This window comes from Hymenobacter norwichensis DSM 15439 (genome assembly GCF_000420705.1).
Lineage (GTDB): Bacteria > Bacteroidota > Bacteroidia > Cytophagales > Hymenobacteraceae > Hymenobacter > Hymenobacter norwichensis.
This window is the reverse complement of sequence record NZ_ATVL01000008.1, coordinates 918698-976368: the sequence shown is the minus strand read 5'-3', so window position 1 is coordinate 976368 and position 57671 is coordinate 918698. Positions and strand designations below refer to the sequence as shown.

The following is a 57671-nucleotide window of genomic DNA, read 5'->3' as shown; positions in this document are numbered from 1 at the left end:
CTCGCCTGAAGTTCCATTAACCTGCCGATAAAGGTCAAGGTAGTTTTTGTTGACGTTATAAACGGGATGTTTGCTAGCAATCTGGCGAGCTAATTCTTCTCCAGCATTCACATGTAAATCATTGTCGCCATCATCGGTAACTAACGTGAAACGGTTGCGCCAATTGCCCATAGTTGCTTTGGTGTCATAAGCAATCAGCTTGTTAACTACCAATGCGGCTTGCGTAGAAGCAGCTTGTCCGCTTGGAATACGTACCGGTAAGCGCCCCACACTAATTTCCATCGTTTCACCGAGGCCATCTTCCCTCCATTCACCATCGGTATCATCTAACAGGCCATAATAGTCATCGGAGCAGAACGTTTGCTCGCCGAACCCATTAGTGCGGCGGTATATGGGAGAGAAAGATTCGCGGGACTCGTATGTAGGCACAAAGTTCTGAGACGTGATACCGTTTTTATAATTGTAGGAAGCATCACCAAAAAGCAACAGGTATTGATGACGGCTCGATTGATTACGACGATCATACACCATTTTCATCATGTCACGAATAGCGCTGACGTCCTGCCCGCCCGAGCCAAACTCATTGTATACTTGTGTGGTGGTAACCACTGCCACTTTCAGATTGTCGTGAGTGCGCCGATGGGCTGCAAGTATCTCTGCCTGCTGCAAAAACAGGGGATGGGTGACGATAACCAGATCAAGGGTGGAATTTAGGCTGGCGTGCAAGTCTTGATTGGCAACGCGCCCAAGGTTGGTTGGTTTATCGAAAGTGCCAGAAGGAGTAAAAGCCACAAACTCCCGCAATGAATCTGTGGGAGCAACAAAAGAACCGGCAGCATTTACTGAGTATGATCTGGCGTGTCGCGGATTAGTTACGTCCCATACCAGTGCACCGGCCCCATTGGCAACATTAAACTGGCTGATGCTGCCAGAGCGTAGGTTACTAAACGAGCGAAACTCGGTAGCTGAACCACTGAGTTGCAGTGGCTTCAAGGCATTCACCTCTATGTAATCTAGGTAACCTATATCAGACGCATCAGAGCCGTTATAAGTGAAGCCCACGCGCAACGCAGCAGAGGAAGAAGATGGAGCCACTGCATACGTTTGAACACTAGTGTTAGCGTATTCAGGATATTTACTGTTTGAAAGTCCAGGTAGGGCTTGAATACCTACAGAGGCTCCGTTCACAGTCACTTGAAAAGACTGTCTAGCAGATGAGGTTCCAGCCAACGAAGTTGTAACCTGCATAGTGCTACCAGGTAGCACATTGGTGATACTTGCGAGTGAAAAAACCTGTGCTGTACCACTACGAAAAGGTTCGCCTAGCCATTGGCGGCCCGACTTAGCTAGATTCACCAATTCCTTCTCGTAGAACTCTCGTTCGGTGAACTGGGAAATAGCTGGCGCATTAGCAGGACCAACAGCCGGGGCAGCCTGTACCCGGCGGCCCATACGAGGCGAGGGAGCCACCGTTACAAAATAGTAAGCGGTATCTGAATAGATGTTTTGGATGTGCTGAAAACGTTGCGCCCCAGGTACCCGCTCCCATACGTGGGGGCCACGGGCATAGAAGAGGAAATATTCGCCATTCTCGAAGGTCGGGTTATTATCGCCGGAGAAGTACACGGCATTTTCCACTAAATCGTCGGGGCGGGGAGTGCTAATGGGCTGGGGTAGTAGGCCAGTAGCATTGCCGAAAATCTGGATGCGACGAGGGTCAACGCTTTGCACATCAAGGCCTAGCAGACGTAAGGCGTCATAGTCAAGCTTAAAGATGCCGCTTTTTGGAACGCCAATCTTGTACCAGTTGCCAGTGCGTAGCACAGAGTTGTCAGCGTAGGCAATCTGTTGGCCTCGGCGCACAGTTGGAATGCCAGGAATGTAGCTGTAGTCGGCCGAAATCAGCTTTTCGAACTGGCCACTTTGAGCGTTGCGGCGTATGGCTGGCACTGTCACAAAGCTGATGGCCTGCCCACGTTCTACACCTTCGTTTACAGTAATACTAGCGGCTGGCGGCAAGGATGGGCTTTTCAATAAAGCCGCATCAGCTGCAGAAAAAGGAGCATAGGTGGTATTGCGTAGTTCACCTTCAGCAACTGTACCAGCTATCCGGAGCACGTAGCTGCCAAATAATGAGCGGCTTTGGTACTGAGCCAGCAAGAAGGTAGGCACCTTTCGTAAGGTATAGTCAGAGCCGGGTACTTGGTGGTAGCCTTCCCATTGTAAGCGAAGTGCTGCCGTCTGTCGTCCGTCTTGCGCTTGCGCTGAAAACCCTAACAACAGGCCGCAAACTACCAGCAAAGTAAAGTAGCGCATAAGGGTGTGTTCGATAAGCAGTTGGATGAAGTAGCTAACAACGGGCACTAAACAAGCTCAACCAAAATGGGGTTCATCGTCGGTTCGATGTTTTTAACTCATTAAGCCTTTGATATATTGTGAAGTGCCCTGCAAAAATCATCCCACAGCAGGCCGTATCACCGACATCACTACGTAGAGCAGTACAACCAACGGAATAGCCGTGGCTTGTAAGCCAATCAGCAGTGCTACCGCCATCAATAGAAAGATGAACTGAGTGGAATTGTCTTGCCAGCGTAAGTTCTTGAACTTCAAGGCGAATAGTGGAATTTCGGCTACCAGCAGGCCCGATAATAACACCGTCAAACCCAGCAACACCCACGGGTTGAGAATAAAGCTGGTAATGTTAAAAGAATCGTGGGCCAAGATGAGTGGAAGGGACGCTACTACCAGCGTGCAGGCCGGCGTAGGGAGCCCAATGAACGAGGTGGTTTGGCGAGTGTCGTTATTGAATTTTGCCAGCCGTAGCGCCGAAAACACCGTCACAATGAAGCCGGCGTACGGCAGCCAGGCTGGCGCATCGGCGCTGGCCTGCGTGAGCAAATCGAATAGGATGGCGCCTGGTACTACTCCAAACGACACCATATCCGCCAACGAATCCAGGTCTTTGCCGATGGGGGAGGAGGCGTGCAGGGCCCGCGCCAGCAGACCATCAGCAAAATCGAAGGCGGCAGCTAGTCCTACCAGATACGCAGCAATTTCGAGGCGGCCAGCAAAGATCTGAGTGATTGCCAAACAGCCCGAAAACAGATTCAGGCAGGTAACGGCGTTAGGAATATGGTTCTTCATACTCTGGTAAGGAAATTAAAAATCATGAATTCAGAAGTGAATACAAAGCAACGCACGCTTAAGCCAGCTGCCGTTCAAGTCATGATTTCTAATTGAGGAAAGGATTTGTGCGGCGTTCCGCTCCAATAGTGGTAGCTGGGCCATGACCGGGGTACACCGTTACTTCATCGGGGAGGGTAAGCAGTTGGGTTTGGATGCTGCTGATGAGCGTATCAAAGTCGCCGCCGGGCAAATCGGTGCGGCCGATGCTGCCCTGGAAGAGCACGTCGCCACCGATAACGGTAGCGGTAGGTGCGTGGTAGAATACAACGTGGCCGGGCGCGTGGCCGGGCGCAAAGCGTACTTCCAACTCAGTATCCCCAAAGCGCATAGGTTCTGCGGGCGTGAGAAAGCCGGTCGGCTCAGCGGGAGAATAGGCTGGGAATCCGTAGCTAGGCGCGTAAGCGGGCACCGACCGCAGAGTAGCTGCATCTGCTTCATGAATCAGGAACGGCACCTTGTAGGAGTCTAATACGAACTGATTGCCCAACACATGGTCGATGTGGCAATGCGTGTTCAGCAATAAAACCACTTCTAAGCTCTGGGCTTCAATAAAGCTGCGAAGCGCCTCCTGCTCGGCCCGGCTGTAGCAACCGGGGTCAACGATGACGCACTGGCCGGTGGCATCGTGCAGGAGGTAGGTATTTTCGGAAAAGGCGTTGAACGTGAAACCGGAAACGGTCATGCAGCAAGGAAAAAACAGAACGTAATGGAACCGGCGGGTAAGTTACGAGTCTTCTCAGTACTGCGGATTGTCTGTGGTGAGTTGCGGAGTGTTGGCTTACCAAGCTAGTGTCTCACAACCGACAACTTTTTACCTTGCCCGCCATATGGAAGAATACGATTATCTGCTGCTCGGCCATGGCATTGCCGGTGCCACGCTGGCGTGGGAGCTGCGCCGCCGAGGCCGCACGGTGCTAGTGCTCGATGCTGCCCAGCCCGATTCGGCCTCGAAAGTAGCTGCGGGTCTGATGAACCCTGTAGCTGGTAAGCGCTTTGCCCTGGCTTGGCGCGCCGATGAATTGCTGACAGCCGCCGGCACGCTATACCGCGAAATGGAACAACACTTTGGGCAGCAGTTTTTCTTTGAGTTGCCTATTTGGAAGTTGTTTTCGTCGGTAGCTGAGCAGAACACCATGTTGGCTCGTAGCGCCGACCATCCGTGGCAGGATTTTGTGGAAAACGCAGGGGCACCGCTGCCGCCCCTGCCCGGCGTACACAGCGAATTTGGAGGGCTGCACATCCGGCGCGGGGGCTACGTGCAACTGCGCGAATTACTAGCAGCACTGACCGCCGAACAACTTGCAAATGGAGGGCTGCGACATGAAACTTTCAACTGGCAGCAACTCGTTACCGACCCAAGCGGTATTACGTACGCGGGTAGCATACGAGCTCGGCATTTTGTTTGCTGTGAAGGTGCCGCGGCCATCGAAAATCCGTACTTTAAGTGGCTGCCTCTCACCCCTAACCAGGGCGAGGTGCTGGACGTGGAGTGCCAAGGGCTTGCAGAAGCGCAGGTGCTCAACAAAGGAGCCTACGTGGTACCGCTCGGCAACGGGCAGTTCCGGGTAGGTGCTACGTACCGCTGGCCGCCGTTTGCTGCGGGCACTACGCCCGAAGCCCGCCTCGAGCTAAGCGGGCGGCTGGCGGCTACCACGTCGTTGCCGTTTGAGGTGCGGGTGCAGCGGGCGGGTGTACGACCCGCGGTGCGCGACCGGAAACCGCTGCTAGGGCGGCATCCGGAAGTACCTGTGTTGAGTATATTTAACGGCTTCGGCTCGAAGGGCGTAATGCTGGCTCCCCGGCTGGCCGCCCTGCTCGCCGACCATCTTGAAAATACGGACCTTGAGTTATGGCCCGAAGTCAATATTAAGCGCTACCAAGCGTTGTACCAGGCGACTCCCACTCAGGTGGGTGCCGCAGGATTTTCCTCCTAAGAGTATGACGGCCTGCGCTTGACGTGGGGCCGCCTTTTGTTTACCGCATTCTTGGCTATGAAGCATCTATTCTTTTCGCGGTGGTTCCGGAGGTCGGACCGCCAACCCATGGCAGGAGCCATCTTGATAGGACTGCTGACGCTGCTGGCCGGTAGCCAGGTGCGGGCACAGTCGGCGCAGGAAGAGTTTGGGCGGGTCCGGATTCAATACAAGAATTTCGACTGGCAGCTACTCAATACGCAAAATTTCAACGTGTATTACTACGGCGGTGGCGACGTGAGTGCCCGCCGGGCCGCCGACTACGCCGAGAAAGAGTTGCAGCGCATCACGGCGCTAGTGGGGTACTATCCCTACTCGAAAACCACCATTATGCTTTATAATTCGGTGGGCGACCTGCGGCAGAGCAACATTGGGCTGGATGCCGACAAGTACCAGACCGGAGGCGAAACGGACCTACTGCGCATGAGCAAGGTTCAGATTGCCTTCACTGGCCAGCAAACCCAGTTCAAGCGCGACCTGAGCTTCCAGATTACGCGGGTGCTGCTCAACGACATGATGTACGGCGGCTCGCTGAAAGAGGTGATTCAAAGCACCTACCTGCTGCAACTACCCGACTGGTTTGTGAATGGGGCCTCGGCCTACGCCGCCGAAGGCTGGAGCGTGGACATGGACGACTACATGCGCGACATGACCCAGGAATACCAGGGCAACCGCGCCGCGCCATTTTTCGGTCGTAATCCTCAACTAGCGGGACAGAGCCTCTGGAACTACATTGCGGAGCGCTACGGCTACACCACCATCCAGAATATTTTGAACCTGACGCGCATCACGCGCGACGTGGAGGTGGGCATCAGCTCGTCGTTGAACGTGCCGTACAAGGTGTTTCAGAAAGACTGGCTGGCGTACTATCGTCAGCTGAATGCCCAACCACAAACGCCCTTCACCGAGCCTGACGACAAAGTAGCCATTACCAACAGCAACCGTAAGAATATTCAGTATTCGCAGTCAGTGATGAGCCCCAATGGGCAGCAGCTGGCTTACGTGAGTAACGACCGGGGCCGTTACCGGGTGCTGGTAGTGAACCGCGACGGTTCGGGCCGGCGCACGGTGCATCGGGGCGGCTACAAAACTCCTGGCCAGCAAGTGGAAACCCGCCTGCCGGTACTGGCGTGGCGTGGCAACAACCAAGTGGCCGTAGCCGAAATGACCAAAGGCAAGATGAGCTTGCGGCTGCGGCCTGCTGATGGTGGCGCGGCTGGTTTGCTGTCTAGAATAGGGGAGGCGCTACCGTTTATCGGCGAAAAAGGCTCTACTATCTTCGAGCCCTTCCAGCAGATTCTGGATTTAAGCTACTCGCCCGATGGCAAATCATTGGTATTTAGCGGGGTGCAGAACGGCCAAGGCGACCTATACGTGCTGCGGGCCGGTAGCCGCCGCCCCGAAAAGCTCACCAACGACGTGTTCGATGATGTGCAGCCGGTGTTCTTGCCTAATGGTAACGGTATTGTGTTCAGCTCCAACCGCTGGTTGGATTCGGCAGGTACCGCTCGGGGTAGCTTTGGGGCCGTAGTCAACAACTACGACCTGTTCATGTACCACTTAGATGGTCGTACCCAACCTGTAGAGTCGCTGGTGAGCACCATTTCCAACGAGGGCCGGCCGCGCGCTATTTCCGACGATGAAATTGTGTATTTGGGCGAAGAAAGCGGCATCCGGAGTGCGTATCGTTACTCATTGCGCACTCGTCAGCGTACTGCGCTAACTAGCTTCGGAGCCAACCTCAAGGATTTCGACTATAATGCCACCACCGGAACGCTAGGCTTCATTGCCGCCAACCGGGCCCGCGACTTCGTATATCTGTATCCTACGTATTCGGCGCCCGAAAACCTGGTGCTGAACAAAACGGCGCGCCAGGAAACGCTCGAAGACCGGTCGAAGCCGGCTGTAGCGGCAGTTCCCAAACCCGTACCAACGCCCGAGCCGACAACAGTTCCGCAAGCCACCACCCCCGACGGTACGAGCAACACCGAGCCAGCGCAGCAGCCAGCCAAACCAGCTAGCACTGCCAGCCAACCCATCAACACCAGTGACTATCAGTTTGATGAAGACTTGCCGGCCAGCCGCGCTACCACCAAACGCTCTTCGCGTACGGCAACGGCGGGTACCACGGTAGCAGCTCCGCAAGCAGCCCCCGCCGTGTTGGCTAGCACGCCCGCGCCAGCTGGTCCGTACCGCTACGACAACCGTTTCAGCATCGATAATGTAGTGTCGTCGTTGGCCGCCGACCCGCTACTGGGCTTTGGTTTGGTAGGGCAGGTGAACATGTCGGACTTGTTTGAGGATCAGCGCATTAGAGCCGGTATATTTCTGCTCACCGATTTGCGCACCAGCAAGATTTTTGCAGAGTATACCAATCTGAAGCACCGCTACGACTGGAGCATCCGCTACGACAAGCAGGCCTATTTCTTCGATAATATTCAGGGGGTAAACGGCCGGGTACGCTACGGCCGGCACGAAATTTCGCCTACCATTGCTTATCCGCTCACGCATAGCCTAAGCGTGCGGGTAGGGCCGCGGTTCGTTAACGTGTCAAGCAACAAGTTCACGGAGCTGTCAGGTAACACCGACATTAACCGTAACTACTTGGGTATGAATGGTGAGTTGGTGTTCGATAACTCCATCACTACGGGGGTGAACATGCGCGAAGGCACCCGAATGAAAATCGGTTTGCTGCAACTCAACGGCTTAAATAGTACCGGGCAGGATTTCGGAAAAATATACGTTGACCTGCGCCACTACCAGAAAGTGCACCGTCAGATTATCTGGGCTAATCGGGCCAGTTATGGGCAATACTTTGGCAGTTCACCGCAGTTTTTCCGGTTGGGCGGCATGGACAACTGGCTGTTCAACGTAGACTACGAGGGCAGCCAGATTGTTAATCCAAACCCAGATCCGGCCGAAATATTCTATCAGCAGTTTGCTACCAACCTGCGGGGATTCAACTACAGCAAGCGCATAGGCCCGCGTTATGTGCTGTTCAACTCCGAGTTGAGAATTCCGATTGTGCAGTACCTCTCGCGGAATCCTATCTACTCAGGCTTCTTCCGCAACTTACAGCTAACAGCCTTCGGTGATGCCGGTACAGCCTATTCTGGCAATAACCCATTCAACGAGAACAACTCGTACAATACGCAGATAAACCGGCTGCCTGGTAATGCCTTCTCGGCTACCGTTATCAACTTCCGTAACCCCTTCCTGATTGGTTATGGCTTCGGGATACGCTCCACTTTGTTGGGTTTCTATGGCAAGGCTGACATAGCCTGGGGGCAGGAAGACTACTCCCAGATCGGACCGAAGCTCTACTTCACGCTGGGGTACGATTTCTAGGATAAGTGAAGCCGCATCACTGCAAAACAAAAGCCACCCAGACAACCTGGGTGGCTTTTTTACGTGGTAGCTAGTTTGCAGTGCCATGCCGAGCTAACGGTTGTGTTACCGCGCAACAGCTTTCATTCCTAAATCACTAGTTGTCACCCTTACCTCACTACCTTATGAAAAAGCGTGTACTCTTGCTTTCGTTGATGATTTGCTTGTTGATTTTCAGTTCAGTACAGGCGCAGTTTAGCACGCCGGGTACCAGCCAGCGCTACACGCTAGCGCAGTTGGCCACGCTATCCGGGGGGTACGTCACGCAGGTTGGCGGCGTGTGGCTTATTAATGACACCATTCGGCTGGCTGCCACCGATACGCTACGCATTACCACCAACGAAACCATCCGGGTAGCCGACCGGGCGCTGCTTAGCATTGATGGTGTGTTGCGCATCACCCCGCCCGATTCGGTGGTGTTTACGGCCCAGAATGTTGCGCAGCCTTGGCTGGGAATGCAGCTGAGTGCCACCAGCGGCGGCTCGGTGTTGCGGCGCACGGTAGTTGAGCGAAGCGGCGGCGTGCGGGTGGTAGATGCCACCGTGGAACTGACTGACTGCGCGTTCCGGAACAACTTAGCTACGGTAGGCGGACGCCTGACCAACAGCGGGGCGCTAGCCTTGTCGGGCAACCGGGCGCTGGTGCAGCGGTGCCGCTTTGTGCGCAATGCCCGCGCCGGCATCAACTCGCCCTCCAACCGACCAACTTCCCCGGTAATTGAAGACTGCGTTTTCTGGCACAACGACACCGAAAACGGCAACTATCCGCAAATCAACTTGGGCACCGGCAACCCACTCTTCCCCATCCGGATTGAGCGGTGTGCGGTGGTGGGCAACCCCGCCTACAATATGGGCGGCGGTATCGGCGTCTCGAACCTGCTAGGCGGTGGGGGCGTAACGACGGCGGTGATTCGGCGGAACACGGTGCGCAACAACCGCTACGGCATTGCCGTCATTGGGAGCAGCATCAGCGCCTATGTGACGGGTAACCTGGTGGAAAACAATAATACAAACCCCAATGCCCAAACCGGCGGCAGCGGCCTCAACTTCCAGGGCAACCAAACCCAAACCGGCGTGGTGTCGCGCAATGTGGTAACTGGCAACCTATGGGGCGTTACGCTGGTACGCTCGGGTACGGCGGGTGGTCCGGCCATCAGCTTCGGCAACCTCAGCAGCACCGATACCATCGACGTAGGTTTGAACCGCTTCACCGGCAACGGTAACGGGGGGCAGGTATACGACTTCTACAACAACGGCCCCGACGCTGTGAAAGCTGAAAACAACGATTGGGGCTCGGCCACGGCCAACATTATCGAAACGCACATCTACCACCAGCCCGACCAAGCCACACTGGGCGTAGTTGACTTTCAGCCGTTCCGCCTACCGCTGAGTGTGCGTGCCCGCACCCCGCTTTTGAGCACGGAGGCCTACCCCAACCCAACTCGTGCCGCCGTAGCATTCCGGCTGGCGAGCACCGCGCCCGTGCAGGTACGCCTGTACGACGCCACCGGCCGCCTCGTACTTAGCCAGATGCTGCGCCCCCAGAACGGAGAAGTGCAGCTAAGCACTCAGGCATTGCAAATGGGCTTGTATAGCTACCAACTCATGCAGGAAGCCGCCGTGGGTACCGGCCGGCTGGTAGTGAAATAGACCCACCGCGGCAACTAACTACCCCAAGCCTGCTAATCCGGGAGTTGGGTTGTATCTTTGCGGTCCTGTTCACCAGCCGTACTGCCGTGTTGCTCGTTCGAGAGATTTGGTATTTGATGCTCAAGGACTTCCGTCTGGAATGGCGGCAGCGTGCAGCACTCAACGGCATGCTGCTCTATGTAGGTAGCACGGTATTCGTGTGCTTTTTGAGCTTCTCACTGAAAGGTGGTACGCCCCCCGCACCAGCATGGAATGCCCTGTTCTGGATTATCCTGCTGTTCTCGGCTGTGAATGCCGTGGCCAAGGGTTTTCTGCAGGAAAGCCGGGGCCGCATGCTCTACTATTACACGCTGGTACCGCCCCAAGCCGTGATTCTGGCTAAAATTGCCTACAACGCTTTGCTGCTGCTGGGGCTGGCTATGGTGGGCCTCGGGCTATATATGGTGGTGCTCGGCAACCCCGTGCAGGACCCTATACTCTTCGTGGGCAATGTAGCCTTGGGGGCGCTGGGCTTTGCTTCCACGCTCACGCTGGTATCAGGCATTGCGGCCAAGGCCACTAATAGCAACACGCTGATGGTAGTGCTGGGCTTTCCGCTCATGATTCCGATGCTGCTGCTCCTTATCAAGGTATCGAAAAATGCTTTGGACGGCCTCGAATTTGAAGCCAGCCAGAGTTCCTTGCTCACCTTACTGGCCCTGAACCTGATTGTTGGGGCCGTGTCGTATCTGCTGTTTCCTTTTTTATGGCGCAGCTGATGATAGAAGTTAGCAGGTGGAAGCTAGGAGCCAGAAGAAAAAACTTTTCTGGTTTCGTAGCACAACCTGCCTTGTACACTTGTTATCAACCAGCCAGAATCGGGCGTGAATTTTTCTGGATTCTAGCTCCTAACTCCTAGCTCCCGGCTCCTTATGAAAAATAATTGGTGGAAAGGCTTAGCGGTAGTGTTGTTGCTTTACACGGCAGTAGCTGGGTTTCTGCTGCCAGTACCGCGGCTGCATATACTCAATGAAACCATCCGCAACTTGTATTTCCACGTGCCTATGTGGTTCGGAATGACTTTCATTCTGATTGCTTCAGTGTATTACTCCATACGCTACTTACGCACCCCTACGCCTCAACTGGATATTCTGTCGCATGAAGCCGCTAAAACCGGAATTCTAATGGGTTGCGTGGGACTGGCAACTGGCAGTATATGGGCGCGCTATGCGTGGGGTGCTTGGTGGACCAACGACCCCAAGCTGAACGGTGCGGCCATTGCTATGCTTATCTATGGTGCTTATCTGGTGTTGCGCTCCTCGTTTACCGACGAGCAGCAGCGGGCTCGGGTATCGGCCATCTACAACATCTTCGCTTTTGCTACGGCTATGCCGCTGTTCTACATTCTGCCCCGCCTCACTGATTCGTTGCACCCTGGCGCGGGCGGTAATCCGGCTTTCGCCAAATACGACCTCGACGACAATATGCGGCTGGTATTCTACCCAGCCGTTATCGGCTGGACTTTGCTAGCATTTTGGCTGGCCCAAGTTGCCAGTCGCATTGCTACTCTTAAACTGAAAGTGTATGAAAAACAGCTTGTCTGATAAAAGGCTGAAAGCTCAGTTAGGCCGCTTTGCGCTGTTGTTGCTGGCGTTGTTGCTACCCGCTTTGCAAGCTGCGGCTCAAACTGCCGACACACCCGAAATGGCCGATGCTCTGCGTAGCAGCGGCAAGATTTACGTGGTAGTAGCCGTGGTAACGGTAGTATTGGCTGGCTTGCTGGCGTTCCTTGTGTCGTTGGACCGGAAAGTGAGCCGGTTAGAGCGGGAACTGAAAGACTAGCTAGATACTAGATAGCTGAGTGATAAAGTTGCAGCGTGACTGATTCTTCAGAACACACTCATTTGCTCAGCTATTCAGTTGCCCATCAAGGACCCTTCTGTAGATTTCCTTTGTTACAATGTACCCTTAGCTCGGGCTTGAGCTGTTCTGTTTTACGCAAGACATGAAAAAAGCACACATTCTGGCTATTGCCGTCATTGCCATAGCCATCGGTATCATCATGAGTGCCGCCGGAGATGCCAGCGTCTACGTGTCGTTCAATGAGGCCAAGGAGCGGGCCACTGAAGGTAACCTAACGAAGGTGCACGTAGTAGGCCGGCTCCCACGTGACGGCCAGAAGAACATTCTGGGTCTGGAATACAACCCAGTGCTCGACCCTAACTACTTCGCTTTTACGCTGGTAGATACCAACAGGGTTGCGCAGCGCTGCGTGTATTTCAATCCTAAGCCGCAAGATTTCGACAAGTCGGAGCAGGTGGTAATTACGGGTGCTATGCGTAACAACATATTCGTAGCCGACAAAATCCTGCTCAAGTGCCCATCGAAATACGTGGAGAAAGACCTAGAGGGAGCCACTGCTGGAATTAATTAGTAAGCAAGAAGTAGGAATGAGGAATGATAGGCTGAAATCGTGGCTAACTGATGCGCCGTTGCGCTTCTGGCTTCGCGTTTTTGCTATCCAACTGCTCATTTCCAACTATTCATTACTAACGGCTCAGGCTCAGGTTCCAAACGACGACATCGAACACCGCAAGGTGTTGCAGCTCAACCAAGCCGTTCAATCTTCTACCACCGACTGCACCGTGCAGTGGACGGCTGTAGATGAAAAGCTCACCGGCAAGTGCATCGAGTACCACAATGACCAGTGGTTTGAGTTCACGCCCCGCGCTGCTGGCCGCTACTACGTGAACATCGGCGGGCAGCAGTGCCATGATACGCGTGGGGTACAGTTAGTAGTGCTTACTGGCACGCCCGGCCAGCCAGCCACTTACCAGGTGCTTTCCTGCATTTCACTTGGTAGCCAGGAGGATGTATTCGTGACGCTGGAAAACCTGAAGGCGGGGCAGCCTTGTCTGTTGGATGTTGATGGCTACCTCAAAGATTTTTGTGGGTTCAATATAGCCGTAAGTTCTGTGCCGCGGGGTATGCCAGCTATGGCGTTGCCTCCCTTAGCTACCGTAATACCAAGCGAAAAAAAGCTCTTTACGCTGCGCTGGACTCTGCCCGACTCCCTGGGAACCGTAACACAGTTTCGGGTGCTGCGGCGTGAGGCAGCGGCGTTCCGGGCTACTTCCCGTGCAACGGTGGCCGTAGCCCGCACGACATTTGGTAGTTCCAATACCGAGTACTCCTGGACTGATACCCTGGCCATTCCCGGCCGCTATTTGTACCAAGTAGTAGCCGAAGCCTCCGACCATACTACGCCCACAATGGTGCAGCAGCAATGGTATGCTTTCAGCCAGATCATGCCGAACGAGAATTACTTTTCCGGTGCGGCAGCTGCGGCCGCCAAGCAAGCAACCAAAGCGCAACAGAGTTGGGAGCGGCGCAGCCACCGGGCCCGCATGAAACGCCTAGCAAATTTGCGGCGACAATAACCTTTAAACACGTTCGGGTCGGCTAGTTACTAACGCAGCAAGTCAGCCTTTCTCTTATAGTACCTTTGCTATGCTCAACACTTTCATTGGCGACACTGGGCACCTGAGTGTCATCGTGGCTTTCGTGGCAGCCACGGTGGCTGCGTACTCCTACTACATGGCGGCTCGCAACCAGCCGCTGGGGCAGTCGGATGCCAGCTGGTTACGCATTGGCCGGAGCGCATTTATAGTGCACGGCGTGGCCGTAGTGGCCGTAATTGTCTGCTTGTTCGGTATCATCCACGGGCACCGCTACGAGTATTACTACGCCTGGAGCCACTCCAGCAACCACTTGCCGGTGTACTACATGATTTCCTGTTTCTGGGAAGGGCAGGAGGGTAGCTTCCTGCTTTGGATATTCTGGCATGTAGTCCTGGGCTTCATCATCATGCGCTGGAATAAGCTCTGGGAAGCCCCCGTTATGGCCGTGTTTGCGGGCGTGCAACTGTTCCTCACCTCCATGATTTTGGGTGTGGTGCTGGGTGGCGTGAAAGTCGGTTCGTCGCCGTTCATTTTGCTGCGCGACTTTCTGGATATCCCGGTGTTCAAGATGAACCCCGATTTCGTGCCTAAAGATGGAACCGGCCTCAATGCCCTGCTTCAGAACTACTGGATGGTGATTCACCCACCCACGCTGTTCCTGGGCTTTGCCCTCACATTGGTTCCGTTTGCTTTTGCCGTGGCGGCCCTCTGGAAAGGTGAATTCACCAAGTGGGTGAAGCCGGCCTTGCGCTGGTCGTTGGTGGGTGGCTTGGTGCTGGGTGTAGGCGTGATGATGGGCGCTTACTGGGCCTACGAAACGCTGAACTTCGGCGGCTACTGGAACTGGGACCCGGTGGAAAATGCCGTGTACATTCCGTGGCTGGTGCTAGTGGCCGGCATTCATACGCTGGTACTCTGGAAACAGCGCCGCACGGCCTTGCGCACCTCGTTCGTGCTGGTGGTAGCCACCTTCCTGCTAATTCTGTACGCCACCTTCCTGACCCGGAGCGGTGTGCTCGGCAACGCCTCCGTCCACTCCTTCACCGACTTAGGGTTGTCGGGGCAGCTCATGATTTATCTGGGGGCCTTCGTGGTGTTGGCCATTGCCTTGCTGGTAAAGCGCTGGAAGCATATTCCGGTTTCCGAGAAAGAGCTGACCACCTACAACCCCGAACTGTGGGTATTCGTGGGCGCGACGGTGCTGTGCCTGGGCGCGTTCCAGGTGCTGGTAACCACCAGTATTCCGGTATATAACGCATTCCTGGGCTTCATCGGCATCAAATCCAACCTGGCCCTACCTGCCGACCAGATTGCGCACTACACCAAAATTCAGCTGTGGATGGGCGTAGGCGTGGCCTTGTTATCTGGCTTGGCCCAGCTGATGTGGTGGCAGCGCAACGACAAGAAAACCCTGGTTGAGTCTCTTACCAATCCGGGGGCATTGGCTTTGTTGGGTGCAGCGTTGGTCATCCTGCTGCTACGCCGCAGCAACCTCGAAATTTCGGCCACTTACATTGTACTCCTAACGGCCGGCCTGTTTGGCTTGCTGGCTAACCTGGGCGTGGTGCTGAAGATGCTGCTGCGCCGGGTACAGCTGTCGGGCGGGGGCGTAGCGCACTTAGGCATTGCGCTGATGCTGCTCGGTATTCTGGGTTCGGCCGGCTATTCCAACATTGTGTCCAAGAATATGTCGGGCATGGTGTACTCCAAGGAGTTCGGCGAGGAAATGAACCGCGACAACGTGTTGCTGTGGCGCAACGACACCGCCCCCATGGGCGAGTACGACGTGACGTACACCGGCCAGTATTTCGACGTGCCCGGCTTGCCTGACTACGTGAATAAAGACCTGCTTTTCCGCCTCGAAGACGAGTACAAAGCCCTGGCCCGCGGTACCATCAAGCAAGGCGAGAAAGTGTACTACAAGCCCGGCGATACGGTAAACATTCTGCCCGAAAACACTTACTACCGCGTCGAATACAAAAACCGGAAAAGTGGTGAGGCCTTCACCTTGTACCCACGGGCCCAAGAAAACGAGGAAATGGGCGGTCTGCTGGCTTCTCCCGACATCAAGCGTTTTGCCACGCACGACATCTACTCCCACGTAAATGCCGTGCCGCCGATGAAGGAGAAGGATTGGAGCGAGTTGAAAGAGTATCAGCTGGCTGTCGGTGACACCATCTTCCTGAACGACTATTTTGCTGTGTTCCGCGCCATTGAGCCCGCTCAGCAAACAGCTGGCCTCGGCCTCAACAAAGGCGATTTGGCTATTCAGGCCGACGTAGTGGTGTTTGGTGAGAAGCAGCGGCAATACCATGTGCACCCCGTTTTCGTGGTGCGTAACCGCCTCATCGGCCGCGTGCCTGATGAAATCGAAGACCTTGGCTTGCGTCTGAGCTTGAATGCTGTTGACCCCACCAAAGGCAAATTCACCTTCGGCGTCAGCACCACTCAGAAAGACTACATCATCCTCAAGGCAATCGAGAAGCCCTTCATCAACCTGCTCTGGAGCGGAACGTTACTAATGGCTGTTGGCTTCGGCTTGGCCCTGCGTGAGCGGAAAACCAAGAAGCAGCCTGCCGCGGTGGCTACCCCGCAGCCCGTTCCAACCCGGTCTGTCACCAAGCCCCGTCCCGCCCAGCGCGTAGCATAGCAACCCAAAAAGCAAAGCACAAAAAAGGGCAGCCAAATGGCTGCCCTTTTTGCGTAACAGAAGTTCCAGTAAGCTTACTTGGTAAGCACCAGCTGGCGGGAGGTGAACTCGCTACCAGTCTGTACTTTCAGCGTGTAAATACCGTTAGCTAAGCTCGACAAGTTTACTTCGTTAAGAAAGTTGTCTTTCAGGCTGTTGGTGTATACCGTCTGGCCGAGTGTGTTTACTACGCTTACGTTCAGTGCACCTTTCGCACTAGCACCACGCACGTCCACTTTCACCACACCATTGCTAGGGTTAGGGTACATAGTAACCGCCTTAGACAGAGCAGGGCTGTTCGTGTTCAGCACACGGCTGCTGAAGCCGGCTTCAATTGCCAGACGAGCTGGAAATTGGGTTCCTATATCAACCCAACTACCGCTAACCTGTGCGTAGAACGTACCGGCGCGCAACGGCTGCTCTTGCTGATAGCCTACGGCAGAACCCCCGGTAACCTCTTTCACCCCAACAAAGAAAGTCCCGTTTACCGAAATAGTACCCGTAACCGGAACCGTTACTACACCGGCAGTGGTCGGCCGGGTTTGGGTGGTAGAGGTGAAGAGAGTGGTACCCGGTAGGCCAGCACTGTTAGCACCCAGTACCACTACCTGATAAGTGGATGGGTTGGGGTTGTCCGGAAAATTAATCCGCACTTCTCCCACAGTTGCCTGTGAGGCCGCCGTGTATTTAACTGCCAGGATACCATCTGGCGTGGTGCTGCTCACCGACAAAGCGTTGGTAACCGGCTGATTTTGTTCAATATACGAGATGTTGTTAGCCGTTACAGCCTGCGTGAAAGTCTGAGCGTTGTTAGTGGCCTGGCCGTCACTGGCGGCGGCGGCTGTTACCGTCAGGGTATTGTTGCCTACGGTAGTAGGAGTGTAGGCTGAGAAAGTCACAGTAGCCGAGGCCCCTACTGCCAGGCTGGGGATAAGCTTCACATCGGTGAACGTGGTAGCTCCCGTCACGCCCAGGGTTACTGGCACGCCGGTAAGAGCCGTAGTACCAAGGTTAGTTACCACCGCCTGCACAACCTGGGGTGCGCTAACCGGTGCTTTGCCCACAGAATAAATAACCTGCGTGGCAGCGTCAACAGCTGGTGCCAACCGGAAACGGTAGGTGCGGCCGGCATCGGGCAATACGCTGTTATCGGCGTCGAAAGTGGATATATAAACCGAAGAACCGTCTGTGAAGGTGTTGGCAAACGTAGTGGCACTCCACGGATCAGTATCCTCCTTACGCAGCAGGCTAACTTCGCTCAGGCTGGCCAGCGTAATTTGCGCCGGTAGCGCATTGGCTTTCAAGCCAGCACGGAATGGCTGATAGTCAGCAGCGGAAGTGGTAGCAGTCCAGACTCCGTACACGAACTCTATGTTGCTGCTGCTTTCATACAGCTTCACCTGAAACTGCATGGTGGCAAACTGTGGAGGCACCGACCCACCCGTGAAAGGCGTAGCCTTATCCCGCAAGTTTTTAAACTGGATAGTGCATACGCGGTTAGGCGCAGTACCAGTGGTTGCCATCCGAAACTCAGTGGGGTTGGCAGTTTGGTCGGCAGCACCCTGCAAATCCACTCCGGAAGCCGGCGCAATGATGTTGGCATCAGTGGCGTTGATCAACGGCCGCAAATCGTTGGCCAGCGTGGGAGCTACGGCGCCCAGTTTGATAAAGCCGTTGGTGTTGAGCACAAACTGGGTAAAGGCAACCCCATTGTAGTTGAAGGTAAAGCCAATGTTTTGGGCGGCCGAGCTGGCATCATCGAGGTTGGCAGTTGTAATAGCCGTGCCTGTGGTACCCAGGTCGGTGTAGGTTCCTGCTACATTCTGGCCCTGGCCGGAGGTATAGCCGATGGCGGTGGTGCGGCTGGCCGTTGGCTGCCCAGCCTGGATGTAGTCTACGCTGGGCGTAATTGGTTGCTGGTTACGCAGCCGGGTTTGCCCCTGGGCAGTAGCCGCGCTGGCTGCCAGAACAGCCGCAAATGCTAGTTTCTGCCAAGATGCAGTGTACAAATTTTGCATAAAGAAAAAGGTGGAAGGGTGAAGTGAAAACAAGTAAATATGCGTGTGAAGGAATATTTGGGTGATACTCCTGCGCCCCAAGTTGCTTATTTTTCTTGTGAACTTGCCAAGATGAAATCATCATTCTTGTTGGGTTAATGCATTTTTGCGCGCTGCTGTTCTTTAATTTGTACCATGATGATACCTCAGCCGCGCCCATCGCGCATTATTCTGCTGGGCGCGGGGCGAGTAGCCAGCCAACTGGCAACGGTTTTGGTGCAGGCTGGGCATCAAGTGCCGTATATCTGGAGCCGTACCTCCGCTTCAGCTACTGCTTTAGCAGCTCAACTTCCCAGCACCCACGTACTAACTAGCCTAAACCTGACTGCTATACCGCCCGCCGACGTGTATCTGCTGGCCGTGCCCGATACGGCTGTGCCCGAGGTGCTGGCGCAAGCACAGTTTCCAACGGGAGCATTGGTAGCACATACGTCGGGTACGGTTCCATTAAAAGTTTTTGCTGGGCTGGCTAGCATCCGGGGGGGTATATTCTACCCACTCCAAACTTTTAGCATGGGCCGAAATGTAGACTGGCGCACCGTCCCGTTGTGTATTGAGGCCGCAGACGCAGAAAGCGAAGCTACGTTGCTGGCATTAGCTGGTACGCTCAGTGAGCAAGCCCAACTCGTGGCTACCCCGCAGCGGCAGGCCATACATATTGCCGCTGTATTTGCCTGCAACTTCACCAATCACCTGTTCGGCATCAGCCACGCGCTGCTACAAGAGCAGCAACTGCCGCTACATCTACTAGCGCCGTTGCTACACGAAACAGTAGAAAAAGCCTTGGCATTTCCACCATTTACAGTGCAAACCGGTCCCGCTGCCCGACACGATACGCCTACGCTAGCCCGTCACCAGACTGCACTAGTAAACCATCCGGGCTGGTTGGAATTGTATAACGCCTTGACAGACAGCATTCAGTTGCAACAAGCCAAGCTAAGTGGAAACATTGAGGAAGCCTCAGAGCTTTGAATCGGGAGCAGGGGTGCGTACCTTTGTGCCCTCATTTTGCCTCGCCTGAAGATTCCCTTGTGAAAGCTGTCAATATTACCTTCCAATTCCAGGACGGCCAGCCCGCCCAGACGCACGTTGCCGCAGAAGGCGAATCGGTTCTGGACGTAGCCCTCAACAATGGCATTCAGCTTCAGCACAACTGCGGTGGTGTTTGCGGCTGTAGCACCTGCCACGTGTATGTGTTGCAAGGAGAAAACGAGCTGCCCGAAATCAGTGACAAAGAAGAAGATTTCATCGACCGGGCCGTAAATCCACGCATCAACTCGCGCTTGGGTTGCCAGTGTGTAGTGCAAGCTTCCACGCAGGATCTGGTTATCCTTATTCCAGCACAGGAGTTTCTGGGACACTAATTTCAATGAGTGAATTGTTGGATAGTTGATCGTACCGCGAGCTACTCGTACGACCAATAATTTAGCCATTCATCAATTTAACAATTCAATACCATGGCCCACTTCGAGCCCCCTATGCACTGGAATGACCACGAAGATGTGGCCATGGCCTTGTATGAAAAGTTTGGTGACGACTTTTCGGAAGCTAAAATCTACCGCATCCGTTTCACGGAGCTGCTGGATTGGGTGCTGAGCTTGCCCAATTTTGAAGGCACCAAAGAAGAAGCCAACGAAGGCCACTTAGAGCAGATTCAGGCTAAGTGGGTGTACGAGTGGCGCGACAATCAGAAGTAAGATAGTGGTGTGTTGACGGCTGACGTGGAAAGCTGACAATCAACACGTCAACAACGCGCAAATCAGCACATCAACAAGCAACACGTCACCCGATGTTTCCTGATTTATCGGCTGTTAAAGCATTTATTTTCGATGTGGATGGGGTGCTTACCGACGGCACTCTGCTGGCCTTGAATTCTGGTGAGCAAGCCCGCACCTTCCATATTCACGATGGCTATGCTATTCGGCATGCCCTCAAGCAGGGCTATCGGATAGCCATTATATCGGGGCGCGAAGAGGAAGGGGTACGCAAGCGGCTGGAGTCGTTGGATGTGCGCGACATTTTTCTGGGGGTAGATGATAAGATGAAAATCTTCAACAACTACATCAACACCTACCGCCTCGACCCGCAACACATTGCCTACATGGGCGACGATATGCCCGACATCGAAGTGATGCGCCGCTGTGGCTTGGCAACCTGCCCCGCCGATGCTGCTCCCGATGTGCTGGCCATCAGCCAGTACGTGACCAGTAAGCCGGGTGGGCGCGGGGCCGTGCGCGAGCTGCTGGAGGCCACCATGAAGGCCCAAAAAACCTGGTAGCTGCGTGTCCTATATAGGGGCGTCAGCGGCCTGATTTAGAAGCAATAAGGCGGTAGGCTGCGCGGAGTTGCGCTTTTCCTAATTACCTCTATCTTTACCCGCATCATCTATTCACCATTTTCTTTTTTTACATGAAAACAGGAACCGTAAAATTCTATAATGAGTCGAAGGGCTATGGCTTCATTACAGATGACGAGACGAAGGAAGACTTCTTCGTGCACGTAACGGGCCTTAACGGGGGCCAGATCCAGCAGAATGACCGGGTGGAATTTGATACGCAGGAAGGCCGTAAGGGCGTAAATGCAGTGAACGTAAAGCGTGTATAAGGCTTAAGCCTACTTCGCTTTTTGTATTCTGGAAAGCCTCTCCAACACTGGGGAGGCTTTCTTTCTATTCGTGCAGGCGCCGCTTGAGCGCAGAAAAAACCGGGTTTCAACGTTACCTTTTTGTTGCCAGTTACTTTTTCGCGCTGGTAGCTTTCCTCTTCTCTGATTGCCCGTGGCTATGTCGTCTGCTTTCTTTTCTTCGACTGCCTCCCCAGTTGGTTCAGCCGGGTCCGATGACGACAGCACTGGGCACAGTCTGGTATTGCGGCCTATCGCGCAGCTTATCCGGCTACCCAACTTGCTGATTATGCTGCTGTGCTTGGTGCTAGTTCGGGCGGGGCTGCTACGCCCTGCTATGCCTCTGGCTACCTTACTTGATCTGCGTTTTGGATTGCTAGTGTTGGCAACCTTGTGCATTGGGGCCGCTGGCTATATCATCAACGACTACTACGATGTCAAGATTGACGCCATAAACCGGCCGGGGCGGTTGGTAGTAGGTCGGGTGGTGCGGCGGCGGCGGGCTATGCTGGCACACATGCTGCTTTCAGGGCTAGGTGTGGGTATTGGCGCACTACTTTCTCCACTGTTAGGACTCGTAACGCTGGGCTCGGCGGTGTTGCTGTGGGGATACTCGGTGCGGTTCAAGCGGGTGGCATTAGTGGGTAACCTCAGCATTGCTACTCTCACGGCGGCTTTGGTGCTGCTACCCGAGCTACAGCTACGCACCGGTACGGGTAGTGTGTGGGCCTACGCGCTGGCGGCTTTCCTGCTGACTGTGGTGCGCGAAATAGTGAAAGACGTGGAAGACATGCGCGGCGACGCCCAACACGACTGCCACACCTTGCCCATTGTGTGGGGGGTGGCACGCACTAAATGGGTAACTGGCTTTTTTCTGGGATGCTTGCTTTTGCTCGTATTGGGTGCTGTGGGCGAAGCTCTCCTACACGGCCCAGTGCTGCTGGGCGGGTGGCTACTGGTGCTGGTGCTGGTGCCGTTGCTGGCACTGCTTCGGCTGCTGTGGCGAGCCGACCGGCGCCGACATTTTGCTAAACTAAGTACTTGGTGCAAAGGCATTATGCTGGCCGGTGTGCTCTCTATGCTATTGGTAGAGGTGATAGGGTAAAACCGTAGGAGCACCTGTTGCGTTAGGTTAGCAACGACATGCGCTATGGGGTACGGTTGCCGGCAGACAAAATCTGTCTGAGTGGCTTTCCAAGGCACAGTTATCCATTTCCCTTTTCTTACCTGAAGCCTATATGCGCTTTCTCTACCTGCCGCTGATTCTGCTGTGCAGCCTGGCCCGAATGGGTGCGGCCCAAGTGGCCCCTACCATTACTGATGGCACCGCCACCCCCACGCCCCCTCAACTCGGTGTCGTCGACGACACCCCCAAGAAAAAATCGATTTTCGCGCCCAGCGACAAGCCCAGCTTCATCCCTGTTCCGATAGCCTTCTATCAGCAGGAAACGGGCTTTGCAGCTGGAGTAGCTATTTTACCGGTGTGGCGCTTCGGCACCGATACCACAGTGCGCAAGTCCAATGCCCGCTTGCTGGCCTGGTACTCGCAGGAAAAGCAAACCACGGTGCAACTCACGCACACCATTTTCACGCCCGGCGAGAAGTTCTATTTCTCTGGCGAGTTGAGCTACTTCGACCTAGCCTTCAACTACTACGGCCGTGGTAATAACACCAATAAGAGCGCAGAATCGCATATTCAGTACCCGCTGTTCATCTTTGATGAGAAGGCGTTGATCAAAACGGTTCCTAACCTATTTGTGGGGGTGCGCTACCGCCTCACCAACTTGGGCAAAGTAGAGTTGCGTGATACTGAGGGCTCTACTGCGCCTTACTATGCTATTCCGGCCGACCAGCGGGAAGGTGGGGTTAGTTCCGGCGTGGGCCCTGCTTTGCTCTATGATGGGCGCGACAATGTGCTGGCTACCTACCGCGGTAACTTTGTAGATGCACATATGCTCTTCAACGGCTCGGCCTTAGGTAGTGACTACAAGTTCAACCGCTACCAGGTTGATGCCCGGCACTTCAACCCGCTGTTCGGCTCCAACAACACTATTTTCGCGGCGCAATTTGTAGGGCAGTATCACTCCGGCAACGTGCCGTTTCGGGAGTTGGGCGGTATGGGTGCTACGTTGGGTGGCTCTCTCTACAACGGAGCGTATTTGATGCGTGGCATCTACGAAAACCGCTTCCGCGAGCGGCAGTTTACTACCGTACAGGCTGAGATTCGGCAGAAGCTGTTCTGGCGCTTCGATGTAGTGGGCTTCCTGGGCGTCGGTCAGGTGGGCTACAAGATTTCCGACTACACCTTTGACGGTACCAAAGTGGCGGGTGGCTTAGGTGCCCGATTCCGTTTCAACCGCGCCGACCGGCTCAACATCCGTCTCGACTACGGCGTGGGCTCGGGTGGTAACTCAGGTATCATCTTCGCTGTGGGCGAAGCTTTCTAGCGCTAGTGAGTGCCATTACAATCTGCTGGCGCTTTCCAGAACAAGCCTACATATTCAATTTCCGGCCCTTCCACACCATGTGGGAGGGCCGCTCTTTTGCAGGTCTCAGCAAGCTCGACATTAGACAAGTGGCCCGCCTTTCTGTTACTGTTTTTTACTGATTCGTGTATCAGATTACCCGATGCTACCTTCCGCCACTAGCTCTGCCACGCCTTCTTCTCCCACCTCATCTGTGCTAACTGGTATATGGCGAGAGGCGGCCGCACCCCATGCCAGCCTGCTTGCAAGCGTTATCATTCCGGCCAAAGACGAAGCCAGCAACCTGCCAGCCACCCTTCAAGCGCTGGCAACCCAAACTGACCTACACGGCCAGCCACTTGATTTTGCCAGCTACGAGGTTCTGGTGTTGGCTAATAACTGCAAAGACCGGACGGCAGCCGTGGTTCATAAGTTTGCTCAGCAGCATCCAAGCTTGGCTTTGTATGTAGCCGAAGTGAAACTGCCGCCGGCCGAAGCGCACGTAGGGCAAGCCCGCCGCCTGCTGATGGATGAGGCCTGCCGCCGGCTAGAATCTGTGGCCGGCGCTACCGGCATTATCGCTAGTACCGACGCCGATACTCGGGTGGCGCCAACTTGGCTGGCCGCCACCCTTTCAGAAATGAAAGCCGGAGCCGATGCGGTTGGGGGGCGTATTTTTCCGGAGCAGCCTGCATTGCAGAAGTGCCCAGTGCGCCGCACCCACCTGCACGACGCGGCCTACCGCCTATTACGCGCCCACCTTGAAGCGTTGCTTGACCCAGAGCCCGCCGACCCCTGGCCTCGGCATCATCAGCATTACGGGGCCAGTTTGGCGCTAACAGTAGCTGCTTACCGCAAGGTAGGAGGCTTGCCAGTGGTACCGTTTCTGGAAGACGAAGCCCTCTGGCAGGCGTTGCGCCGCCATGATTTGCAGCTACGGCACAGCCCGGCGGTGCAGGTCAGCACGTCGGCGCGGTATGCGGGGCGGGTGGCGGTGGGGCTGTCGTGGCAGTTGCGCGAGTGGGCCCGCATGACCCGGCAGCAGCGGGAACCACTCGTGGAAAGCGGTGCTGCGCTGGCTGCTGAGTGGACCGCCCGCCGAAAATTGCGGCAGTTATGGGAGCAGGCCCAGCAGCAGCATCGCTCGCAGTGGCCGTCGTGCGTGCGGTTAGCGGCGGTGCTAAGCGTGCCGTCGAGCCAATTGGCAAGGCAGATTACCAGTGCCCCAACCTTTGGGCTGCTCTGGGAATGGGTACTGAAACACCGGGCCGTATGGCGGCGCGGGCGCGTAACTACTTTGTCGATGGCCGTAAAGGAACTACGCCTGCTACTAGCTCAGTGTCAGCAAGAAGAGACCGGGCTAGTAGGCAGGGCAACGGGTTTGCCGGTGCCGCAGCCGTTAGCACCGGGCCAACAAATCGAGCCGGTACTGCGCCGCCCGATGGCCGTGTAGGTGCTGTAGTGGACCTTCGGGACCGGATTTAGCTAAGAAAAACTCGTGGACTTCGTCGCCGGTCAGCGGATAATCGTGGACGGGCGGAGTCCAATGTACCAGCAGCAGGTGGCCGCCGGGTTGCAAAGCCGCTAGCAACTCTTTGGCTACTTGCTCTAAGTCGGGCATTGCCCAGTAATAGCCCACTTCCGACAGCACTACCAAGTCAAAGGTTGCTCCTTCCGGAAATTCAGCGGGTAAAGTCATCTGTCGGAATTCCACCTGCGGCAGGTGTGCACACCGCTGGCGGGCACGTTCCAACGGCGCAGCTGCTACATCTACCGCCAATAAATGGCGGCACCGAAGCGCTAATTGCTCGGTTAGAACTCCTAGAGAGCAGCCCACTTCAAACGCACTTTCGTACTGCCTTTCAGCAGGCAGCGCGGCTATTGTATCGGCGTATTTGCCTTGTTCGTACGGGCTGGTTTCGAAATTCCAGGGGTCATTGTTGGCCTGATATACCTTATCGAAGTAGTCGGGTTTTAGGGTATTGGGCTGGTTAGGATTCATAGGATAACAGATGAATGGGTTGGTGGTTGGTTGAGGAGGATGTTGATTTATCGCCTTGTAATAATCAATACCCAAACAATCAGCTACTCACTTCCAGGTACGCCTCAAACGGCTGCGCAAAGTGAGCCAGCATTTCCGCCGACAGCAGAAAACCTGCCGGGTCATCGTCGATGATACCAGGGGCCAGTTGGGAGCGGTGTGCGGCAATGGCTCGTTGTTTTTGGGGCAATACCGCGCTGATATCCAGCCGCCAGCCAGTAGCTTCGCCGGGTTGGGGCAAATCGGCGGGGGCCGCTCGTTGCCAAGCCCAGACCACGTATTCGAGCAAGCGTGGCGGCAGGGGCAACGTGGCCAAAGTGGCGCGCACCAGTTCACTAGTAGCACGGTGGTCGGGGTGCGGGTCGCGGCGCCACGGGCACAGAACGGTTTTGGGGCTGATTTGGTGTAGAAATGTGTGCAACCGCTGAACGGCGGCGGCGCCAGTTGGTGTGTCAGGGGTAGGCACGCTGCCGTCGGGGAGGTTGAGGGTATACAGCTGGCTGGAATCCAAGCCTAATTCGGTCAGGGCTAGGCGTAGTTCGGTCTCACGTAGGGCCTGCCGGGCTGCCGCCGGAAACTTCACCGAGTTTGGGTGCGACATGCTTCCGTCACTCACTAGCACGCACCACACAGGTACATCAGCCTCTCGCAGTAAAGCCAGCAGGCCACCGCAACCCAGGCTTTCATCGTCGGGGTGGGGGGCAATAAGCACTGTGGGGCCCAGGGTAGCCGCGTAGTCGGGGGGGCGTAGGGGTAGGGTCTGGAAATCGAAAGAGAATACGCTAGTCATGCCAGAGAGAATGGGCGGGAGCGGTACGGTCGAGCACGAAGCGGCCGGCATCGGCTTGGGCAGCATCCGGGGCGGGCTGGCGTAGGTAATGCGTCAGGTCGCGGTGCAGCCGCTCGAACGGCTCCGGTTTCAGCAGGCCGCGGGCTCCTACGCACCGCTCGGCTAATTGCAGCACGCGCAGACAGATTTCCTCGATGGCCGTACGCATCATGTTGGCATAGGCTACGGTTGCTTCTGCGTCGGATTCGGCGGCGGCACGGCTAGCATGGTCGGCGGCGCCGCGCAGCCAGTGGTTGCCGCTTTCAACTAGCAAAGCCATTTCGCCGAGGCGCTGGCGCTGGTACGGGTCGTCGGTGCGGCCCAAGCCTTGCAGAAAGTGCCGGGTTTCGTCGAATACAGCTTCGGCCCCGCCTAACTGCACTGCCGCAAACCGGATGGCCCCGCCACTAAACCACGGTTGGCGATAATAGTCGCCGGGCTGGCCTATCAAATCATCAGGCCCCACTTCCAGGCCCGTAAAATCAACCCGGAAGCTGGCCGTAGCGCGCATACCTAGGGGCCGCCAAAAGCTGGCATCGTAGGTGGGTTGCTGCTCATCGGCGGGCAGAATCAGCATCTGCCAGCCGCCATTAGGCAAGGCCGCCGTCAGCAGCGGCCGACTCAGAAAATCGGAACCCGAGCCGAAGGTTTTGCTGCCGTGCAGCCGGTAACGCCCGTTGGGCAAGGGCTCCAGTTTCACACCGTCGGCGGCTTCAGTATTCCACACGCCAAACCAATGCCCGCTGTGTGCATCAGTGGCATAGCGCGCCACCTGGGCCGCCGTGCCAAAGCGTTGAAGCAGTTGCAGCGCATTGACGTGCCCTTCGTACACGCGCCCCACCGCTAGGTTGCCGTGCCCAATGTGCCGGAGCGTGCGCAGCAATGGCAAGGTATGGCGGACTTCGGCAAAGTCGGTGCCCCCAAGCGCCAGGGGGAGGGGAGCCGTCAGCAGGCCTGCCTCTTGAAGCCAGGTGAATTCCTGGGTCGGGAAACCGCCTTCGAAGTCGGAGGCTGGGGCCTGGGCCAATAAGCGCGGTACTAAGGTGGCGGCAGCAGTTTCGGGCGAAGAACTAGTAAAGGAAGCCGTATCGGCGAAAGAATCGGAGCTCTTCAACTCAGAAATAAAGGATGTGGGCATATAATACGCAGGGTAGGGTGGCGGTACTATACAATACTTCAATCCAGGGGTTCGTGTTGTCTGTGGTTGTTATTGGGTAGAGCTATTTACTCAGCTAGTAGAGCATGCACTTGCATTTGGAAAGGAACAAACCGCAACAATTCCAGATGGGCAGTTGGCACAGCGGGTTGGATGGGGCTACCTTCGCGGCGTCGTTCGTTTCTTCATCAAACTTCTGCTTGCTATGTCGCAGCCCATTCGTTCCGCCCTTGTTTCCGTCTATTACAAAGACCGTTTGGAGCCACTGGTGGCATTACTCAAAGAGCACGGCGTCACGCTGTATTCTACGGGGGGCACGCAGCAGTTTATGGAAGAGCAGGGTGCCGAAGTAACGGCCGTAGAAAGCCTGACGGGTTTTCCCTCCATTTTTGGGGGCCGGGTGAAAACCTTACACCCAAAAGTATTCGGTGGCATCCTGCACCGCCGCCACGAAACCGGCGACCTGGCCGAAGCTGAGCGGCACCAGATTCCGCCCATCGATTTGGTGATTGTGGACCTCTACCCGTTCGAGGAAACCGTAGCCTCGGGTGCGCCCGAAGTGGACATCATCGAGAAGATTGACATCGGTGGTATCTCATTGCTGCGTGCCGCCGCCAAAAACTTCCGCGATGTGCTAGTGGTCAGCAGCCGCGACCAGTATGAAGCCGTAACTGAGCTGCTGCGCACCAAAGGTTGCGCCACCGACCTCGAAGACCGTCGGCAGTACGCTACCGCCGCTTTTGCTACCACCTCACACTACGACACGGCCATTCATGGCTACATGGCGGGCGCAGGAAGCCGTGATGCTGCCGTAACCAACAATCCGCAATCCGCAACCAGCGGCCAGCAATCCACGCCGCTGCGCTACGGCGAAAATCCGCACCAAGCCGGTACTTTCTATGGCGATTTGGAGGCACTGTTCGACCAGCTCCACGGCAAGCAGCTCAGCTACAATAACCTGGTTGACGTAGATGCCGCCGTGCTGTTGATGCAGGAGTTTCAGGCCGATGGTCCCGCCGCCTGCGCCATCCTCAAGCACACCAATGCCTGCGGCGTTGCCCAAGCCGACACGGTTCACACAGCCTACCTCAATGCCCTAGCCTGCGACCCAGTTTCGGCATTTGGGGGCGTTATCATCGTGAACAAGCCTGTGGATGCCGCCACGGCCGAGGAGCTGAACAAGCTGTTTTTCGAGGTGCTGATTGCGCCCGAATTCGAGGCAGAGGCCTTGCCTATTCTGCAAAGCAAGAAAAACCGCATTCTGTTGCGCCAAAAGCCAGTTGACTTCCCTGCCAAGCAAGTGAAAACCCTGCTCAACGGCGTTATCGAGCAAGATTTCGACCGGGCTGTTGAAGGCGCTGCCGATTTCCGCACTGTTACCGAGTCGGTGCCGACCGCCGACGAAGTGGCCGCGCTGGAATTCGCCCTCAAAGTGTGCAAGCACACCAAGAGCAACACTATTGTGCTGGCGCGGGCCGGCCAACTGCTGGCATCGGGTGTGGGCCAAACCTCGCGGGTAGATGCCCTGCGCCAAGCCATTGAAAAGGCGCATTCGTTCGGCTTCGACTTGAAAGGGTCGGTTATGGCATCTGATGCCTTCTTCCCCTTCCCCGACTGCGTGGAAATTGCCGGAGCAGCCGGCATTCGGGCGGTAGTGCAGCCTGGTGGTTCCATCAAAGACCAGGACTCGGTGGACGCCTGCAACCGCCTCGGTATGGCTATGGTTTTGACTGGCGTGCGCCACTTCAAGCATTAATAAGCCCGTTGCTACCCGGCGGCCCAAGGCCGCCAGACAGACCAGCAATCCAATAAGCCCTTAACGTTTTCGTTACCGTTGAGGGCTTATTCGTGGAGGAAACAGCACTTGCAGACAAGAAGGATAATTCGATCTTCGATCTTGACAATGGCAGGTCGTGCTTCCCTGAAACTTCCGTACTTTTGTGCCCACTTTTTGTGTGGATGAGTTTCATTCGCACTCATTTTCTTGCCGTTAACTAATGGGTTTCTTCAACTTCCTTACCAGCGACATTGCCATCGACCTGGGTACGGCCAATACGCTCATCATTCACAACGATAAAATCGTGGTGGACGAGCCGAGCATTATCGCAAAAGACCGCACAACCAATAAGGTAATTGCCGTGGGCCGGCAAGCGCAGCAAATGCACGAGAAGACCCACGACAACATCAGAACCATCCGCCCCCTCAAAGACGGCGTCATTGCCGATTTCCACGCCGCCGAGGAAATGATAAAGGGCATGATTAAGATGATTGACACGCGGAACCGGCTGTTTCAGCCCTCGCACCGTATGGTTATCTGCATCCCCTCGGGCATCACGGAAGTGGAAAAGCGCGCTGTGCGCGACTCCGCCGAGCACGCCGGTGCCAAGGAAGTTTGGATGATTCAAGAGCCGATGGCGGCGGCTATTGGCATCGGTATTGATGTGGAGCAGCCTATTGGTTCGATGATTATCGACATCGGGGGCGGCACCACCGAAATTGCGGTTATTGCCCTGTCGGGTATCGTCTGCGACCAGTCCATCAAAACGGCTGGGGACGTGTTCAACCAGGATATTCTGGATTACATGCGCCGCCAGCACAACCTGCTGATTGGAGAGCGTTCCGCGGAGCGCATCAAGATTGAAGTAGGCGCGGCCCTGACCGAACTGGACGTAACCCCGCCCGACTATGAGGTGCGCGGCCGTGACCTGATGACCGGCATTCCGAAAGTTATCAAAGTAACGTCATCAGAAATTGCCATTGCCCTCGACAAGTCGGTAGCCAAAATCGAAGAAGCCGTGCTGAAGGCGCTGGAAATCAGCCCACCCGAATTGTCGGCCGATATTTACGAGAACGGTATCCACCTAACCGGCGGCGGCGCCCTACTGCGCGGCCTTGATAAGCGCTTGGCCGTGAAAACCAAGCTGCCGATTCACATTGCCGAAGACCCACTACGCGCCGTGGTACGCGGCACTGGCAAGGCCATCAAAGACATCCAAGCCTTTCGGGGCGTACTGTTGACGTAATGTTGAGAAGCTAGGAGCTAGAAGTCAGGAGCTAGAATATGCCATGTGTCTTCTAGCTCCTGACTTCTAGCTCCTAGCTTTTCGCTTTTTCATGAGAAACCTGTTCGCCTTCCTGTTCCGCTACCGAGGCTTGCTCGTGTTTGCGCTGCTGGAAATAGCGAGCTTATACTTGCTGGTGCGCAATAGCACTTACCAGCGGGCCGCCTTCTTCAACTCGGCCAACACGTACGTAGGCCAAATTCTGGAGACGCGCGACCGTATTTACAGCTACTTCCGGTTGGAAAGCATCAACCAAGGGCTAGTGCAGGAAAACGCCGCGCTGCGGCAGAAGCTCTATGCCAGCGACCTAAGCCACCGGGTAGCCGACAGCTTACCTGTGCCCCAGGACAGCGCCTCACGGGTGCGGCTGGCCCGCCTCAGCTCCCCCGATTCGTTGCTGCTGGGCCTGCGTACCCTGCCCACCCGCGACCCCGACTACCCCTTGATTCCGGCTCGCGTGGTGAACAACACCATGCGCCGCGTGGATAACTATATGACCTTGAACATAGGAGCCCGCGACGGAGTGAAGACGGGTATGGGTGTGCTGTCGGCGGCCGGGGTGGTGGGCCGGGTAAAGGTGGTGAGCGAGCAGTTTGCCACCGTGACGAGCGTACTGCACTCCAAAACGTTTATTTCCGCTAAAATCAAGCGCGACAACACCTTCGGCAGCATCAAGTGGCTCGGCGACGACCCTACTCACGCCCTGCTCGACAACATTCCGCGCCAGAACAAGCTGGTGCGCGGCGACACCATCGTGACGTCGGGCTACAACGCCGTATTTCCGGAGGGTATCCTGATTGGCATCGTGGATGATTTCGTGAAAGAGCCCGACAAGAACTTCTGGACCGTACGGGTAAAGCTGGCCGTGGATTTCTCGAACCTGACCTACGTGTACGTAGTCAATCCGCGCTTGAAGGCCGAGCGGGACACGCTGGAATTACGCGCCGGACTCCGGCCCGAAGTAGAAGAGCGGCCATGAAGGGAGTAGGCGGAATTTTGTTGCAGTTGCTGCGCTTCGTGCTATTCGTCGGCATCCATATGCTGCTGGTAAGCAAGCTGGCATTGTTTGAGCTGGCGTGGTGCTTTTTCTATTTGGGGTTCCTGCTGTTTTTGCCCATTGCCACGCCCATTGTGTTGCAGCTGGTGCTGGGTTTTGCTACGGGCCTGCTGATGGACATCTTCTACGACACCGGCGGAGTGCACGCCGCCGCCGCCGTGCTGCTGTGTTACCTGCGGCCCTGGGTGCTACGCCTGCTCACGCCCCGCGACGGGTACGAAGCCGCCGACTCGGTGAACGTGCATCAGATGGGCGGGCAGTGGTTTGTGGTGTATAGCGCACTACTCATTGGCCTGCACCATCTGGCGTTCTTTCTGCTGGAGTTGGGCAGTTTCCGCGCCTTCGGCCTGACGCTGGTAAAGGTGGTCGGCAGCACGCTGTTCACCGGCCTCACGCTGCTCATTGTGCAGCTTATCTTCTTCCCTACCCGCCGCCGGAATCGGTAAGGTGGTGAAGTGGAGTTCTGTGATATTTTACAAACCACCGTGGCTGTTGCAGAACTCTTCGACGAACGATTCAGTCATTGGTGTATCGGGAGGCGCCGCCCTGAAAAGTATTGAAAACAGCGTTTCGCTTGGTGAACGCTCACGGTTACGGCGTTCAAGACGCGACATATATACTTCTGCAACAGCCACCACCCTTTGTTAGATGCCAAATGAGCAACAAGAGAAGACTGAATCTATCGCTGAAGCAGGAAGTGCAACGCCAGATGACCCAGCAGCGCATCCCTCATCTTGGGCAGTTGCATAGCTGTGGTGGTGGGATAGACAGGTAAAGATTATACCTTGCTCAATCCTGTTTAACTATATGGAGGAGAGACAGATGATCGTACGGCTGCTTGGAGCCCAAATGACCACATATGAGACGCTACATGCTCATCTGAAGGAACGCTTAGGATTTCCTGACTACTACGGAGAGAATCTAAACGCGCTTTGGGATTGCATACGAGCTGATGTAGAAACGCCTCTAACAATTCAATGGCTCGACTTTGCCATTAGTCAGCGTGCGTTGGGGGAGGAGGCAGATAGAACCTTAGCGCTTTTACGGGAAGCCCAAGAAGAGATACCAGGGCTTACCATTGAAGTGAAATAGAGGCGTTGGGGCCAGCAGGTAAAATGCGTATCAGCGTCACCTGCTGCCCTCATTGCCACTCTGGCTTTTCCAAGGCCGAACTCTGCCCTTTCGTCGCGCTTGCCTTGATCAGTTCGGAGGGGAGGCGTGCCTAGTCGCCGTAAAAACACACGTAGGTATGCACTTGCTGTTGGCTTTGGGTGATTAAAGCGATGAGTTCGTGCAGCAATGGGTGGGGTTCCAGTTCCAACAACAAGCGTAGATCTGTAAGCAACTCCTGCTGTTGCAAGCAGTTGAATGTAGTATCCCCGTAGGGATCTAGGTAGCGTAGCATCCGAAAGGCATCGTTGTGCAAGCTCACCCCCGTCGTAAACTCTTTGCTTAGCGAAGCGATTGGATATTTATTCTCATCCTCTAATATGACAGTCCAGCTCATGTGAGCCAAGATAGGCAGAGGGTAGAGAAGGCACCACCGGGATGAGACTTTGAGCTATCAACTGAAAGTTGAGAAAGTACATTTTCGGCAGCACCCCGCGCTAGGAGGCTAAATCACCACTATTCCGAGGTCGGGAGTATAACTATTGTTATGTTAATCAACTATTCCGGGAAACAAACAGAAACTATCCCCAATATAGAATACTTCCAATGCACAGTCTCAAGCCCTGAAGTGTCAATCTACTTTTGCCTTTGAGACGGTGTACTACTCTTGTTGTTGCTAGCTAAACCTTGAAAAGGGCGCAACCGATGTTACCTTTGCGAATCCGGCCGGCTGGTCGTAAGTAGCTACTTTTCAGAATATACCGCTTTGCAATACCTCGAAGGACGCCGGTTTGTGGTGATGGCCATCTTCTTGGCAGTTGCTCTCACCTTTGGCGCCCGGCTCTTCTACATTCAGGTGCTGGATGGCAGCTACAAGTTGGCTGCCGACCGCAACACCTTGCAGCGCATTGTGCAGGTGCCGTACCGGGGCCTCATCTATGACCGCAAAGGCCAGCTGCTGGTGCAGAACACGCCCGTGTACGACCTCATGGTGGTGCCGCGCGAAGTGAAACAGCTGGATACGCTGCGGTTTTGTGAGTTGCTGCAACTGCCGCTGGAAGAGGTGCGCGAAGGCCTGAAAGTGGCCCGCACCTTCAGCCGCGTGAAAGCCTCGCCGCTGGTGCAAAACCTGAGCACGGCCGAGCTAGCCACCATTCAAGACAACCTGATGGACTTTCCCGGCTTCACCATCAAGGCCCGGATGGCCCGCTCGTACCGCACCGAAAACATGGCCCACGCGCTGGGCTACGTGGGCTCCATCACGCCGAAACTGCTGGAAAGTGAGCGGTTTGCCAAGTACATGCCCGGCGACTTTGTAGGCGTGAACGGGTTGGAATCGTTCTATGAAACGCAGCTGATGGGCCGGCGCGGGGTGCAGTACAAGATGGTGAATGTGCGTGGCATCGAAAAAGGCGCCTTCCGCAACGGCGAGTTCGATACGCTGTCGGTGGCTGGGCAGGACCTGCACACCAGCATTGATATCGAGCTTCAGAAGTACGGCGAGATGCTGATGAAGAACAAGCGCGGCTACATTGTGGCCATCGAGCCCAAGACTGGCGAAATCCTGGCAATGGTGTCGGCGCCGGCCTATGAGCCCTCCATTCTGACGGGTAAAGGAATGGGCAACCGCTACATGGCCTTGCAGAACGACACCACCAAGCCTCTCTTCAACCGCCCCTTGATGGCCAAGTACTCGCCAGGCTCGGTGTTTAAAGTGGTGAATGAGCTGGTGGCCTTGCAGATGGGCGTGGTGACGCCGCAAACCGGCTTCGACTGCAACTGGAAGCTGGTGCGCTGCACTCACCGCCACGAGTACCCCAGCAACGTTGGCATTGCCATCAAACAAAGCTGCAACCCTTATTTCTACCAGGTAATGCGGGCCGCCGTTATGCGCGGCCGTTCCACCAACCGCTTCGAGGACTCGCGGCTGGGGCTGGCCGACTGGCGCCGCAAGGTGATGGCCTTTGGGCTCGGCGACAAGCTGGGCGTGGATATCCGGAGTGAAATTGGTGGGCTGGTACCGTCGCCGGAGTACTATGATAAGCGCCTGAAAACCCGCCGCTGGAACTACAAAACAGTGTACTCGCTCAGCATTGGGCAGGGCGAGTTGAGCGTGACGGGTTTGCAAATGGCCAATATCATGGCCACCGTGGCCAACCGTGGCTGGTACTACACGCCGCATTTCGTGCGGCGGATTGGCAATGGTGGGCCGCTGCCGCAGTTCACCGAGCGCCATACCGTTGGGGTAGACCCGCGGCATTTTGAGGCTATTATTCCGGGCATGCAAGCCGTAGTAGATGGCCGCGGCGGCACCGGCGAAAATGCGTCGTTGCTGGATGTAGGTATTTCAGTGGCTGGCAAAACCGGAACCGTGCAGAACTACCACGGCGAAGACCACGCCACCTTCGCCGCCTTCGCGCCGGCCGAAGACCCGAAAATTGCCGTGGCCGTCTTCATCGAAAATGCCGGTTTCGGGGGCTCTTCTGCCGCACCTATGGCATCACTGATAATGGAGAAATACTTGCGCGGCAAAGTGGCCCCGTGGCGCCACCGCTGGGAAGACTGGCTGCAAAGCCCCGCCGAACGATTCATCAGAAGACGAAGACACTAATAGAACGTCATGCTGAGCTTGTCGAAGCATCTCTATCGTAGTGGTAATTCAAAGTTACTTTAGCGGGAGAGATGCTTCAACAAGCTCAGCATGACAGACGGCCCTTGCCTACAACATGCCTACTGCTCCCGCTCGTCATAATCGTAGCCTTGATTGGGTTACTGTGCTTATCTACCTGCTGATGGTAGGGCTGGGCTGGGTGAGCGTGTACGCGGCCAGCTACTCGCCCGACATGCCCAGCACGGGCAGCCTGTTCGGCAACCTCAGCTTTCAGGAGTTGATGGCTTACGACTGGTTCAAGCAGATTTTGTGGATTGGTACGGCCATTGTGCTGATTGTAGTGCTGGTGGTTATCGACTACAAGGCCTACGACACGTTTGCATTTGCGCTCTACGGCGGCATGATTGTGCTACTCATCATCACACCGTTTATTGCGCGCCCTATTGGCGGGTCACGTTCGTGGCTGGAACTGGGGCCGATGCGGCTACAGCCCGCCGAATTTGCCAAATTCGTGACGGCACTGGCTGTGTCGCGCTTTATGGCTGGCATCAATCTGCGCCAACAGAATTTCCGCGACCAAGCCGTGCTGGCTGGCCTTACGCTGTTGCCGCCAGTGCTCATCTTGGCCGCCAACGAAACTGGCCAGGCGTTGGTATTTGCCGCCTTTCTGTTGGCCTACTTTCGGGAAGGTATGTCGCCGCTAATTCTGGTGATTATGGCGGCGGCGGCCATCATTTTGATTCTGGCGCTGCTGGTACCCAAGTTGTGGCTAGTTGTGGCCTTTACTGTTGTGCTGGGGTTGGTTTTTCTATTCAACCGCAAAGCGCTACGCCACCATTTGCCGCTTTCTTTGAGTGTGTGGGCTGTAGTCATTGGAATGGTGTTTGGGGTTGATTTCTTCTTCAACAACGTACTGCAACCCCACCAGCGCAAGCGCATCGAGGTACTCATCAACCCCTCGGCCGACCCACTAGGCGTAGGCTGGAACGTCACGCAAAGCAAAATTGCTATTGGCTCGGGCGGCTTTGATGGGAAAGGCTTTCTGCAAGGCACGCAAACCAAGTTCGACTTTGTGCCTGCGCAAAGCACCGACTTCATCTTCTGCACTATTGGCGAAGAGTGGGGGTGGCTGGGCTGCACTACTGTCATTATCCTGTTTATTGTGCTGCTCTGGCGGATTCTGTATGTGGCAGAGCGGCAGAAATCGGTATTTGGGCGCACCTACGGCTACTGCGTAGCCAGCATCATGTTCTTCCACTTCGCCGTGAATATTGGTATGACGATTGGACTGGCGCCGGTAGTAGGAATTCCACTGCCGTTTTTCAGCTACGGTGGTTCCTCCTTGTGGTCGTTTACTACGCTCCTGTTTATTTTGCTGGGCATTGATGCCTACCGCAAGCAAGACCTAGAGCGGTAAAACCTCCCTATGGCCAAGCAGGAGCATATACCGCACGGCCTTTAACCTCGTCTTCTTGTGCTTGTTGCTCCCGCCGGTACCACTCAATCTATAGCCCGCGTCCGGCTTGCGGAGTGGCTGGTAGTGGGGCTCCTAACGGGTTTGTGCCTGCTGCTGCCGACTCGTAATTCCACCCCCGATGCTTGGTATTACGCGGCCTGTGTTCGGCACGCACACGAGCTGTTTCAGCCCCACCACTTGCTTTACAATGCTGCCGGTTGGGTATGGTGGAACTTGCTGCCTAGTACAATTGATGCGCTGGCTGCTTTGAAAGCCATGAATGCGCTGGCCTTTGGCGGCTGCTTGCTGGTACTGCGCGATTTGCTGCGCCGCGTAGGTGGGCCTGTTGTGCCGGTAGCAGGTTGGTTGGTGGTAGTGGGCAGTAGTTTCGGGATGCTGCGTTTCGCCACCGAAAACGAAACCTACATGCTGCCACTGCTGCTGTCGTTGCTGGCGAGCCGCAGTTGGTGGCGAGCTGTTACAGAAGGTGGCAACGCACGTTGGTTAGCGGCTGGTAGTTGGGCTGCTGGGGCGGCCTTATTCCACCAAATTCACGCGGGCTGGTGGCTGGCACTGCTAGTAGGCATCGTGCTTAGTGGCAAACAAGCTTGGTGGCGCAAGGCGGGCCTTTACATGTTGCCGGCACTGGTAGTGCCGGTGGCTTACGCTGCCGCTTTGCCCTCCTGGCACCTGCCCTTCACTTTCACCGCCTTCTGGCGGTTCGTGTTCCATGATTTATATGCCGGTCACGCGGGTGCAGCACCGTCGGGCCATACGCTGCTGCTTACAACCATTAATCTGGTACGCACCTTTGGACAGTTGCACGGTTCCACATGGGCGCTGTTGCAACGCTGGACGGCACTGATTGGTGTTGGGTTGCTGAGTGCGGGAATAATGGCGTACGCCGCGTTCCGGGGGTGGAAGGCGCGACAAAAGGCAGTCTTCACCCACGCTACGCTTACAGAAGCAGCAAAGCAGCCAGCAACGCAGCGCCCTTTCCAGCGGACGCACTGGCTGGTGCTGGTGTTACAACTAAGTTGCGCGGTATGGGCCGAGGGCAATGCTGAGTTTATGGTGATGCTGCCAGCCTTGCTGGCTTTGTTGCTGATTGGGCAGCCGTCGCTACGGGCGGTGTTGCCGTGGGTAGGGGCGTTGTTGCTGGTCTGGAACCTGACGTTTGGGTTGCTGCCGGCTCACGGGCTCCGCTTCACCAATACTGCCCCGTTACTGGCCCGCATCGAACGGGAGCCGGCCGCGTGGTGGCTGCTTTCCGACCCAAATCTGGTGCTCAACCAACTACACTACCGCACGGGACAACCAGTTGGACCACCCAATATCCTGCCCCCCCCAGCCTTGCTAGTCCGGCGGCCAGGTCAGTCGCCAGCACAGTTTCGGGCGTGGCTGGCCGCACGGCGCGCGGCTGGGCAACGCGTTTATACCAACGTTCTGGGCGGCCCCCACCTCCTCGACCGGGCCCGCCTCACCCAGGGCGGCGACGAAGCGCAGCTGCCGTTACTGGCCGGTTACCACCTCGCCCGCCTCGATTCGTTTGCCACCTCTTTTGGGCCCGTTTACCTCACTGAAATTCAGTGAGCAGCCTGCTGGCTGTTGGTGGCTGGGTGTTTCTGGGGATTGAGCTGTTGGGTGAGAATCAGGGCAAACACCACCGCAAAAACTGGGGCCGCTAAATAGCCCATGCGGCCCAGGTCGCCGGAAAGAAACATGTGCGCCAGCACCACACCAGTAAAGAGCACGCCCGACCACCCCAGCGGAATGAGCCATTGCGCCCGTTGTGCCGCGCCGCCGCGAAGTCCTAAGGGTAGCAACAGCCAGAAAAAACCAAAGACGCTGAATATCTCGCCGATTCCCTTGACCGAAAGTAGACGGCGCAACGAGTAGGTTACGTTTTCAAAGTGGTTCAGCGCGTTCTGTACGCTCTCGGTAGGCGGCGCCCCAATGCGGCTGTCAATCCAGTGCCGGACTGCAAACGCCAGTGCGGTACCCACCGCCAGCCAAGCCAGCTGCGCCGGCCAGCCTAGCGCCCGGCGGCCAAACAGCAGCAGCCACGGCACCAGAAACACAAACGACTCCTTGGCCAAAAACCCCAGCACCAATACCGCTACCAACGCCCCCTTCGAGCCGCTACGAGTTGCGTAAAAAGCCAGCGCAAAAATCAACATGTACAAACTATCTACCAGCGGTAAGCCGGTGATATACACGGCCCAGCGGCTGCACAGAACGGCTACTACCGCCAAAGCTGCGGCTGCTGGCGCCGCGCCAAACAGGCGGCAGGTTTCGTAGAGTATTAGCCCCGTGCCGGCCATTAGCAGGGTGTTTAGTATGTAAAATGCCAGCCGAAGCGGCCAGTCGGTAGCGGCGCGCTGGGGCCAAATGCGGGCATACACCTGCTCCAAAGGCCAAGCCAGCGCGCCAGCGGCGGCGGGCACCAGCACCCGGTAGCGGCGCGTCACGCTCACGCCCTTAAACTCGCCCCGTGCCATGCGTAGGTAGCTACGGGTATCGAGAGAATGGGAGAAATCGTAGTGCACATACATAGTGTAGGCTGGGCCCGCCAGCACACCCAGCGCTAGCAGGTACACCAACACCCATTCGCGCCACCGTGCTTTACGAGTTGTAGCCATTGGCCGATGGCTGCTGGTTGCGTTGCTGCCCGCCGTTGAATGAAATCTATCCGCAGACATTAGCGCTAACAATCAGCAATTCAATAATCAGCCATCAAATCACGCAAACTTCCGGTCAATCAGCTTGAGAAGCTTATTGACATGCTCTTCCTTGCGCGACCAGTCGTGCTTGCTGGCTAACTGCTCACTCACGTAGCGCTTCGCCGATTCGGCATCGGACAAGGTGTCAAGGTGCTGGATGGCCGCGTGGTATACCATGTTTTCGCCCTCAAATAGCTCGTTTATGAAGCTGAAGCGCTGATTGATGGAAATAGCCTCGCGCAAGGTTTCCACTTTGGGGGCCTGCTCTGCTAGCGTGCCTACTGGCCGCTCGGGGCGCAGGGTTTCGCTTAATGTCTGGCCGCCCGGCTGGCTGGCTTTCAGCTTCTGGTACAGCGGCACTACTGCATCGGCGTTCAACTTCTCGGAAGCAACGGCAGCGGGTTTCACTTCCGGTGCAGACTCAGCTGGAGCAACGGGTTTAGGGGGCGCCGGAGTAGGGGGGAGTGGCGTTTGAGCGGGCGCCGCAACGGGCATTGGCGCTGCCTGGACCTGAGCTGGCTCGGTGGGCGTAGGCGCTGCTATACCAGTGGGCTGCAAGTCGGTTTCTTGTAGCGGCAGCAGCGCATTGAACTCGGTTATCAAATTGTTCAGCGGCTGTTGTAGTGCCGCGTTGGCGGCTAGATGCTGTTGGAACTGCTGAACCAACGTATTACGCTCCAGCGGAGCCGCATCTGTTGGCAGTGTGTCCAGAAAGCCTTGGTACAGTGGCTTGTTGATATCGAGGTAGCGCAGGGCGTCACGCAGCTGGGCGCTAGTGGCGGTGGACTGGCCATTCACCAGCTTCGCCTCCAAGGTGCCTACTGGGTCTTGAGCTGCGGCCAGCGTGTCGGCAACGGCGCGAGACAGTAGCGGCTCGAAGGCACTGCGGCTCAGCTTGATGCGGCGCGACAATACGTTCATAAACTGTGTGAGGGCCGTCCGTACATCTTCGGCCTCAAAATCAAAATATGGGCTGCGCAGCCGCGCCATTTCCTGGGTCCATTGGGCCAGCAGCTGCTGCACCACAAACAGGTTTACTTGCCGGATAGGCGTAAAGCGGAGCACGGCCGGCCCATCGAGGGTGGCCGTGGGGCGAGCTCCAAAATGCTGGTCGCAGAGGAGGGCGGCCAACTTGCGGCCGTATTGTTCACGGAGGGTCGTGCTATCTTTGTCGTTCATCGGAAAGCCATATTCGGGCCTGAAAGTTAAGGAAAATGCCTACGCTCACCGTGCAAAACCTGCCTGCTACCGTGCCCGTACCCGCCGGCAGCACCCTACTGGCTGCCCTGCAAGCCGCCGCCCACGACTGGATGCACGCCTGCGGGGCCAAAGGCCGGTGCACCACCTGCCGCCTGATAGTGGTAAGCGGCGCCGATGCTCTAACGCCGCTTACTGCGGCCGAATTGCGCTACCAAGCCGCTGGCCGCCTCCAAGCCAATGAGCGCCTTACCTGCCAGGCTCGCCTGCCCGAAGGCACTGTAACTGGCCGCGTGCCAGAAGCCACTAAGCTGCCACACGTGCAATACACTAAGTAATAGCTGAACAACTGAGGGTCTGATTGATAAGGCAGTGCGGATGAGGTTTGCCAACAAAACCGTAGCAGCTTCCGGAGGTAAAGTTGTAATTTGGGCTGTCAAAGCTGAGGCTTGGGTGAGCTAAAAAGCGTGCCCAAACAACTTACTCAGTCACTCCGTCACTCAGTTACTTTTCACTCACGTGTTCATAGAACCCCGCGGCGGCCATGGCCGCGACGTACCCCGCCGGGGCTGGATTGAAGTGGTGTGCGGCTCGATGTTCTCGGGAAAAACCGAGGAGCTGATTCGCCGGCTCAAACGCGCCAAAATTGCCCGGCAACGGGTGGAAATATTCAAGCCGGCTCTTGATACCCGCTACCACGTCGAGGATGTGGTGTCGCACAATGCCAACAGCATCCGCTCGACGCCGGTAGCCCTGGCCCAGGAAATGCTGCTGCTGGCGGCTGGCTCCGATGTAGTGGGGATTGATGAAGCGCAGTTTTTCGATGAGAGCCTAGTTGATGTGTGCGTGCAGTTGGCCAACCGCGGCACCCGCGTCATCGTAGCCGGCCTCGATATGGATTTTCAAGGCCAGCCATTTGGGCCCATGCCTGCCCTCATGGCCGTGGCCGAATTCGTAACCAAAGTGCATGCCGTGTGCGTGTGCTGCGGCGAAATTGCGTCGTACTCGTTCCGGATGGCGGCTTCCGAAGATAAGATTCTGCTCGGCGAAACCGACGCGTATGAAGCGCGCTGTCGGCCCTGTTTTCTGGCCGGCATGCAGGAAAAAGCAGCCCTAGAAGCCACCGAGCGAAGCAAGCACTAATTCCTACTATTCGGCGTTGAATGGTTTCTGTTGACTTTCTGTATTCCTTATCCTGCGCTATATGATTTGTTTGCTACCCACGTTACGCCTTACCGTTGTATTTCTGCTGAGTTTGCTGGTGCTGGCTCCCGTAGCCACGCAGGCGCAGAGTACCGCTGGCTTCGGCGACTGGCAACTACACTTGCCCAACAGCCGTGCCCGGGTAATGGCCGATACCGGGAAGCGCATTTATGTAGCGGCGGAAGATGCTTTCTTTTACTTCGATAAGGAAACTACCACCACCACGCTGCTTTCCCGCCGCGACGGACTTAATGGGGTGAGCGTAAGCACGGTCGCCTATGATGCTACCACCGACCAGGTATTGGTGGCGTATCGGGATGGCAACCTCGACCTGTTGAGCACCGATGGCACCCGAATTCGTAATATCAATGATATCAAGCGCAAGCAGCTGACGGGCTCGAAAACCATCAACCATATAGCGTTCAACGGCCGGCTGGCTTATCTGTCCTGCGACTTTGGCTTGGTGGTGCTGGATATGACCAAGCTGGAAGTGCGCGACACCTTTTCCAACATCGGGCCGCTGGGGGCGCAGATTACCGCCTACGCAACTACCGTGGCCAGCGGCTTTCTGTTTTTGGCTACCGACAAAGGCATTCTGCGGGCACCCCTCACCGCCGACCAAGCCAACTACCGTAGCTGGGTTCTAGACCCAGCTGTTGTGGGGGGTACTTATCGGACCCTTGCTACCCACAACGGGCAGGCGTATGCAGGCCGTAGCTTTAGCAATGTGCAGCGCTACGTATCAGGGGCAGTCTGGCAACCAATATTTGCCGTCTATGCCGATTTCTACCTGAATTTGACGTCTTCTTCTGAAGGACTATTGATTACTAGTGTTACTGGTAATACTCGAACGGTATCTATTCTGGCCAATACGGGCAGCACGCTAGCTCCGCTTACTACCGCCGCCAACGCGCCCAATCCGCAAGCCGCACTGCGCGACCAAGACAATAATTTCTACATTGCCGATGGGCAGCGCGGGCTGTTGCGAACCACTGACCGCCGCAATTTTGAAGCCTTTGTGGCCAACGCACCCCAGGAAGCCACAGCGTTTGGGCTGCTAGCCGACGCCCGTACGAATACCGTGAATGTATTCACTGGCGGTTATGAAGAGGCTTCCAACGAGCGAGGTAATAAGAAAGGCTTTTACGAGTACAAAGACGGTCGCTGGACCAACTACACCCGAGAGAACCTGCCTACCACCGCGCAGCTACCCGATATGGAAGACCTAATTCGGGGCACACGCACCGCCGATGGTACGCTGTACGTGTGTAGCTACGGCGACGGTCTGTTACGCTGGAACGGGCCCGGCGAGTTCAAACAATACATTGCTGGTATGCCTGGAGTGCCGCTGATAAGCGAGTATGCCGATAACCCCCAATTTACCAGGGTTATGGACGTAGCAGCTGCACCCAATGGTGACGTATGGGTTTCCACACGGCATACCAACCGGCCAGGTACTAGCCTGCACGTGCTGACCCCAAGCACCGATACCTGGCGCACCATTCCTTACCCTGTTCTTGATAATCTTAACCGGCTGGTTTTAGATGACTTTGGTGCTGTATGGGTATCACAGTTCCGTAAACCAGCCCCAGCGGCCAGCATCGGCCTTTTTGCCTATGATGATGTGTCGAAGGCTGCGCCGGTTTACTTCACCGAGAGCAATGGCCTGCCTTCCAACAGCATTTATGCCTTAGCGAAAGATCGGAAGGGAGCTATTTGGGTGGGTACCAGCAAAGGCATAGCTTATCTGGACGACCCTGGTGCAGTGTTTGTGCAAGGCAGCAATCCAACTTTCACTAAGCCCGTGGTACGGCGTGGTGAAGGTGCAAACTACTTCGCCCTAGGTGAGGATGTAGTGCGGGCCGTGGCCGTTGACGGAGCCAACCGCAAATGGTTCGGGACGGACCGGGGCCTGTGGTTGTTCAGTGAAAACGCCGACGAGGGCTTGCTGCACTTCACCACCGACAACAGCCCGCTGCCGTCCAACAGCATTATTGACTTAGCCGTGAACGATAAAACAGGGGAGGTATTCGTGGCTACTTCGGCGGGTGTAGTTTCTTACCGGGGGGCTGCTACCGTAACCGAAGGCACACCGAAAGACTGTTTTAAGGTGTCGCCGAATCCGGTGCGAACCAATTTTAACGGGCAGGTAGGCATAACTGGTCTGGCCAACAACGGCATCGTCAAAATCACCGACGTAACGGGCAAGCTGGTATACCAAACTACGGCTACCGGCGGCGGCCTCATCTGGAACCTGGCCGACTACAACGGCCGCAAAGTGCAGTCGGGGGTGTATCTGGTGCTATCGTCGGATGCGGACGGCAAGAACGGCTGCGTCAGCAAGATTGCCGTAGTAGAGAAATAGGCGGCATAGTTGAATTGTTGAATTGCTAAAGGGTTGGTTGTTCAACAATTCCAGAGAACAACCAACCCTTTAGCAATTCAACAATTCAAATCCATGCTAATCAAAACCCGCGGGGTTGTTCTGAGCTACATTAAATACCGCGAAACCAGCATTATTGCGCGGGTGTATACTGAGCGGCTGGGAGTGCAGAGCTATGTGGTGAACGGGGTGCGCAAAGCCAAGCCACCGGGCCGGATTGCCTTGTTTCAGCCTCTCACGCTGCTGGAACTAGTGGCGTATACCTCGAAAAACGGCGGCCTCACGCGCCTCTCCGAGTTTCGGTGCGCTGAGCTCTACCGCAGCATTCCGTATGATGTGCAGAAGAGCAGCGTGGCGCTGGTATTGTCTGAAATCCTGAGCCACTCGCTACAGGAAGAAGAGGAAAACGAGGCACTTTTTCAGTTTCTGCACGACAGCCTGCTAGCATTCGACCAGCAGACCAGCGGCTACGAAAATTTCGCGCTGGCCTTCCTGCTCCGGCTGGCTACGTATCTGGGGTTTGGGGTGGAAACGGGTGAAGAGTTAACTACCCAAGTAACCTTTGCGGCCACTGTGCCCACTAGTCAGGGCGGCGGCCCCACAGTGCTGCGCCTTCAAGAATTTGAACAGTACATCGACGAACTGCTCCGAGACCCTGCGCACGTTACCATTCCCAATGGACGGGTGCGGCGCGAACTATTGAACGTGATAATTCGCTATTACCAGTTGCATGTGGAACGCCTCGGTGAAGTACGCTCCTTGGCTATTCTCTCGGAAATACTGGCAGAATAAGAGAAAAGGGGAGTTCTTCGTTCTAAACCCGTAAGTGGATTAATCAGAACAAAGAACTCCCCTTTACCTATCTCTATTTCACGTCCACCAACTCTACATCGAAGCGGAGGATGGCATTGGCGGGAATGTCGGCCCCGGCACCACGTGAGCCATAGGCCAGCGGAGACGGTATCAGTAGGATAGCCTTGGTACCTTGAGCTAGTTCTAGCAGGCCCTGGTCCCAGCCCCTGATTACTTGGCCGCGGCCCAGCGGGAAGGTGATGGGCTGGCCGCCGTTCTTCTCCGACGAATCGAACAACTTGCCGTTGAGCAGCATACCCGTGTAGAGAACCGAAACGGTTTGGCCTGCCTGAGGTTTAGGGCCAGTACCCGCCTTCGTGACAACGTAGTAGGTGCCACCGGGAGTTTTTACGCCGGTCAGGTTGTTTTTCTTTAGGTATTCCTGAATCAAAGCATCGTCTTTGGCAATGAACTCTGCTGCGTCGGCGTCGGCTTTCTTCTGCGCTAGCTCCATCATCTTCTGCTGCTCGGCTTGTGCCTCGGCAGGCGTCATCAGCTTTTGCACCTTCACCAGCATCGTGAGCGTGTTGCCGGCCTTTTTCATGAACGGTGGCACCGGCTGCCGAAACGATTTGGCGAAAATGGAGTCGAGATTGAAGCGGAACACAGCTGAGTCGCCGGCTTGTAGCAATGTTACGGCCTCTTCAATACCGCCCCGCTCCTGGAGAGCCGCCAACGGTATCTGCGCCGGCATACCTAGCTGCTTGCGTGTGCTGAACAACACCGAATCCTTAGCGGTCCGGTACTGCATATGCGCTGCTAGCGTCTTGCCAATACGGGTGGAATACGTCGGGTCACCAGCCGGATTTACGTCGGTGCGGAGCGTGTAGCGGCCGTTGCTTCGCCGGAAAATGCGGTACTCAATGCCCGATTTGGTGCGCCCGAACCCTTGTGGCACCGTGCTTTTAATGGGCGTTTTGCTGGCAACCGGCTTTTTAACGGGGGCTTTGGTAGAGGTAGCGGGCTTACGAACTGGTACAGGAGCTTTCTTAGTTTGAGCCTGCGCGGTCTGGCTTAGCAGGGCAAGTCCAGTCAGGAATGTAGCGAAAGCCTTGGAGAGGCTGGATAAAGAAATCATAGCGGGAAAAAGGTGAAATCGTAGCGAAAGTAGAGCCGCTTAGCGGGCGGACAGTAGCTCCAGCATGAAAACCAGGTCGGTATTCGGCGGAATGATGTAGTTGTCATCCGGGCCTTTTACGCCGCGGGAGCCGTACGCCAGCCGCGCCGGAATCCAGGCTTTCACGCGCGTACCTACGGCCAGCAGTGGCAGCAGCTCGTCCCAGCCCGTAATGACCTCGCCCTGCCCCACCCGAAACCGGAGCGGGCGGTTGGCCGGCGAGCTGTCGAAGAGCTGCCCGGTGGCTAGGTAGCCACGGTAGGCTACCGTCACCCGGCTTCGTGGCAGGGGCCGGGCGCCAGTGCCAGCAGTAAGCACCATGTACTGTATGCCACTTGCCGTGGTGAGCGTGCTGGCCGACCCGGAAAGCGAATCGGCGGCAGCCGAGCCCGTTTGGGCCCGTGCCACCGCCGACAGGAATAGCAGTTGTAGCAGGCCTAACCACCAGCCGGTGCGCAGGGCCCGTCGCAGAGCATGCTTAGCGTACATTCAAAACGGTCATATCAAAACGCAACGGCTCGTCACGGAGGGTTCCGCTAGGAGTACCACCAGGACCGTAAGCCAGATAAGAAGGAATCAGCAACTCGTACCGGTCGCCTTTCTTCATAAACAACAGACCTTCGTCCCAGCCTTTGATAACCTGGCCAGCGCCTACAGTTACCGGAATGCAGCCACAGGGCCGATTATTCTCGGTGGAGTTGTCGAAGATGGTGGATTCGTTGGATTCGCGCAGAAGGCGACCAACGTATTTTATTTCGGTGGTATTGCCGCTAATAATAGTGGTGGTATCGGTGCTGGGGTTTTCTGCCAACCGCACCAGATAGATGCCGTTGTTGGAAGTTCCATTTAGCCGCCGGTATTGGTTGACACCGGTACCCGCCGTGATATTGTGCCGGGTCAGGTAAGCCTGGATCAGGCCATCATCAATCACCTTGTATTCGTTCACGCGGTTGGCGGCGTCCTCGGTACTGTTGTCGTCTTTGCAGCCCGATAAGGCAGGTGCCGTCAGCGTAAGCAATACCGCCGCTAAGCGGAGCAGCAAAGAGCGTTTGAATAAGTGTGTCATAGGGGTAAGCGGCAAAAGGTAAAAACCGCGCCGGAAGTCCGGCGCGGTATAGTTTTTACTTCACGTCTACCAACTCCACTTCGAAGCGCAGCGGCGCATCAGCAGGAATGTCGGTGCCCGCGCCGCGCTGCCCGTAGGCCATCGGCGAAGGAATCAGCAGCACGGCTTTGCTGCCTTTGTTGAGCAACGGAATGGCTTTGTCCCAACCCGGAATTACCTGACCAACGCCAATGGCAAAGTCAATCGGCTTGCCGTTGTTCGGGGCCTTTTCCGACGAGTCGAATACTTTGCCGTCAAGCAGCTTGCCGGTGTACTTAACCGATACCGTCTGGCCTACTTTCGGCTTGGGGCCGGTGCCAGGCGAAGTCACCATGTAGTACACGCCCGACGAGTCGCGCTGAGCGTTCAGGTTGTTTTTCTTGATGTATTCCTGCAGAATAGCGTCGTCTTTCTTGCTTTGCTCGGCGGCGTGCACAATGGCTTTCTGCTGCTGCTCAGCTACGGCTTTCTGCTGGTCGGCCGTGGCTTCGTCGCGGGTCTGCACCTTCTGGGCTTTCACCAGCATGGTCATGGTGTTACCGGCTTTCTTCATGAACGGCGGCACCGGCTGCTTGAACGACTTAGCGAAGATGGTATCCACGTTAAAGCGGAACACAGCCGAGTCGCCGGGCTGGAGCATGGCAATGGCTTCTTCCAGGCCACCTTTCACTTTCACATCCTGCAACTCAATGCGCATCGGAACGCCCATTTGCTGCTTGCTGGAGTTGAAGAGGATAGAATCTTTGGCGGTGCGGTATTCCACGTCCAGCGCCAGAATCTTGCCAATCCGGTCTTTGTAAGTAGCATCGCCTTCAGCGCTTACCTCACGGGGCGAGTAGGTTTTGCCTTCGCCTTTGAAGACTTTGTATTCGATGCCCGACTTAGTTTTCGCGAAGTCGCCGCCTTTGTTGCAGGAAGCCAGGCCCAGGATGCCGGCCGCCAGGGCCAGACTCAGAATGTTGCGATGCAAATGCATGAAGCAGAAAAGGTGGTGGAAATTAAAATTTCGGGCAAGTTACACCGTAGGGGGCGCAACTGCCAGCGGGGCCGTCACCAGTTGGCTCTGGTATTGAGGCAATAAGTCGAGGAAACGTTGCACGGTGCTGTCCAGGGACGTGTAGCTGATGCCACCAGATGCATTGTGGTGGCCGCCGCCCTGGAAATGGTCGCGCGAGAAGCTGCTCACCGAGAAGTCGCCAACCGAGCGGAACGAAATCTTGACGGCCTGACCCCGGTCGATAAGCACGGCCGCAAACACAATGCCCTCGATGCTGAGCGCAAAATTTACGAGGCCTTCGGTGTCACCGGTTTTCGAGTCGTACTCTTTCAGCTCCTGCTGCGTGATGGCAATGTAGGCTGTGTTGTACTCGCGCAGCACCCGCAGCTTATCCTTGAGCACGAAGCCCAGGAACCGCAGGCGCATTTCCGAATGCGAGTCATAGATCCGGCGGTGCACGTCGGAGAGGTTGATGCCTGCGTTGAGCAGTTCGGCAATGATCAGGTGCACGTTGCGCGAGGTGCTCGGGTGCCGGAACGAGCCGGTATCGGTCATGATGCCTGCGTACAGACACTCGCCAATACCCGCATCAATCAGGTCCTGGTCACCCAAGTCACGGATTACCTCGAACACCAGCTCGGCCGTGGCCGCCGCCGAAGAGTTCGAGAAGTCGAGGTCGGCAAACTGCTCGGGCTCCTGGTGGTGGTCGATGAGCACCTTGGTGCCGGGCGCGTGCCGGATGTACTCGCCCATCTCGTTGATGCGGTTCAGGCAAGAGAAATCCAGGCAGAACAGCACTTCGGCCGTTCCAATGATTTCCTGCACCTGCGCATCATTCTGGCGCGAGTCGTACACGACTACCTCGTTGTTGCCGGGCATCCAGGCCAGGAAATCGGGATAGTCGGAGGGCGTCACGACGGTTACCGTGTGGCCTTTTTTGCGGAGGTAACCTGCCAAGCCTAACGACGAGCCGAGAGCATCGGCATCGGGCTTGTGGTGCGTGGTAATAAAAACCTGCCGGGGTTGCGAGAGCAGCTCCTGCAGCTCAGAGATTGTGGACATTGCCTACTGATAGGTGGCTGAAATTCGGGGATTTATGCCGGGAGCAAGGCGGCAAAAGTCGTAAATATTCTGGGTTCCAACAAAACAGCTTTGGGTTTGGTGCAATTGTGCCCGGAATTACCTGGCTCCACTGCCCGCCCGGTGCCAAATTGATAATGCAGGCTTTAAGCGCAACTTTGGTTACGGGTAACAACTTCCCGCCTAAACCCTCTACTTTTGCGCCCGCAAACTCTTTGCGTTTCCCTACACAGGAATTCCTCTAACCCCAACCCATAGAAAAGATGGCCACGAACCGCACGTTCACCATGATTAAGCCCGACGCCACGCAGGAAAACCACATTGGTGGTATTCTGAGCATGATCGAAGAGGGTGGTTTTCGCATTGTTGCTCTGAAAAAAGTATTGCTGACCGCCGAGCGCGCCGGCCAGTTCTACGAAGTGCACAAAGAGCGTCCTTTCTACGGCGACCTGGTAAAGTATATGTCGTCGGGCCCTATTGTAGCGGCTATCCTGGAGAAAGACAACGCTGTAGCTGACTTCCGTACGCTGATTGGCGCTACCAACCCTGCGCAGGCAGCCGAAGGCACTATCCGGAAGAAGTACGCTAAGAGCATCGAAGCCAACGCCGTACACGGTTCCGACTCCGACGAAAACGCCCAAATCGAAGGCAACTTCTTCTTCGGCCCCGACGAGCAATTCTAAGCTCACATCTTAGGTAATCAAGTGGATTTCTAACTTGAAAGTAGAGCAGTTAAAACTAGCTAGCAGCTTTCTACTTTCAGGTTTTATGGCCTATTTTACCACAAAACCCCGCTCTACAGCTCGTAAAGCGGGGTTTTGCATTTACTGGAAACGAACTTTTTATAGACCTTTTTTATACTAGGAAGCTGGTTAACGAGCCTGTCCGAAGCCGATGCGGCCCGTGCTTTTAGGCTCGCTGGTAAACACCTGCTCTTCGCGGTTATAAATGTCGGCTAGCGTAGTAGGTTCGGTAACAGGTTGTTCCTGGCTGAGGCTAGCGGCCAGCGCTTGGGCTTTAAGCTGTGTTAGTGGCTCAAAATTGTAAGAGGCAATGAGGCGACCTTTCCGCAATAGCGCCTTGTCGATGCGAGCAATGTCGGCGTTAAAGGTGCAGATAATCTGGATGTGAAACCCGTCGGAGAGCAGGCCGTCGGAGAGGTTGAGCAGGTTGCTGACGGCATTGCCGCCATGCCCGTCGCGCTTAGACAGTAGTTCCTCTGCATCCTCGATGATGAGGATGGAATTGGTGTTGTCATGAAGCAGATTGATGAACTCGGGGTCGGCGATGCGCACGGCCAAGTTGGGCGGAATGAACAGCTTGGGCTTGTCGGTGAGGCCACACAGGTGCCGGATGTAGCTGGTTTTGCCGGTGCCGGGCGGGCCGTGCAGAATCACTAAGCCTTTATCGTCGGGCTTTTGCAAGCGGTTCACAATGGCCTCATGCACTGGCAGGAGGTCGTCGTTGTAGTGTGTAGCCAAGTCAAGCGCTGGAATCTTGAGCGGCAGCGGCGAAAACTCCAGGTCATTGCTTGCCAGCCGTAGCACCTGAATACGCTGACGCTCTAATTGGCCAGTATCAAGTTGTGCTGTGAGAGCGGCCCGAACCTGCGCCAACAAGGTTGCATCGGTGTGAGGCGAGTAGAACAGCTGCGCTCCTTGGTCGCCGTACAATCCCCGGTCGTAGAACCAGAGCAGCAGGCGCGGGCCCGGTGACAAGGCGTGGTAGTGCCATTCGGGCGTTTTGCTGGCTTGTTCCAAGTAGACGGAATGAACTACAGTAGCGGCCTCTAAGTCGTGGCTTACGGCTAGTGTATCCAAAACCGTTTGGCGCGCTTCGGCAGAAGCTAGCTGGTAAATTTCGCGGCGGGGTAGTTCACCAAATGATGCGTAAAACCAATTTAATGGCTGGAACCCATGTTGGGTGAAAGCCGTGGAAAGGTCGAAGGAGCCCAGCAGGGGCGAAGTTGATGCCATATACTGGCAATTTCCATTAAAACCTGAACTGGACCAATACTTCTAAACGAATAATGCGGACCGCAGGAAGCAACAAGTGTGCTTCCTGCGGTCCGCATTATTCGTTGGGCAACTGCCCAACGGCCGTAATCTGAATCCTATTCCGCGGCTAGTTGTGGCTCAGCGTATGGTTCTTGTGCGGCCTGCGGGTTGTGCTCGTGCTTGAACAGCACCACAAACAGCACGGCAATTACCAGGGCATACAAGGCAAAGGTTATCCAGATGCTGTGCCAGTCCTTGCTTTGGTCGGCGTTGGTGAAATATTCCTGAATTATGATGCCGCTCAACGAACTACCCAGCACAGCCCCAAAGCCGTTGGTCATCATCATAAATAAGCCCTGCGCACTAGCCCGGATAGAAGGAGCCGTTTGACTCTCGACGAACAGCGAGCCAGAGATGTTGAAGAAGTCGAAGGCCATGCCGTACACAATGCACGAGAGGATAATCATCCATAGGTTGGATTCCAGATTGCCATAAGCAAACAAGCCGAACCGTAACACCCAGGCAATCATGCTGAAAAACATAACCTGCTTGATGCCAAAGCGACGCAAAAAGAAGGGTATGGCCAAGATGAAAAGCGTTTCTGAAATCTGCGAAATGGACATGATAATGGCCGGGTATTTTGCAGATAAGCCACTGAGCGTGCTAGAAGGATTGGATGCCAACTCAGACAAAACCTGTGACCAAGATTCAATGTTGATAGGAGCTACATTTTTGCTGGCGTCATGCAGGAAGGTGTCGCCGTAGGCGTTGGTGAGCTGGAGCGCCGCGCCCAGCAGCATAGCGAACAGGAAGAAGGTAAGCATCTTGGTGTCCCGCAGTAAAGCAAACGACTTCAGCCCTAGCACGTCAACCAAGGAGCGGCTCGGCGTGTCCTTGGCGGTAGGCGGGCACTTGGGCAGCGTGAACGAATAGAAACCTAGCAGAATAGCCGCTCCAGACGCCACGTAAAACTGGTTGGCCGACTTCTCGAAGCCCAGCAAACTCACCGTCCACATAGCCACGATAAAGCCCACCGTGCCCCACACCCGAATGGGCGGATAATCACGCACGATGTCGCCGCCGCGGCTTTTGAGCACGTAGTACGACACTGCAATGGAGAGGGCCAGCGTGGGCATATAGAAAATCATGTTCAGCAGCATCACCCAGAACATGGTGCCGGGGTCCGTCACGAGCGGCACGGTAAACAGCACGATGCCCCCCAGAATGTGCAGGATGCCGTACAGTTTCTCGGCGTTCATGTACTTGTCGGCCACAATGCCCATCAGGGAAGGCATAAAAATCGAGGCAATGCCCATGGTCGAGAAAATAGCTCCGAACTGAGCGCCCGACCATTGCTTGGTTTGAAACCAGTACGCCCCGATGGTTATCAGCCACGAGCCCCAGATAAAGAACTGCAGAAAGCTCAGGACAATGAGACGCAGCTTAGTATTCATGCAGGAGAAGCTTTAAAAATGAAACAGGTTGATTCCGCATAGCCCGGCGGTGGGGTGCGGCAGTTCATACGCTAAGCGCCTTGCTCTGCTTGGCGCCTGAGGCCCCGGAAAGAAGAGAGAAAGCGCAAAAAAAGAACAACCCGGCCACTTGCGCGGACCGGGCCTTCAAAGATAAGTAAATGTACTGTTCCGACGTGAAGCCCCCATGGTACCTCAATTTGAACTCAAGCCTACTTTAACCGCAAAGCAAAAAGCCTCTTCTGCTACAGAAGAGGCTTTTTGCTTTGCGGTTAAAGTAGGCTTGCTTACTTGGTAGCGGCTTCGGTTTCAGCCAAGGCCGGGTAGTCGGTGTAGCCTTGGTGGAAACCTTCGGGGCCGGGGGCATAGAAGGTATTGGGGTCGTAAGGGGCCAGCTCGGTGCCTTGCTTTAAGCGGGCAACTAGGTCGGGGTTGGAAACGAACGGGCGGCCAATAGCTACCAGGTTAGCGCGGCCGCTTTCGAGGGCGCCTTCCACTTCCTCTACTGTATTGTAGCCGCCAGCCAAGATGAGCGTGTTGGTGAACTTCTGGCGGATGGTTGCTACCGTTTCAGCCGGAACGGCGGGGGCGCCCATGCTGGAGTGGTCCACAAGGTGTAGGTACACCAGGTTCAGTTTTTGTAGCTCTTCAGCCAGGTACGCGTACGTTTCGTCGATTTCAGGGTAGTGCGCCATGTCGCTGGCCGTGCCCCAGGGCGAGAGGCGGATGCCGGTGCGCTCAGCACCAATGGCTTCTACCACCGCCTTGGCGGTTTCCAGCACGAAACGGGCGCGGTTCTGCACGCTGCCGCCGTACTCATCGGTGCGCTGGTTGCTGGTGGGGTTCAGAAACTGCTCCAGTAGGTAACCGTTGGCTCCGTGTAGCTCTACGCCATCAAAACCGGCTTCAATGGCCAGCTTAGCCGACTGCACGAACTCCTGGATGGTGCTGCGTACTTCCTCGGTGGTCAGGGCCCGGGGGGTGGGGTGGTCCTGCATTTGCTGCTGGTCGGTCCACATCTGGCCGGCGGCAGCCACTGCCGATGGGCCCACAGCTTCGGCCCCTTCGGGCAGGTTCAGGGCGTGGCCGATGCGGCCGGAATGCATGATCTGCACGAAAATATGGCCGCCCTTAGCGTGCACAGCATCGGTGGAGAGCTTCCAGCCGGCAACGTGCTCAGCATTGAACAAGCCGGGCATACGGGCGTAGCCCAAGCCGTTGGGCGAAGGCGACGTGCCCTCGGTGATGAGGAGGCCAGCGGAAGCACGCTGGGCATAATACTCAGCCATTAGGGTATTAGGCACGTTACCGAGGGCACGGCAGCGCGTCATGGGGGCCATAGCCAAGTGGTTCTGAAGCTGAAGCGAGCCTAGCTGGGCTGGTGAAAAAGTTTGGGAAGCCATGCGGAAAAACAAAAGGGTTGGTTAAGAATAACGAGGCTATAAAGCATCAACTAATCTAAATGTTTGGATGGGTTAAGAGAAAAAATTAGCCCAGCTCGCTCAGAAAACCAGACAGATCCCGTAGCACTTCACGGTTCAGCTTCACCTGCACGCAACGGCCACACTTTTGGGTGGTAATCAGGCCGCTTTCAGCTAGCACTTTCAGGTGGTGCGAGGTGCAGGGCTGCGAGAGGCCCGTCAGTTCCTGGGCCTCAGCAAAGCTCAGCGTATCCTGCCGGCTGAGGGCCAGTACCAGGCGCAGCCGGTACTTATCGGCCAGCGCCCCCGCCGATTTTGCTACAAGTTGAGGGTCCATTATAAATTCAAAATACAGGAAAAGGGTAGGGTATCATAACCTCCTGAACGCAAAACGGGTTCGGACGCCACGCATCCGAACCCGTTTCTGCATGTGGTAAGCCAGTAACTAGGCGGCCGCAGCGAAACGCTTGTTTACCTCGTCCCAGTTGATGGCGTTGTAGAAGGCCGCAATGTAGTCGGGGCGACGGTTCTGGTACTTCAGGTAGTAGGCGTGCTCCCACACGTCGAGGCCCAATACGGGGGTACCGGAGCAGCCAGCGTCGGGCATCAAGGGGTTATCTTGGTTAGGAGTTGAGCAGATTTTCACCGATCCGTCGGCCTGCTTGCACAACCACGCCCAGCCCGAGCCGAAGCGCGTGGTAGCGGCTTTGGTAAATTCTTCCTTGAACTTCTCGTAGCTACCGAAAGCAGCCGTAATGGCCTCACCAACGGCGCCGGTTGGCTCACCGCCACCGTTCGGGCCCAAGATGGTCCAGAACAGGGAGTGGTTCCAGTGGCCACCGCCGTTGTTGCGTACGGCGGCTGGGGCCGAGGCAATGTTCTGCATCAAATCTTCGAGGCTTTTGCCTTCCAGCTCCGTACCGGCAATGGCATTGTTCAGGTTGGTTACGTAGGCCTGATGGTGCTTGGTATGGTGAATTTCCATGGTTTGCGCATCAATTTGCGGTTCCAGGGCGTCGTAGGCATAAGGAAGTTGGGGCAGTTCGAAAGCCATGATGTTGTAGGGTTTATTGTGGAAAGGTTGAAAAGCTATTCCCATCGGCCAGCGGCCGACAGCTTTTATAACCACCGTAAGCCCGGTAGGGTTACGGAAGCGGCCAAAAGTAGCTTATTTCCGCTTCCGCGCGAAAAACTCCTGCATTAAGGCGCTGCACTCTTCGGCCAGCACACCGCGCACCAGCTCAGCCTTGGGGTGCAATAGGTTGCCGTGCCGCCGAAAGCCCACCTTCAACTCGTCGGCGCCGTACACTACCCGCCGGATCTGAGCCCAGGCGGTAGCGCCGGCGCACATCACGCAAGGCTCTATCGTGACGTAGAGGGTGCAGTCGGTGAGGTACTTGTTGCCGAGGTGGTTGGCGGCGGCCGTAAGGGCCAGCATTTCAGCGTGGGCCGTCACGTCGCGCAGCTTTTCGGTTTGGTTGTAGGCTCGCGCAATAATCTGCTTATCCAGCACCACCACCGCCCCAATCGGAATTTCTTCTTCCGCAAAGGCGTACCGCGCCTGCTTTAGGGCTTCGCGCATGTAGGCTTCGTGGGAGTGAAGGGAAAGCGGCATGTTTACAAACCGTCATGCAGAGCGCAGCGAAGCATCTCGCGGGCTGAGGTTGAGTTAGTAATCTGGTGTCAGCAGGAGAGATGCTTCGTCCCTGGCTTGATGCGCCACATGCTCTGCATGACGGGCTAACGGTCTAATCTACTTCATTACAATGCTGCTCATCACGGCTTGGGCGGTGGGTTGCCATTGGGCCTGCTCGTCGGCGGGAGCTACGAAGGTGAAGACCGTGAGCTGGTCGCCTTCAATGGCATATTGTACCATCTGGTAGCGGCGGATGGGCGCTAGGTTGCTGCCTCGGCGGTTGTCGGCCACCGACGACACGAACTCCAGCACCACAAAATCACGCTTGTTGATGGTGCGGATGTCCTCGGTCAGGAAGTCCACCTTGGAATACATGTTCTGGATGCTGGCCTTGTAGATTTTGAGCAGCAGGCCATAATCCCGGTTGCTGAACGTGCTGGGCTTTTGGGCCACGCTGAAATCGACGCGGCCGTTGGCGTTGCTGAACACAGCCAGCGGCTTGCGCGGCGAAGGGTATTTCACCGCAATACCATCGTCGGGCAGGGCCGTGAAGCCTTCGGGCACGCCGACGGATATGTTCTTGCTGACGGAGGTTTTCTTGAGCTTGGGCGCGACAAAAGCTGCCAGCACCAGCACCGCCAGCAGGAGCGGGGCAATAAAAGAGAAACGAGAGGTGGTTTTCATAACAGGGCGGAAAGGTACGGAGGATGCCGCGCTAAGCTTGTGCTTGGTGCAGGTGCCGATAAACGCAAAACTCCGAAGCGGATAACTTCGGAGCTGCGCAAACAAGTTTCAAGGTCAATTAGCGGCGCTTTTTCTTGGTAACGGCGGGCGACGGATACGTGACTTTCACTTTCTTCCAGTACACGTAGTTGCCGGTTTTGGCTTCGATGAGGTAGTTGCCGGCCGGAATGCGGCCCAGGTCTACCGGCTCGCCGGTGTTGTTGGCGGGGTCGAGGGCGGTGGTGTACACCGGCTGGTTTTTGTAGTTGGTCATCACCAGCGTGCCGGGCTTAGTGAATTGCTGGGTGAAGCTGAGCATGATGCTCTGCCCGCCGCTGGCCGGGAAAATATCGATGCCCGACAAGGTTTCTACGCGCTTGATGGGGCCATTCAGCACCACATCATCCGCCTTCGACTTGGTTTTTACTTCGGTGCCATCGGCGGCCTTGGCTTTGGTTTTAACTTTGGTTTGGGCCTGCGCGGAGAAGGAGAACAGGGCGGCAGCCAGGAGTAGAAGAGCGGAGCGTTTCATGATAAACTAGAGAGGTAAGAGAAGGCCAGGCAGAAAGAAGGACGTGGTTGGTTGGGCGTTTTGCATACTCCGTACCAATTTGCACGGGAAGCGCCGAAACGCTCGAAAATAAGTTGAAAAGGAAGTTTGCGCAGAACTGCCTGCGGGTGCTACCATCCCAAAGGTCGCAAAATTTGAAATCAGGCCTGATTTTACTGCTTACCTTCGCCCTCAGAATAGTATCAAGTAAGTAGAAGAGAGTACGTTTCGGTGCTTTTCTTCAATACTTGATACTTATTACCAAATACTTGATACCGTAACATCATGCTCCGGACGCACACTTGCGGCGAACTTCGCCCCGAACACATCAATGAAACCGTAACGCTCTGCGGCTGGGTACAGCGCACCCGCGACAAAGGCGGCATTCTGTGGGTGGATCTGCGCGACCGGTACGGCCTCACGCA

54 protein-coding genes (2 of these 54 running past the window's edge) are annotated in these 57671 nt (G+C 56.0%); 31 read left to right on the top strand and 23 right to left on the bottom strand.

The features are described from left to right. The 3 genes from porU to G536_RS0115105 form a co-directional block, all read right to left on the bottom strand. A protein-coding gene (gene porU, locus G536_RS0115115) for a type IX secretion system sortase PorU (RefSeq protein ID WP_022824449.1) crosses the window boundary here: on the bottom strand, positions 1 to 2316 show its 5' portion. Its footprint begins 1578 nt before the window's first position; only the first 2316 of its 3894 coding nucleotides appear in the window; the start codon lies at positions 2314 to 2316; its stop codon lies beyond the left edge, outside the window. Between the two features lie 138 nt (positions 2317 to 2454). Then, complete coding sequence (locus G536_RS0115110) at positions 2455 to 3144, bottom strand: CDP-alcohol phosphatidyltransferase family protein (RefSeq protein WP_022824448.1); 690 nt, start codon at positions 3142 to 3144, stop codon at positions 2455 to 2457. 88 nt (positions 3145 to 3232) lie between these two features. Next, complete coding sequence (locus tag G536_RS0115105) at positions 3233 to 3868, bottom strand: MBL fold metallo-hydrolase (RefSeq protein WP_022824447.1); 636 nt, start codon at positions 3866 to 3868, stop codon at positions 3233 to 3235. Positions 3869 to 4013: 145 nt separating this feature from the next. Here G536_RS0115105 and G536_RS28125 point away from each other — a divergent pair, with 145 nt between their 5' ends. The 9 genes from G536_RS28125 (at position 4014) to ccsA (ending at position 16285) form a co-directional block, all read left to right on the top strand. Continuing rightward, positions 4014 to 5120: an NAD(P)/FAD-dependent oxidoreductase gene (locus G536_RS28125; protein WP_022824446.1), complete on the top strand. Its 1107-nt coding sequence runs from the start codon at positions 4014 to 4016 to the stop codon at positions 5118 to 5120. A 57-nt stretch (positions 5121 to 5177) separates the two neighbouring features. Continuing rightward, complete coding sequence (locus G536_RS0115095) at positions 5178 to 8507, top strand: hypothetical protein (protein WP_245575835.1); 3330 nt, start codon at positions 5178 to 5180, stop codon at positions 8505 to 8507. A 164-nt stretch (positions 8508 to 8671) separates the two neighbouring features. Next, positions 8672 to 10195: a T9SS type A sorting domain-containing protein gene (locus G536_RS0115090; protein WP_022824444.1), complete on the top strand. Its 1524-nt coding sequence runs from the start codon at positions 8672 to 8674 to the stop codon at positions 10193 to 10195. A gap of 116 nt (positions 10196 to 10311) precedes the next feature. Continuing rightward, positions 10312 to 10953, top strand: a complete 642-nt coding sequence (locus G536_RS0115085) for a heme exporter protein CcmB (protein WP_022824443.1) — start codon at positions 10312 to 10314, stop codon at positions 10951 to 10953. A gap of 153 nt (positions 10954 to 11106) precedes the next feature. After that, positions 11107 to 11778: a cytochrome c biogenesis protein gene (locus G536_RS0115080; protein WP_022824442.1), complete on the top strand. Its 672-nt coding sequence runs from the start codon at positions 11107 to 11109 to the stop codon at positions 11776 to 11778. Further along, positions 11759 to 12016: a CcmD family protein gene (locus tag G536_RS0115075; RefSeq protein ID WP_022824441.1), complete on the top strand. Its 258-nt coding sequence runs from the start codon at positions 11759 to 11761 to the stop codon at positions 12014 to 12016. Before G536_RS0115080 ends, G536_RS0115075 begins: the two co-directional genes overlap by 20 nt. Positions 12017 to 12179: 163 nt before the next feature. After that, positions 12180 to 12608, top strand: a complete 429-nt coding sequence (locus G536_RS0115070) for a cytochrome c maturation protein CcmE domain-containing protein (RefSeq protein ID WP_022824440.1) — start codon at positions 12180 to 12182, stop codon at positions 12606 to 12608. A 16-nt stretch (positions 12609 to 12624) separates the two neighbouring features. Further along, positions 12625 to 13614 (top strand): hypothetical protein, encoded by a 990-nt coding sequence (locus tag G536_RS0115065; RefSeq protein ID WP_169515106.1) that lies wholly within the window; start codon positions 12625 to 12627, stop codon positions 13612 to 13614. Between the two features lie 70 nt (positions 13615 to 13684). Next, entirely contained in the window at positions 13685 to 16285 is a 2601-nt protein-coding gene (gene ccsA, locus G536_RS28120) for a cytochrome c biogenesis protein CcsA (RefSeq protein ID WP_022824438.1), read from the top strand. A 74-nt stretch (positions 16286 to 16359) separates the two neighbouring features. Here ccsA and G536_RS0115055 read toward each other — a convergent pair whose 3' ends face one another. Continuing rightward, complete coding sequence (locus G536_RS0115055) at positions 16360 to 18342, bottom strand: T9SS type A sorting domain-containing protein (protein ID WP_022824437.1); 1983 nt, start codon at positions 18340 to 18342, stop codon at positions 16360 to 16362. 174 nt (positions 18343 to 18516) lie between these two features. Here G536_RS0115055 and G536_RS28115 point away from each other — a divergent pair, with 174 nt between their 5' ends. From G536_RS28115 to G536_RS28110, 8 genes are all read left to right on the top strand, one after another. Beyond that, positions 18517 to 19353: a Rossmann-like and DUF2520 domain-containing protein gene (locus G536_RS28115; RefSeq protein ID WP_084708632.1), complete on the top strand. Its 837-nt coding sequence runs from the start codon at positions 18517 to 18519 to the stop codon at positions 19351 to 19353. A 59-nt stretch (positions 19354 to 19412) separates the two neighbouring features. Next, positions 19413 to 19745 (top strand): 2Fe-2S iron-sulfur cluster-binding protein, encoded by a 333-nt coding sequence (locus G536_RS0115045; RefSeq protein WP_022824435.1) that lies wholly within the window; start codon positions 19413 to 19415, stop codon positions 19743 to 19745. A 93-nt stretch (positions 19746 to 19838) separates the two neighbouring features. Further along, positions 19839 to 20078, top strand: coding sequence for a Fe-S cluster assembly protein IscX (gene iscX, locus G536_RS0115040; RefSeq protein WP_022824434.1), 240 nt, complete (start codon positions 19839 to 19841; stop codon positions 20076 to 20078). A gap of 92 nt (positions 20079 to 20170) precedes the next feature. Beyond that, complete coding sequence (locus G536_RS0115035) at positions 20171 to 20659, top strand: KdsC family phosphatase (protein WP_022824433.1); 489 nt, start codon at positions 20171 to 20173, stop codon at positions 20657 to 20659. 131 nt (positions 20660 to 20790) lie between these two features. Continuing rightward, complete coding sequence (locus G536_RS0115030; RefSeq protein WP_022824432.1) at positions 20791 to 20985, top strand: cold-shock protein; 195 nt, start codon at positions 20791 to 20793, stop codon at positions 20983 to 20985. Positions 20986 to 21163: 178 nt separating this feature from the next. Beyond that, entirely contained in the window at positions 21164 to 22108 is a 945-nt protein-coding gene (locus G536_RS0115025; protein ID WP_022824431.1) for a geranylgeranylglycerol-phosphate geranylgeranyltransferase, read from the top strand. A gap of 133 nt (positions 22109 to 22241) precedes the next feature. Then, positions 22242 to 23450, top strand: coding sequence for a BamA/TamA family outer membrane protein (locus tag G536_RS0115020; RefSeq protein ID WP_022824430.1), 1209 nt, complete (start codon positions 22242 to 22244; stop codon positions 23448 to 23450). A gap of 181 nt (positions 23451 to 23631) precedes the next feature. Beyond that, positions 23632 to 24921 (top strand): glycosyltransferase family 2 protein, encoded by a 1290-nt coding sequence (locus tag G536_RS28110; RefSeq protein ID WP_084708631.1) that lies wholly within the window; start codon positions 23632 to 23634, stop codon positions 24919 to 24921. Here the strand turns inward: G536_RS28110 and G536_RS0115010 are convergent. From G536_RS0115010 to G536_RS28105, 3 genes are all read right to left on the bottom strand, one after another. Next, positions 24868 to 25470, bottom strand: a complete 603-nt coding sequence (locus tag G536_RS0115010) for a class I SAM-dependent DNA methyltransferase (RefSeq protein ID WP_022824428.1) — start codon at positions 25468 to 25470, stop codon at positions 24868 to 24870. The genes G536_RS28110 and G536_RS0115010 overlap by 54 nt on opposite strands. 79 nt (positions 25471 to 25549) lie before the next feature. Then, entirely contained in the window at positions 25550 to 26299 is a 750-nt protein-coding gene (locus G536_RS0115005) for a PIG-L deacetylase family protein (RefSeq protein ID WP_022824427.1), read from the bottom strand. Further along, entirely contained in the window at positions 26292 to 27476 is a 1185-nt protein-coding gene (locus tag G536_RS28105; protein WP_022824426.1) for an acyl-CoA dehydrogenase family protein, read from the bottom strand. The genes G536_RS0115005 and G536_RS28105 overlap by 8 nt, the downstream gene beginning before the upstream one ends. Positions 27477 to 27699: 223 nt before the next feature. On the opposite strand from G536_RS28105, the gene purH reads away from it, so the two are divergent. The 5 genes from purH (at position 27700) to G536_RS33090 (ending at position 32705) form a co-directional block, all read left to right on the top strand. Further along, on the top strand, positions 27700 to 29250 hold the full coding sequence (gene purH, locus G536_RS0114995) for a bifunctional phosphoribosylaminoimidazolecarboxamide formyltransferase/IMP cyclohydrolase (RefSeq protein ID WP_022824425.1): 1551 nt from the start codon (positions 27700 to 27702) through the stop codon (positions 29248 to 29250). A 241-nt stretch (positions 29251 to 29491) separates the two neighbouring features. Continuing rightward, positions 29492 to 30517, top strand: a complete 1026-nt coding sequence (locus G536_RS0114990) for a rod shape-determining protein (protein WP_022824424.1) — start codon at positions 29492 to 29494, stop codon at positions 30515 to 30517. Between the two features lie 91 nt (positions 30518 to 30608). Beyond that, complete coding sequence (gene mreC, locus G536_RS0114985) at positions 30609 to 31535, top strand: rod shape-determining protein MreC (protein WP_022824423.1); 927 nt, start codon at positions 30609 to 30611, stop codon at positions 31533 to 31535. Continuing rightward, positions 31532 to 32059, top strand: a complete 528-nt coding sequence (locus tag G536_RS0114980; RefSeq protein ID WP_022824422.1) for a hypothetical protein — start codon at positions 31532 to 31534, stop codon at positions 32057 to 32059. The genes mreC and G536_RS0114980 overlap by 4 nt, the downstream gene beginning before the upstream one ends. Positions 32060 to 32420: 361 nt before the next feature. Continuing rightward, complete coding sequence (locus tag G536_RS33090) at positions 32421 to 32705, top strand: barstar family protein (RefSeq protein ID WP_022824421.1); 285 nt, start codon at positions 32421 to 32423, stop codon at positions 32703 to 32705. Positions 32706 to 32835: 130 nt separating this feature from the next. Here the strand turns inward: G536_RS33090 and G536_RS0114970 are convergent, their stop codons facing one another. After that, positions 32836 to 33120 (bottom strand): hypothetical protein, encoded by a 285-nt coding sequence (locus G536_RS0114970; RefSeq protein WP_022824420.1) that lies wholly within the window; start codon positions 33118 to 33120, stop codon positions 32836 to 32838. 369 nt (positions 33121 to 33489) lie between these two features. Between G536_RS0114970 and mrdA the strand changes: the two genes are divergently transcribed. The 3 genes from mrdA (at position 33490) to G536_RS0114955 (ending at position 38383) form a co-directional block, all read left to right on the top strand. Further along, positions 33490 to 35334 (top strand): penicillin-binding protein 2, encoded by a 1845-nt coding sequence (gene mrdA / locus G536_RS0114965; protein WP_022824419.1) that lies wholly within the window; start codon positions 33490 to 33492, stop codon positions 35332 to 35334. A gap of 115 nt (positions 35335 to 35449) precedes the next feature. Beyond that, a complete protein-coding gene (gene rodA, locus G536_RS0114960) occupies positions 35450 to 36751 on the top strand; it encodes a rod shape-determining protein RodA (protein WP_022824418.1) in 1302 nt (433 codons plus the stop codon). Between the two features lie 57 nt (positions 36752 to 36808). After that, positions 36809 to 38383 (top strand): hypothetical protein, encoded by a 1575-nt coding sequence (locus tag G536_RS0114955; RefSeq protein ID WP_157530645.1) that lies wholly within the window; start codon positions 36809 to 36811, stop codon positions 38381 to 38383. Here G536_RS0114955 and G536_RS0114950 read toward each other — a convergent pair. Next, a complete protein-coding gene (locus G536_RS0114950; protein ID WP_022824416.1) occupies positions 38377 to 39432 on the bottom strand; it encodes a hypothetical protein in 1056 nt (351 codons plus the stop codon). The two genes, G536_RS0114955 and G536_RS0114950, sit on opposite strands and share 7 nt — an antisense overlap. A gap of 99 nt (positions 39433 to 39531) precedes the next feature. Next, positions 39532 to 40692: a hypothetical protein gene (locus G536_RS0114945; protein WP_022824415.1), complete on the bottom strand. Its 1161-nt coding sequence runs from the start codon at positions 40690 to 40692 to the stop codon at positions 39532 to 39534. Between the two features lie 35 nt (positions 40693 to 40727). Here G536_RS0114945 and G536_RS0114940 point away from each other — a divergent pair, with 35 nt between their 5' ends. The 4 genes from G536_RS0114940 to recO all read left to right on the top strand — a co-directional run bounded on the left by G536_RS0114940 (position 40728) and on the right by recO (position 45088). Continuing rightward, positions 40728 to 41048, top strand: coding sequence for a 2Fe-2S iron-sulfur cluster-binding protein (locus G536_RS0114940; protein WP_022824414.1), 321 nt, complete (start codon positions 40728 to 40730; stop codon positions 41046 to 41048). Positions 41049 to 41229: 181 nt separating this feature from the next. After that, entirely contained in the window at positions 41230 to 41853 is a 624-nt protein-coding gene (locus tag G536_RS0114935; protein WP_022824413.1) for a thymidine kinase, read from the top strand. Positions 41854 to 41914: 61 nt separating this feature from the next. Further along, complete coding sequence (porZ, locus tag G536_RS30765; RefSeq protein ID WP_051166963.1) at positions 41915 to 44278, top strand: type IX secretion system anionic LPS delivery protein PorZ; 2364 nt, start codon at positions 41915 to 41917, stop codon at positions 44276 to 44278. Between the two features lie 93 nt (positions 44279 to 44371). Continuing rightward, positions 44372 to 45088: a DNA repair protein RecO gene (recO, locus tag G536_RS0114925; protein ID WP_022824411.1), complete on the top strand. Its 717-nt coding sequence runs from the start codon at positions 44372 to 44374 to the stop codon at positions 45086 to 45088. Positions 45089 to 45161: 73 nt separating this feature from the next. On the opposite strand, the gene G536_RS28095 is transcribed toward recO, so the two are convergent. From G536_RS28095 to G536_RS0114900, 5 genes are read right to left on the bottom strand one after another with little or no spacing between them, the layout of a single operon-like run. After that, positions 45162 to 46226, bottom strand: coding sequence for an FKBP-type peptidyl-prolyl cis-trans isomerase (locus G536_RS28095; RefSeq protein ID WP_022824410.1), 1065 nt, complete (start codon positions 46224 to 46226; stop codon positions 45162 to 45164). Between the two features lie 39 nt (positions 46227 to 46265). After that, positions 46266 to 46754 carry an FKBP-type peptidyl-prolyl cis-trans isomerase gene (locus G536_RS28090; RefSeq protein WP_022824409.1) on the bottom strand — a complete coding sequence of 163 codons (489 nt, stop codon included), beginning with the start codon at positions 46752 to 46754 and terminating at the stop codon, positions 46266 to 46268. Continuing rightward, positions 46744 to 47331, bottom strand: coding sequence for an FKBP-type peptidyl-prolyl cis-trans isomerase (locus G536_RS30760; RefSeq protein ID WP_051166962.1), 588 nt, complete (start codon positions 47329 to 47331; stop codon positions 46744 to 46746). The genes G536_RS28090 and G536_RS30760 overlap by 11 nt, the downstream gene beginning before the upstream one ends. 55 nt (positions 47332 to 47386) lie before the next feature. Continuing rightward, positions 47387 to 48346, bottom strand: a complete 960-nt coding sequence (locus tag G536_RS28080; RefSeq protein WP_033370333.1) for an FKBP-type peptidyl-prolyl cis-trans isomerase — start codon at positions 48344 to 48346, stop codon at positions 47387 to 47389. 39 nt (positions 48347 to 48385) lie between these two features. Further along, a complete protein-coding gene (locus tag G536_RS0114900; RefSeq protein ID WP_022824407.1) occupies positions 48386 to 49429 on the bottom strand; it encodes a DHH family phosphoesterase in 1044 nt (347 codons plus the stop codon). 281 nt (positions 49430 to 49710) lie between these two features. On the opposite strand from G536_RS0114900, the gene G536_RS0114895 reads away from it, so the two are divergent. Continuing rightward, positions 49711 to 50130 (top strand): nucleoside-diphosphate kinase, encoded by a 420-nt coding sequence (locus tag G536_RS0114895; protein WP_022824406.1) that lies wholly within the window; start codon positions 49711 to 49713, stop codon positions 50128 to 50130. A gap of 189 nt (positions 50131 to 50319) precedes the next feature. Here the strand turns inward: G536_RS0114895 and G536_RS30755 are convergent, their stop codons facing one another. The 8 genes from G536_RS30755 to G536_RS0114855 all read right to left on the bottom strand — a co-directional run bounded on the left by G536_RS30755 (position 50320) and on the right by G536_RS0114855 (position 57228). Continuing rightward, positions 50320 to 51423 (bottom strand): AAA family ATPase, encoded by a 1104-nt coding sequence (locus G536_RS30755; protein WP_022824405.1) that lies wholly within the window; start codon positions 51421 to 51423, stop codon positions 50320 to 50322. A gap of 137 nt (positions 51424 to 51560) precedes the next feature. Next, on the bottom strand, positions 51561 to 52898 hold the full coding sequence (locus G536_RS0114885; protein ID WP_022824404.1) for a nucleoside permease: 1338 nt from the start codon (positions 52896 to 52898) through the stop codon (positions 51561 to 51563). 305 nt (positions 52899 to 53203) lie between these two features. Beyond that, positions 53204 to 54319, bottom strand: coding sequence for an alkene reductase (locus tag G536_RS0114880; RefSeq protein ID WP_026880207.1), 1116 nt, complete (start codon positions 54317 to 54319; stop codon positions 53204 to 53206). 85 nt (positions 54320 to 54404) lie between these two features. Next, positions 54405 to 54674: an ArsR/SmtB family transcription factor gene (locus tag G536_RS0114875; protein WP_022824402.1), complete on the bottom strand. Its 270-nt coding sequence runs from the start codon at positions 54672 to 54674 to the stop codon at positions 54405 to 54407. A gap of 108 nt (positions 54675 to 54782) precedes the next feature. Next, complete coding sequence (locus G536_RS0114870; RefSeq protein ID WP_022824401.1) at positions 54783 to 55391, bottom strand: superoxide dismutase; 609 nt, start codon at positions 55389 to 55391, stop codon at positions 54783 to 54785. A 114-nt stretch (positions 55392 to 55505) separates the two neighbouring features. Then, the gene (locus tag G536_RS0114865) at positions 55506 to 55952 is read right to left on the bottom strand and encodes a nucleoside deaminase (RefSeq protein ID WP_022824400.1); all 447 of its coding nucleotides are present in this window, start codon (positions 55950 to 55952) and stop codon (positions 55506 to 55508) included. Between the two features lie 138 nt (positions 55953 to 56090). After that, a complete protein-coding gene (locus G536_RS0114860; RefSeq protein ID WP_022824399.1) occupies positions 56091 to 56657 on the bottom strand; it encodes a hypothetical protein in 567 nt (188 codons plus the stop codon). A 118-nt stretch (positions 56658 to 56775) separates the two neighbouring features. Continuing rightward, positions 56776 to 57228 (bottom strand): hypothetical protein, encoded by a 453-nt coding sequence (locus tag G536_RS0114855; RefSeq protein ID WP_022824398.1) that lies wholly within the window; start codon positions 57226 to 57228, stop codon positions 56776 to 56778. 303 nt (positions 57229 to 57531) lie between these two features. Here G536_RS0114855 and aspS point away from each other — a divergent pair, with 303 nt between their 5' ends. After that, a protein-coding gene (aspS, locus tag G536_RS0114850; protein WP_022824397.1) for an aspartate--tRNA ligase crosses the window boundary here: on the top strand, positions 57532 to 57671 show its 5' end (the start). Its footprint extends 1624 nt past the window's final position; the window shows 140 of its 1764 coding nt (coding positions 1–140); the start codon lies at positions 57532 to 57534; the stop codon falls past the right edge of the window.

Coding starts and splice junctions, on each gene's coding strand:
- G536_RS0114945 (WP_022824415.1), bottom strand. CDS start 40,692: ATGAACGACAAAGATAGCACGACCCTCCGTGAACAATACGGCCGCAAG.
- G536_RS0114885 (WP_022824404.1), bottom strand. CDS start 52,898: ATGAATACTAAGCTGCGTCTCATTGTCCTGAGCTTTCTGCAGTTCTTT.
- G536_RS28125 (WP_022824446.1), top strand. CDS start 4,014: ATGGAAGAATACGATTATCTGCTGCTCGGCCATGGCATTGCCGGTGCC.
- G536_RS28090 (WP_022824409.1), bottom strand. CDS start 46,754: ATGTACGCTAAGCATGCTCTGCGACGGGCCCTGCGCACCGGCTGGTGG.
- G536_RS0115065 (WP_169515106.1), top strand. CDS start 12,625: ATGAGGAATGATAGGCTGAAATCGTGGCTAACTGATGCGCCGTTGCGC.
- G536_RS0114860 (WP_022824399.1), bottom strand. CDS start 56,657: ATGAAAACCACCTCTCGTTTCTCTTTTATTGCCCCGCTCCTGCTGGCG.
- G536_RS0115070 (WP_022824440.1), top strand. CDS start 12,180: ATGAAAAAAGCACACATTCTGGCTATTGCCGTCATTGCCATAGCCATC.
- G536_RS30760 (WP_051166962.1), bottom strand. CDS start 47,331: ATGACACACTTATTCAAACGCTCTTTGCTGCTCCGCTTAGCGGCGGTA.
- G536_RS0114855 (WP_022824398.1), bottom strand. CDS start 57,228: ATGAAACGCTCCGCTCTTCTACTCCTGGCTGCCGCCCTGTTCTCCTTC.
- G536_RS0115020 (WP_022824430.1), top strand. CDS start 22,242: ATGCGCTTTCTCTACCTGCCGCTGATTCTGCTGTGCAGCCTGGCCCGA.
- G536_RS28095 (WP_022824410.1), bottom strand. CDS start 46,226: ATGATTTCTTTATCCAGCCTCTCCAAGGCTTTCGCTACATTCCTGACT.
- G536_RS28080 (WP_033370333.1), bottom strand. CDS start 48,346: ATGCATTTGCATCGCAACATTCTGAGTCTGGCCCTGGCGGCCGGCATC.
- G536_RS0115110 (WP_022824448.1), bottom strand. CDS start 3,144: ATGAAGAACCATATTCCTAACGCCGTTACCTGCCTGAATCTGTTTTCG.
- porZ (WP_051166963.1), top strand. CDS start 41,915: ATGATTTGTTTGCTACCCACGTTACGCCTTACCGTTGTATTTCTGCTG.
- G536_RS0114880 (WP_026880207.1), bottom strand. CDS start 54,319: ATGGCTTCCCAAACTTTTTCACCAGCCCAGCTAGGCTCGCTTCAGCTT.
- G536_RS0115055 (WP_022824437.1), bottom strand. CDS start 18,342: ATGCAAAATTTGTACACTGCATCTTGGCAGAAACTAGCATTTGCGGCT.
- G536_RS0115095 (WP_245575835.1), top strand. CDS start 5,178: ATGAAGCATCTATTCTTTTCGCGGTGGTTCCGGAGGTCGGACCGCCAA.
- G536_RS0114895 (WP_022824406.1), top strand. CDS start 49,711: ATGGCCACGAACCGCACGTTCACCATGATTAAGCCCGACGCCACGCAG.
- G536_RS0115035 (WP_022824433.1), top strand. CDS start 20,171: ATGTTTCCTGATTTATCGGCTGTTAAAGCATTTATTTTCGATGTGGAT.
- G536_RS0114970 (WP_022824420.1), bottom strand. CDS start 33,120: ATGAGCTGGACTGTCATATTAGAGGATGAGAATAAATATCCAATCGCT.
- G536_RS0115005 (WP_022824427.1), bottom strand. CDS start 26,299: ATGACTAGCGTATTCTCTTTCGATTTCCAGACCCTACCCCTACGCCCC.
- G536_RS0115025 (WP_022824431.1), top strand. CDS start 21,164: ATGTCGTCTGCTTTCTTTTCTTCGACTGCCTCCCCAGTTGGTTCAGCC.
- rodA (WP_022824418.1), top strand. CDS start 35,450: ATGCCTACTGCTCCCGCTCGTCATAATCGTAGCCTTGATTGGGTTACT.
- G536_RS0114940 (WP_022824414.1), top strand. CDS start 40,728: ATGCCTACGCTCACCGTGCAAAACCTGCCTGCTACCGTGCCCGTACCC.
- G536_RS0114900 (WP_022824407.1), bottom strand. CDS start 49,429: ATGTCCACAATCTCTGAGCTGCAGGAGCTGCTCTCGCAACCCCGGCAG.
- recO (WP_022824411.1), top strand. CDS start 44,372: ATGCTAATCAAAACCCGCGGGGTTGTTCTGAGCTACATTAAATACCGC.
- G536_RS30755 (WP_022824405.1), bottom strand. CDS start 51,423: ATGGCATCAACTTCGCCCCTGCTGGGCTCCTTCGACCTTTCCACGGCT.
- mreC (WP_022824423.1), top strand. CDS start 30,609: ATGAGAAACCTGTTCGCCTTCCTGTTCCGCTACCGAGGCTTGCTCGTG.
- G536_RS0115010 (WP_022824428.1), bottom strand. CDS start 25,470: ATGAATCCTAACCAGCCCAATACCCTAAAACCCGACTACTTCGATAAG.
- G536_RS33090 (WP_022824421.1), top strand. CDS start 32,421: ATGGAGGAGAGACAGATGATCGTACGGCTGCTTGGAGCCCAAATGACC.
- G536_RS0115030 (WP_022824432.1), top strand. CDS start 20,791: ATGAAAACAGGAACCGTAAAATTCTATAATGAGTCGAAGGGCTATGGC.
- G536_RS0114990 (WP_022824424.1), top strand. CDS start 29,492: ATGGGTTTCTTCAACTTCCTTACCAGCGACATTGCCATCGACCTGGGT.
- G536_RS0114875 (WP_022824402.1), bottom strand. CDS start 54,674: ATGGACCCTCAACTTGTAGCAAAATCGGCGGGGGCGCTGGCCGATAAG.
- G536_RS28110 (WP_084708631.1), top strand. CDS start 23,632: ATGCTACCTTCCGCCACTAGCTCTGCCACGCCTTCTTCTCCCACCTCA.
- G536_RS0114870 (WP_022824401.1), bottom strand. CDS start 55,391: ATGGCTTTCGAACTGCCCCAACTTCCTTATGCCTACGACGCCCTGGAA.
- ccsA (WP_022824438.1), top strand. CDS start 13,685: ATGCTCAACACTTTCATTGGCGACACTGGGCACCTGAGTGTCATCGTG.
- G536_RS28115 (WP_084708632.1), top strand. CDS start 18,517: ATGATGATACCTCAGCCGCGCCCATCGCGCATTATTCTGCTGGGCGCG.
- G536_RS0115090 (WP_022824444.1), top strand. CDS start 8,672: ATGAAAAAGCGTGTACTCTTGCTTTCGTTGATGATTTGCTTGTTGATT.
- iscX (WP_022824434.1), top strand. CDS start 19,839: ATGGCCCACTTCGAGCCCCCTATGCACTGGAATGACCACGAAGATGTG.
- G536_RS0114950 (WP_022824416.1), bottom strand. CDS start 39,432: ATGGCTACAACTCGTAAAGCACGGTGGCGCGAATGGGTGTTGGTGTAC.
- G536_RS0114980 (WP_022824422.1), top strand. CDS start 31,532: ATGAAGGGAGTAGGCGGAATTTTGTTGCAGTTGCTGCGCTTCGTGCTA.
- purH (WP_022824425.1), top strand. CDS start 27,700: ATGTCGCAGCCCATTCGTTCCGCCCTTGTTTCCGTCTATTACAAAGAC.
- G536_RS0115105 (WP_022824447.1), bottom strand. CDS start 3,868: ATGACCGTTTCCGGTTTCACGTTCAACGCCTTTTCCGAAAATACCTAC.
- G536_RS0115080 (WP_022824442.1), top strand. CDS start 11,107: ATGAAAAATAATTGGTGGAAAGGCTTAGCGGTAGTGTTGTTGCTTTAC.
- G536_RS0115075 (WP_022824441.1), top strand. CDS start 11,759: ATGAAAAACAGCTTGTCTGATAAAAGGCTGAAAGCTCAGTTAGGCCGC.
- G536_RS0115085 (WP_022824443.1), top strand. CDS start 10,312: ATGCTCAAGGACTTCCGTCTGGAATGGCGGCAGCGTGCAGCACTCAAC.
- G536_RS0114865 (WP_022824400.1), bottom strand. CDS start 55,952: ATGCCGCTTTCCCTTCACTCCCACGAAGCCTACATGCGCGAAGCCCTA.
- G536_RS28105 (WP_022824426.1), bottom strand. CDS start 27,476: ATGCCCACATCCTTTATTTCTGAGTTGAAGAGCTCCGATTCTTTCGCC.